Consider the following 57671-nt stretch of genomic DNA (forward strand, 5'->3'; position numbering starts at 1 on the left):
AGAAAAAGGCAATAGTAAACCCTTATCGATACAGCTATAACGGAAAAGAATTTCAGCATGAATTAAGATTAAACCTATACGACTACGGTGCCCGGAATTATGATCCTGCGATTGGTAGATGGATGAATATCGATCCGCTGGCAGAAAAATCCAGGCGTTTTTCGCCTTACGTTTATGCATTGGACAATCCGGTATATTTTATTGATCCGGATGGTATGCGGGCCATAAGTACTTCCAATATTTATGATGACCGTATACAAATGACTACGGCGGTGAGGAATGAAAAATATATGGAGAATGATGGAGATTATTTTAACAAAAATGGAACGTATTTAGGTTCTGACAACAAAAATGATAAGGCTATTTATATCACGAATACTACTACATTAGGTGGACAAATATCTCCTTTTAATGCCCCTAAAGGATTCTATAATAATGATGGTTCAGTGAATGAAGGAATTGCTCAAGGGGTTTCTAAATCTGTTCGGCAATTAGCAGCAGACGATAGAATTCAGGCAGCCGGAGGTATTTATAATCATTATTATCAAGAAGCAGGTTATAATCTTAAGGAATTAAAATCTGGAAAAATTGACGATACCAAAGGAGGTTGGGAGTCTGCATTATCCTATACAAAATTAGGAGGAGTAACGGGAAATTCGAATCATTTGGGAAAAGGTGAAAAGGCTATTGAGATTAATTATAGTAGACTAGGGAATGTTATAAACAATGGATATGATGTATTAAACTTAATTTCTCATGAGCGAGGTAAGCATATGCCAGATGCAATTTATTTTGGAGTTAAATTAATGAATAATTTTCCGGAGAGTAGAGCAACATTACATCAACTACAAGATTCCAGTTGGCCAAAAACTTCTCCTGAATTTAAAAATCATGTTAAGTATAATCAATTAAAATTCTTAAACTCAAATGATCAGAAAAAATATTTTTAGAAATTCTTCTTTTTCAATAGTATATATATTGATGTTCGTTTTTTTGGGAATAATTTCCTGTAAACAAAGAGATAAAGCAAAATCTGTATGTGTAAAGAAGATCTCCTATGATGCTAAAGAATTAACACTTAGTCCATCATTATTGAAAATAATCATTATTGACTCAAATAATGAAGTAATAAAAAAAATAGACTCTGGATTATTAAAAGATATTATCCTTTATTCAATAAAAAAAGAGGATTGGGTTTATTTTAGAAAAATTGATTACCATGAAATCAACGATAATGAAATTACAATAGGATTAGAAACCAATTACTATAATTTTGATGAAAATAATAGATGGTCTTCCGAAAAAGTTGAAAGATCATTGGAGAAAAATATTGGACTCGTAATAGGAAAAGACACACTAAAAATTACTCAATGTCAATAAACCTGTAATAGGGTTTTTAGGAGCCCCAAATAGGAGGGTAAATGAATTTTACCTAAATAATTGATATAATGATAAAGATAACAATAACAACATTCTGGATAATTATAATAGCTATATTCTGTAATGGATGTAGTTCATTAAAAGATAAACTATACAATCCCGTAACAGATCTTCCTAAAAAGATTACTGAGCGATATGCAATTGACATTGTTACAGATAAAGAAATGGCATTGAAATTAGCCGATATAATTTATAAGGAACAATACAGGAATATTGATTTTGAACAATTAAAACCTTTTACTGTAAACTTAATAGCAGATGGTAAAGTATGGGAAATTATCGCTTCTTCTAAGAAAGTAGGTGTACCAGGAGTGGACAGAACTTATTATTTAAGAATTAATAAAAATACTGCAGAAGTGATTAATTTGTGGGTAAAAAGATAATGTTTTATACTGAAAAACTACAATTTTCCAAAGGTTTACCGCCTAATCCAAAAAATAAGATTGAATATTATATCTCCTAATATTATTATGAAAAAAAGTATAATAAAAACATCATTTATTCTAAGCGTTTTAAATTTTATAGGATGTACAGGTACAGATTATAACAAAAAAACTGATTTTGATCAATATACAATGGATATTCCTCAAAGCTGGCGTAAAGTTGAACTCAAAGGGATAGATTCACATGTTTTTTTAATTATTACTAAAAATGGGGATTCTATATTTAGTGACTATGGAAAATATTCAGAAAAGTTTGATGAAACTAATAAGGTATTCTCTTATGAAGAAATAAAAGAATTTAAATCATCAGGAATGGATATTACAGGTTTATATTACTCAAAGAAGCCAGAAATAGATCAAGCACAGGGTACATTTTTAAAAGAGTATTACTATTATGATACAATCAATAAAATTACTGGAAAAATTAAAGTTCCTAAGATTGCTGGAAAAGGTGGAATTGGGATCCATTTCAGCAACCTTAAAGACAATAATAGTTTAACAATTTCAGGTAAAAACCTTAATGAAGCTGATCAGAACATCTTACTTGATTCATTTAAAAGTATTATGATTAAATAGCGTTTATATTATATTTTCATAATGGAAAGCAATAACAGAAGATGAAATTATGACCTACAGTTGGCAGAGAAATCAGATGTTTTTGTCTTATTGGTTATCCATTGAATAACCCTTAGATATTCTATTGATCCTTATACTATCTGGACAATATTTACGACAATCATATAGAAATGACTATGGGCAGTGGGAAATGAAATTTATGTTGCCCTATGGGAAGTCAAATGATGGAACCCCACATGTTTATTCGAAAGAAGGTATTCAATTTAAAGCCGGTGTGTATAAATTGGACGATGCCATGAAGATTCAAAAGGCTATTAATAATTCAGAAGTTAAATCAATTAAATATTATAACTATGTTGGGAAATAAAGTGAAATACATTATTGGGATAATTTGTATACTTATTTTAAATAGTTGCAATGATAAAAATGGTGGTAAATTCATCTTTTATAGTGATGGTAGTGCCATCACAATTGAACAGTTTGAAATTTATGAACGGAAATTAAATAATCTGTATTTGGTCATAAAGAATTATCAGCAAAGGAGTTTAGTTATAAATAGTAAGATAGATTCAATGTTTTATATAAATGAAAACGGGAAGTTTAAAGCTTGTAGAATTAAAACTACTAAGGATAAATATTGTGATTTTAATTTTGAGATAACAAATGATGGAAAAAAACTATTTACATCTGGGACGAATAGTTATAAGGAAGAATTATTATTCATTGGGTTTAAAGAAAATCTACAATTTATAACAGCTAATAACCCTATCATTTTAATTGAAACCAAATAGTTTTATTAAATGCATTACCGGTAGTTTATTTATATGATTTGATTTGCACTTGATAGTGCGGATTTATAACTGCCCTTCAACGGTATTTAAGATACAAAAAAGGATGGAATAATTTCCATCCTTTTGTATATACTGCTGTTACGCATCATTCTCTGATTTTTATTTGTTTACCTAACCATTATCAGACCTGATTTTACGGTCCGATAATCACTTCCCCTTTTACCATAACGGTAAGTATTATGACCAATTAGTGTACTGAATATTATTTTTTTCGGGCATGACTGGAATCATAATAAAGCGGTAAGCAAGAGCATAACTTTACCTGACAAATTAAGTTAAACGAAAATCATTAGACATGAAAATCAAATTAAAAATTGTGGTGAGTTTGTTGGTAATAACAACAATTACAATCGGTTTGTTATCATTTAGGGACAAATCACCAGGCGATCCGACAAAAATTAAAGTAGTAGGAGAACAGGTTGCAGAACTCACTTCACCGCCGTTTGTACCCAAGCCTATAGGCAACCGTGCAGCAACAAAACTGATTGTAAACATGGAAATCAAGGAACTGGAAGGCGAAATGACTGCCGGGGTGAAATATGTTTACTGGACCTTTGGCGGTTCTGTTCCGGGAAGTTTTATCAGAACCCGTATTGGAGACGAAGTGCAGTTTCATTTAAAAAACCATCCCGATAACAAGCTGCCGCACAATATCGACCTGCATGCAGTAACAGGACCGGGTGGAGGTGCAACCTCTTCTTTAGTCGCTCCGGGACATGAAAAAGTATTTAACTTCAAATGCCTGAATCCGGGGCTATATGTTTACCACTGCGCTACAGCTCCGGTGGGTATGCACATTGCCAACGGTATGTATGGGTTAATTCTGGTGGAGCCCGAAGGCGGATTACCTCCGGTAGACAAGGAATACTATGTAATGCAGGGTGATTTCTACACCAAAGGAAATTATGGCGATCAGGGAACCCAGCCTTTCGATATGGAAAAAGCAATCAAGGAACAACCGGACTATGTTGTTTTTAACGGTAAAGTAGGCGCTATAACCGGGGACAATGCTATTACGGCAAAAAAAGGAGAAACTGTCCGTATTTATATGGGTAACGGCGGACCGAACCTGGTATCGTCTTTCCATGTGATCGGGGAAATTTTCGATAAAGTACACCTCGAAGGCGGAAGTGTTATCAATAAAGATGTACAGACCACCTTAATACCGGCCGGAGGTGCTGCAATTGTTGAATTTAAGGTTGATGTTCCGGGTACCTTTATCCTGGTGGACCATTCCATTTTCAGGGCGTTTAACAAAGGAGCTTTAGGTATGCTGAAAGTAGAAGGCGAGCAGGATAAAAACGTCTATTCGGGAACGGTACAGGAAGGAATCTATTTACCGGAAGGTGGAACGATCCAGAATATGCCTAAAGAAAAAGACGCACCCAAAGCGGTTGCTCCCAAAACACTGGACGAAAAACTTAAAGCCGGTAAAGAAATCTATGGCAGAACCTGTTTTGCCTGCCATCAGTCTGAAGGACAGGGCATCCCAAGCGCCTTTCCGCCATTGGCCAAATCAGATTACCTGAATGCCGATACAAAAAGAGCAATTAATGCAGTACTGCACGGGTTGACAGGCGAAATAACGGTAAACGGTAAAAAATACAACAGCGTGATGACCAGCCAGAACCTGACAGACGATGAGATTGCCAATGTACTGACGTATGTGTACAACAATTGGGGCAATAATAAAACCAATGTAACCACAGCAATGGTAAAAGCCGAACGAAGCAAACCGGCACAAAAACTAAAAGATATCCACGAATAAAAGAATAAAATCATGAAAAAAGTAATAGCAGGAGTCGTGATCGCTTGTTTTACAATTGGTCTGACCGCTTTTACAGCTCCGGTAAAAGAAACTGCAGCAAAAAGCAATATGCAAAATGCCAATAAAGGAAAAAGTATCTATGCCAAGACCTGTATTGCCTGCCATCAGGCTAACGGTCAGGGCGTACCCGGTGCTTTTCCGCCACTGGCAAATTCGGATTATCTGAATAAAGACGCTAATCGTGCCATCCGGACAGTTCTTAACGGACTGAGCGGTGAGATAACGGTAAACGGTAAAAAGTACAATGCAATGATGACATCACAAGGCTTGACAGATGAGCAGGTTGCAGATGTTTTGACCTATGTGTACGGCAACTGGGGCAACAGCGGTAAAAAGGTCAGCCCGGAAATGGTCAAAGCACAGCGAGGTAAAAAATAAAGTAAAAAAACAGCCATGTATCAGCCCGATAGAATTGTTGTCAGTCTTATAATCGGTTTTATAACCGTATTCCTGAATGCACAGGAAACAAAAATGGTAACCATAAAAGGGGGGACTTTTGTTCCCCTTTATGGTGCTACCACCGAAAAACCGGTAGCTGTTTCCTCTTTTAAAATAGATGTTTATCCGGTAACCAATGCCGAATATCTGAATTTCGTAAACCGGAAACAGGAATATACCCGTTCCGGAATTAAAGCCATTTTTGCCGATAAAAGCTATTTATCCTACTGGAAAAATGATTTTGATTACGGTGCGAATAAAAGTGATGCTCCTGTGACCAATGTTTCCTGGTTTGCCGCAAAAAAATATTGTGAATGCCAGGGAAAACGCCTGCCCACAATGGACGAATGGGAATATGTAGCCATGGCAGATGAACAAAAAGCAGATGCCCGTACAAGAGAAGAATACAACAAATACATACTGAGCTGGTATGAAAAGTCAAAAACGTATAACAATGCCATAGGGCAGACCTTTAAGAACTATTGGGGCGTTTACGATATGCACGGTCTGATTTGGGAATGGACCTCCGATTTTAACAGCATACTGCTTTCCGGCGAGTCCAGAAAAGACAAGGACACCGATACCAGTTTGTTTTGCGGAAGCGGTGCTGTAAATGCAACCGACCTGATGAATTATGCTGCTTTTATGCGATATGCCTTCCGGGGCAGTTTAAAAGCGAATTATTCAACACGAAACCTGGGATTTCGATGTGCCCGGGATATAGCCCCTGAAAAAGATTTGATAAAAAGTACAACAACTTTTTTAACGGAACAATAAAGCAAACAAAATGAAAAAAATACTGTTAGGATTACTGATAATCCTTACCGGGATACAACATTGTAATTCCCAGGAACAAACCCCGGAAAGACTTTCGGAAGCCGGGGAATTTTCCGGACTTTCCATCTATAACCTGCCTTCCAGATGGACCACTCAGGACAATAAAGAGATCGAAATGAAAGACCTTAAAGGAAAAGTTCTGGTCATGGTCATGATCTATACTTCCTGTAAGGCCGCCTGTCCCAGATTAATAGCAGATATGCGGCATATCGAGCAGCGGCTGCCGGAAAACATCAAAAAGGATGTCACACTGATTATGGTGAGTATCGACCCCGAAACCGATACGCCCAAACGATTAAAAGCATTTGCAAAAGAAAACAAAATGGAAGGGGAGCAATGGCTGTTTCTTCGGTCAACGGAAGAAAATACCCGGGAATTTGCAGCGGTACTGGCGGTAAACTATAAAAAGATAACGCCTGTGGACTTTTCACATTCTAACATCATCAGTGTTTTTAACACCGGCGGAGAATTAACTTTTCAGCAGGAAGGACTTGGCGTCAGCTATGACGAAACGGTTCGTAACATTATTGCTGAGGCAGCAAAACACCATTAAACCATGATGAAATTAGTACAAAAAACAGGCTTGTTATTCAGTTTAATAATAGGCTCGGGCGCCTGTGCCCAGGAATTTGACGCGAATATACAGTTAAGACCGCGTTATGAGTACCGCAACGGCTTTAAAGAGCTGATGAAGGACGGGACACTGCCCACTTCGTTTGTGTCCCAGCGGTCCCGTTTGAATTTAAATTACCGGCACGAAAAATTAAAAGCGGTAGTAACCCTGCAGAATATCAGAGTCTGGGGAGATGTGCCCACAACGGCCGTGTCCGATAAAAACGGGATAGCCCTTTATGAAGCCTGGGCGCAATATACACTAAACCCCAAATGGTCGGTAAAATTGGGCAGGCAGGTACTGTCCTATGACAATCAGAGGATAATGGGTGAGATCGATTGGGCACAGCAGGGGCAAAGCCATGATGCCCTTTTGATCTCTTTTAAACCGGACCGGCACCAGCTGGATTTGGGTTTTGCCTTAAATTCGGATGCCGAAAAACTGTACCGCGACTTGTACACAACAAGTTACAAGCACATGCAGTATGCCTGGTACCACACCACATTTGACGCACTGGGAATGAGTTTGCTGTTTCTGAATACGGGCTTTCAGTATGAAGCAGCTCCAACCGAATTACGGGAAAACAACCTGCAGACCTTCGGAACGTATCTGTCCTATAAAAAGAGCGGTATCACGGCAGATTTAGGCTTGTACGGACAAACCGGAAAAACGAGAATGGCAACGGATAATGCGACGGTTCGTGCCTTTTATGCAGGGCTTACGCTTAATTATGCCTTGACCAGTAAAGTAAGCATTGGAGCCGGTTATGAATACCTTTCCGGTACCGGACAGGACAATACGGATGCAAAGAACAAATCGTTTAACCCGATATTCGGAACCAACCACGGTTTTAACGGTTTTATGGATTACTTCTATGTAGGGAACTATAAAAATACAGTGGGCTTGCAGGATGTATTTCTGAAACTGGGATATTCGCAGGATAAGTGGCAGTTCAACATGATGCCGCATCTTTTTATGACGGCGGCAACGGTACTTGATCCGCAGCAGACAACCGAAAAAATGGATTCCTATCTGGGTACCGAAATAGACATTACGGCAGCGTATGCCCTCCAGAAGGACATAACCATTACCGGTGGTTATTCCCAGATGTTCGGTTCCGGCACACTGGAAGTTTTAAAATCAGGAAATAAAGGACTGGATAACAACTGGGCCTGGCTTATGATAAAAATCAATCCCAGAATATTCACAACGGCAAAATAATGCTGTGCCGCAGAAATGCCCCGGTAGGATTATCGACTAATCCTACCGGGGCATTTCTATTTTAATGAATCCCGCCGTATCGCACTGTAGAGCCCAATATCAGCATTGCCATTCCGGTTAGTGTAACACAAATGATAAGCAGTCCCATCACGTTCAGGTTGTCTTTATTCAGCTTTGGGATAACAAAAAAACGGGCACATAAGGCAAACAGGAACGTAAGCAGCAGTAACAGCAATTTGGCAGAGATTACGCGTTCTATGGGACTGGAAAAAGTAAACCACTGCTTTACCGGAATTCCGAAATCAAAAGCCATCCAGAGTCCGCTGAGCAGCAGTAACAGCAAAGCCGGCATACCGATGGCTTCATATTTTTTTTCAAAAGTGGTAATGATCTCCGGTTTTTTCTCTTTTATGGCCTGTGGCAGGAACCGGAGGCACAACAGCAGGTGACCGCCTACCCAGATGCAGGCAGCAAGAAGATGAACGATCAATATAAGATGATGGTAATTCATGGTTTGTTTTTTTTGAGGGTTTTTAAAAGCAATACTATTAATCCTAAAGGCAGCAGCAGTGAAAAACTAAATAAGAGTACCGTATAATTGGGGATGGCTCCTTTGCCGAAAAAGAAATAGCTGCCCTGTAAAAAAAGAAGTATTTCTGTAGCCAGAAACCCGCTTAAGAATAGGAAAAGCCCAAGTTGGCTTTTTTTATTGTTTAAAAAATTTAAGGCAGGATTTGCTGCTGCAAACAGAAAAACGGCACTGTTGATGATCCCGAGCATAAGGAGGTGGATAAAACCAATGGTAAAATTCCGGATATAATGGGAAGCTTCGGCTATTTCATTCCATATCGTAAAGCACTGCAGGGCAATTTTCAGCAATAAAGAAATCAGGCCAACACCAGCCAGTAACCGGATAAGGAACGGTTTGTCCTGAAGATAGCGCAGCAAAGGAATGCGGCAAAGCTGATAAAAAAGCAATAAGGCAATAAACTGCAACAGTACTCCGGCGGCATTCGACCAGTACAATACAGCATTCGGAAAATACCAGTTTAGCGGTAATCCTAATGTTAGTATGGTTGCCAGGATGAGCAGGTTAAAGAAATAACGGAATTTTTTAATGTGGGCGGCATCGTTGCTGTCAGGCTGATTGAATAACAATGCCAGTACAGCAAAGAGAAACCAGCCGTTAAACTGAAAATGAAGAAAAAATTGTATTGCCGATTGGTATACGGCAGGATTTTTAACACCCGTAGCGCCGATGATTCCCAGTGACCACACACCCGCAGTGGATACAAGCATAAACACAAGAGCAGCTTTCAGCAGTTTCCGGCCGGAAGTGGATTGGCTTTTTTGCTCTTTCCAGATTTTATAACAAAAGCAGTAACTGCAAAAGATATGAGCTGTCGAGAAAAATATTGAAAACAGGGCATAACCCTGGATCGGGAAGCTGACCATCATTCCGAAAACGGAACCTTGTGTCAGCCAGAATAAGCGGTTATAATACGGTTTTTCCCGTTCTTCTTCCGGTACAAAATGATGTAGTAATAATCCGTACAGCACCAGATACAGCCATCCTAATATAGCGGTATGGGAATGCCCGTGCAGCAGGAAAGTATAATCAAAAGGCAGCGGGGTTAGCTGGGAAAGCCGGAGAAAAGCCCCCATGAGGGAAGCTATGAAAAAATTAATAAGGCAGACAATAAACCAGCTTTTTTTCATTTCAGATTATTTTTGATGGACAGCAGGGAGAACTATTCTCTAAAAATAAGGCAGATTTTCGAGCTGTAAAAGTTTTCTTTTTTTAATTTGATTTGTGAAACATCCAGTTTTGACAGCGTTGGGACATTATTCATATAATGCTGTATATAATAATTTCCGGTATATCCTTTTTCTTCCAGATAATGAACCATCCGGATAAAATCCGATTCCGGTATCAGATCCGAATGTACCGTCGTCCGGATCTCAAAAGGTATTCCGGCAGTGAGTAATAATGATAATGATTGTTCGAAATCTGAAAATAAATCCGATTGGGTAATATGCTGAAATTGGTTGGGTAATGCTTTAAAATCCAATGCGATATAATCAATTAAGTGATGTTGTAGTAATTGTTTTAATAACAACGGATTAGAGCCGTTTGTGTCAATCTTTACTGCAAATCCCATAGCTTTGATTGTAGTAATAAAAATATGGAGATGACGGTGCAGCGTACATTCACCGCCACTGAGTACAACGCCGTCCAGCAGTCCTTTCCGGGATTCGAGAAAGCGGTAAATATCCTCAAAATCCAGTGTGCCTTTTCCCAGTACAATTTCAGGATTATAACAATACAAACACCGCATATTACAGCCTGCAAACCAAACGATGCAGGCTGATTTATCCGGGTAATCCAGTAAGGTAAAAGGCGTGATATTATAGATCGGTCCTTTTGGTCTTACTTTCGCTGAAATGTGTGCGTTGCTGGTGTTCACCTTTTTTTCCTATATTAAAACTTTCTACCGGTCTGTGGTAGCCCATTACTCTTGTATAAACCAGACATTTACTTCTTTTGTCCGGTTCACTTTCCAGAAACTGTTGTTGTGTTTTCATATATTGTTGAATTAAGTTGATATGCTTCCCATAGTTGTGTGTCACATTTCGGACAGTATTCGTGCTCCCCGTTCAGGTAACCGTGTACCGGGCAGATACTGAAAACCGGTGTTACCGTGATATAAGGAAGTTTAAAATTGACAAGTACTTTTTTTATAAAGTTTTTACAGGCTTCCGGGGTACTGATTTTTTCCCGCATGTATAAATGCAGTACGGTACCGCCGGTATATTTGCATTGCAGGGAATCCTGTAAAAGCAGCGCCTCAAACGGATCTTCGGTATAGCTCACCGGAAGCTGTGAACTGTTGGTATAATAAATATTTTCTCCCTGTCCTGCCTGGATGATGTCCGGAAAACGCTTTTTATCCTCTTTGGCAAAACGATAGGTCGTTCCTTCTGCCGGTGTGGCTTCAAGATTATACAGATTGCCGGTTTCTTCCTGAAAGGCGGTCATCCGGCTCCGGATGTAATCCAGTATTTCCGAAGCAAACCGTATTCCGGAAGCACTGGTAATATCCTGTTGCTGCGCGGTAAAATTCAGGATCATTTCATTCATACCGTTCACACCGATAGTCGAAAAATGATTCCGGAAATGCGTCAGGTACCTTTTGGTATACGGATACAGACCGCGGTCAAACATTTGCTGGATAAAAGCCCGTTTCTTTTCCAACGTAGTCTTTGCTATTAACAGCAGTTCGTCCAGGCGTTCATACAATTTCTGCTGATCGCCCTGATAGAGGTAGCCCAGACGTGCCATATTGATCGTAACCACGCCAATACTGCCGGTCATTTCGGCACTGCCGAAAAGGCCGTTACCGCGTTTTAAAAGCTCTCTCAGGTCCAGTTGCAGGCGGCAGCACATACTGCGTACGGCATTGGGCTTGTAAGCATTTGGGTTTTCAATTTTGTTTCCGTCAGCATCGGTCATATACTGGCTGCCGATAAAGTTCTGAAAATAGGAAGAACCTATTTTGGCAGTGTTTTCAAACAGCAGTCCGGTATTTTCTCCTTCCCAGTCAAAATCTTCCGTAATGTTTACGGTCGGGATCGGGAAGGTAAACGGCTGACCGTTGGCATCGCCTTCGGTCATCACCGTATAATAAGCTTTATTAATAAGATTCATTTCCTGCTGAAAATGCCCGTAGGTCATGTCTGTAAGTTTTCCGGCTTTCCTTTCGCCGGCAAGACGGTTCAGCTTTTCGTTTTCTAATGCGGTAAACAGGTGCAGCCCGTTTTTGGTAGGGATCTGCTCTTTTAAATCGGCAGGAACAACCCAGTCCAACGTGATGTTTGTAAACGGCGATTGTCCCCAGCGTGCCGGAACATTCAGGTTGTAAACAAAGCTGCGGATCGCTTTCAGCACGTCGTCAAAAGAAAGCTGGTCTTTAAAAACATAGGGTGCCAGATAGGTGTCAAACGAGCTGAATGCCTGGGCACCGGCCCATTCGCTCTGTAGAATCCCTAAAAAGTTTGCCATTTGCCCCAACGCTTCCCGGAAATGGGAAGGTGCTTTGCTTTCAACCCTGCCGCGAACACCGTTAAAACCTTCATCAAGTAAAACCCTGAGGCTCCAGCCGGCACAATACCCGGTCAGGCAGTCCAGATCGTGTATGTGTAGGTCACCGTTGCGGTGGGCATATCCTTCTTCTTTGGAATAAACCTTGTCCAGCCAGTAATTGGCAATGATTTTCCCGGCGGTATTGTTAACCAGCCCGGCATTGGAATAGGATGTATTGGCATTCGCATTAATGCGCCAGTCGGTCTGCATGATGTATTCTTCTATCGTTTGGGTACTGTTTACATAAGTAGTATCGTCATTGAGTCCGTTAATGTGTTCGCGTTGTAATTTTCGCGTATGCCGATACACCATAAAGGATTTCATGACATCAAAGTAGCCCCGGTCAAATAGCGCTCTTTCAATGCTGTCCTGAATGTCTTCTACCGCCCATAAGTTTTTCTGTTGCAGCAGCAGCAATACCGAATCGTAAATATCCGGATCAAAAGTTTGGGAAACACTGTGAAAGGCCTTTTGGATGGCGTCCTTTATTTTAAAGCTTTCAAAGTGTTCGTAAATACCGTTTCGTTTGATGACATACTTTTTCATACTGGCGCTGTTTGGTGGTTAGGTATAGGATTCAAAATTTTTTTCCAGTGCAATCGCTCTCGGAAAAAGGATATTGTTTTCAAGATGGATGTGCTTGTGCAGGTCATTTTCGAAGGCTTCCAGCATGGCAAAGGTTACCCGGTATGTATTGCAGGCATCGGCAGGCGGGGTATAGTTATTGGTTATTGCTGCAATTTTGCGAAAGCGTTCCCCTTCGGTATCGTGTTCTTCTTTCATCATGGCTACCGGATTTTCGACATTGCCGAAATGCGGCTGCTCGATAGGATGGTGGTAGAGCTGTGCATTGACCATTTTCCGGATAAACGGGAAAAGGATCAGTTCTTCTTTTTTCAGATGTGCTGCCAGATCGCCTGCTGATTCGGAAAAGAGCGTATTTACTTCAAACAGTTCCGGATGTCTTTCGCCGTGTACTTTGCACAATTTAGACAGAAACTGCAGTAATACCGGCGTTTTTTCGGTGATATACCGGTGATGGGTTTTTTCAATATAATCGGTTAATAAATCCAGAGGCCAGGAACGGTAATCAATGGATTCCGATTCATTATTACTCAGGATCGTTTCGAGTTCGTCCTGAAGCATGTCCTGGTCGATTCTTTTTTTAGTACAGACTTCTTCCAAAGTGCGGTGCCCTTTGCAGCAGAAATCGATTCCGTATTTTGAGAATAAGGCTGCAGTTCTGAAATCCTGAGCAACAATTTCTCCGATAGTTATTTTAGTATTGGCTTCCATAGTTGAAAAAATATAATTATTAAGTCAGTTGGGTGACGTTTTTAGAATGTTTGGTTTGTTCGACAATTAAAGAGGCTACGGTAAGCATGTTGATCAGTTCGATAAAAGACGGTGTGATCTTCTGCTTACTGTTAATCTGGTCGGCTGTGGTTTTAAGCTGTTTGATGGTATTTAATGCTGTTTTGGCTTCTTTATCGGTATAAAAAGCAGTCATAGCCTGCTGCAATTCTTCTTTTAACACAGCAAATCCGGAATCAGGATTGTCCGGTAAAACGGACTGCTGCTTATTCATAAAGATCAGGGATGAAAAAGCAATGGTATCAATGGACTTGCAAATGTGTTCCGATCCCTGATGGGCAAATACAAGGGCTTCCAGCAGCGAATTGGACGCTAGGCGGTTTTTGCCGTGCAATCCGGTACAGGAACATTCCCCGATGGCATACAGGTTTTTAACCGTTGTCCGGGAATGCTGGTCGACGGTTATACCGCCACACTGATAATGTGCTGCCGGTACCACGGGAATCAGGTCTTCCTGAGGATTTAACCCGATAGTGCGGCAATAATCGGTGATGGTCGGGAAGTGCCGGTAGAATGCGTCATAATCAAGGTGTCTGCAATCGAGATAGACGTGTTTTTTGCCGGTTTTTTCCAGTTCGCTATTGATGGCCTGCGATACGATATCCCGCGTGGCGAGTTCGCCGCGGGTGTCGTATTTAAAAAGAAAACGCTTTTGGTTTTCATCCACAATATAGGCACCGAAACCTCGCAATGCTTCCGATAACAGGAAAAAAGGATGTTTGTTTGCTTCATAAAGCGCAGTAGGATGGAACTGTATGTAGTGCAGCTGTTCAATTGCCGCCCCGGCACGATAGGCCATGGCAACACCGTCGCCGGTGGCAACCTCCGGATTGGTGGTATTTTTAAAAAGCTGACCGCAGCCACCGGTACTCAGTACAATGGATTTTGCCCGGATATGTTTGATGCGGTGTCTGGTTTTATTAAAATAAAAAACACCGGAACAATATTCCTGATCCGTTTTGTCTTTTTCGGTACTCAGGTCAACACACAGCTGGTTTTCCAGTAACCGGATGTTGGGTAATTGAGGGATTACCGCCAGTAATTTCCGTTCTATTTCCAGTCCGGAAATGTCTTTATGATGCAGTATACGGTTGCGGGAATGCCCGCCTTCCAGTCCCAGATCCCAGATTCCGGACGGTTTTGTATCGAAAGCAATGCCCATAGTGAGTAGTTCTTCTATTCTGTCCGGAGCCTGCTGAACGACCATGCGGACAATTTTTTCATTGCAACAGCCGCCACCGGCACTCAGGGTGTCCTGTATGTGCTGTTCGTAGCTGTCGTTTACCAGATCGGTCACTGTGGCGATTCCGCCCTGAGCATAACGGGTATTTCCGGTATCGGCCAGGGATTTGGTCATGATAACAATGGAAAGATCCGGGCGTTTCTGAGCCGTTTTGATGGCCAGAAATAAACCTGCCAGCCCGGAGCCTATGATGAGTATGTCTGTTTTTTCCATTTTTAAAACATTTATGAAAGGGACAACATTTTGCGTATGGGCTGTAAAGCTTTGTTTCGTAACGGTTCGTCAATCGTTATTTCCGGGCTTTCATTTTTCAGGCACAGCCATAATTTTTCCAGTGTATTCATTTTCATAAAAGCACATTCACTGCAGGCACAGGTATTGTCTTCCTGTGATGGTGCGGGAATAAGTGTTTTTTCCGGAACTTCTTTTGAAAGCTGGTACAGGATACCGGCTTCCGTGGCGACGATAAAAATTAGTGATGGATCGTTTTTTATATAATGCAGTATCCCGGAGGTCGAACCGATATAGTGGGCTGTTTTCAGAATATGGCTTTCAGATTCCGGATGGGCTACTATTTTAGCGGTTGGATTTTTGGTATAGAGGGCGACAAGTTTATCAAAAGAGAAGGCTTCGTGAACAATGCAGGAACCGTCCCAGAGCAGTAAATCCCGGTTGGTTTCCTTGCGGAGATAGTTGCCCAGATTCCTGTCGGGCGCAAAGAGAATACTTTGTTCTTCGGGGATTGAGGCAATAATTTTTTTAGCATTGGATGACGTACACACAATGTCGCTCAGTGCCTTGATCTCGGCAGAGCAGTTAATATAGGTCACAACGGTGTGGTTGGGATATTGTTCTTTTAATTTTTTAAAATCTTCCGGTTTACAGCTGTCGGCGAGAGAACAACCGGCATCGGCATCCGGTAAGAGTACTTTTTTATCGGGGTTTAAAATTTTTGCTGTTTCGGCCATAAAATGCACTCCTGCAAATACAATGACTGCCGCATCGGTAGCGGAAGCTTTTTTGGATAGTTCAAGGCTGTCGCCCACAAAATCGGCAATTTCCTGAATATCGTTGTGCTGGTAATAATGTGCCAGAATTACCGCATTTTTTTCTTTGCGTAACCGGTTTATTTCAGCGATTAAAAATGATTTATTCATACTGTTGTTATTTTAATTGGGAAGATCCGGAAACAGTACTTTCATTTTGTATTACTGAAAGCGTTCCGGATATCCCCACTAAAAGACTTATACTGCTTTTTTCTTTTTAAAAGTAAGCGTAAAGACGAACCAGCACAGGGCCAGCACACCGAATCCGAAAATGGTGTCACCGATAGCCCGGAGCCATTTTAATGTTACCATTCCGGGTTGTTGCATCAATTCTGCCGAACGGGCATACCACATTCCTTTTTCAATGCTTTCTACAGCCTGCCAGATTCCGATAGGCAGTAAGCTTAGTAAAGCCATTAATAAAAGGCCGATATTGGTTGACCAGAAAATAAATTTCATCAGTTTTTCATCCCATTGTTCATGGCGGTACAGGCTTCTCAGTACAAACAGCATTAACCCGATGCCCAGCATACCGTATACTCCGAATAGCGCTGTATGTCCGTGTAAAGGAGTGGTATTTAAGCCCTGTACATAATACAGCGCAATAGGAGGGTTAATGATGAATCCGAATACCCCTGCGCCTAAGAAATTCCAGAAAGCTACAGCGATCATAAAATAGATCGGCCATTTATAATCGCGGATCCATTCGGTCGATTTGGAAAGTTTATAGTTGTGGAAGGCTTCATAACCGATTAAAACCAGCGGTACGATTTCCAGCGCACTAAAGGTGGCTCCAAACGCCATAACGGCTGTAGGAGTACCTGAAAAATATAAATGGTGACAGGTTCCTAAAATTCCGCCGGTCATAAAAATGATGGTTGAGAAAAGAACGTTTAAAGTCGCCGTTTTCGTTTTTAGCAAGCCCAGTCTTACGAATAAGAAAGCGATTACGACGGTTGCGAAAACTTCAAAAAATCCTTCTACCCATAAGTGTACAACCCACCAACGCCAGTATTCGGCAATAGCCAGATTGGTCTGTCTTCCCCACATTAAGCCGGCTGCATAAAATGAAGCAATGGCCGTACAGGAAATAAGGAACATGATAATCAGATTCTTTTCTTCGGTTTTTTTCTTTAAAACCGGTAATAACGGCCGGATCATCAATGCCAGCCATAAAAACAGTCCGACCAGTAAGAATACCTGCCAGAATCGTCCCAGGTCGACATATTCGTATCCCTGGTGTCCGAACCAGAAGTTATCGATCAGGTTTAATTTCTGCATGACCCCCATCCATTGCCCGGCCATCGAACCCAGTACAATCAGTAACAGGGCATAAAACAGGAAGTTGACTCCGAATACCTGAAATTTTGGGTCTTTACCGGAAACGGCAGGAGCAATATAAAGTCCTGTTGCCAGCCAGGCCGTTGCAATCCAGAAAATTGCCAGCTGTGTATGCCAGGTACGGGTAACGGCATAAGGCAGTATTTTATCGATCGGGATACCAAAGAATCCGTTGCCTTCAACACCATAATGTGCGGTAATAACACCCATTACAACCTGCAGGACAATTAACAGGCTGACGATCCAGAAGTACTTTTTAATCCGGTACATAGACGGTGTCATTCCCTGTTTTAGTAAAGGATCCTGCGCCGGGGTTTCCAGTTCTTCGGTTTCTCCGGATTTAACATGATAAAAAATCAGGATTCCGATACAGAAAAGGAGCAGGATGATACTCACACCGGACCAGACCAACAGGTCTTTGGTGGCGACATTGCCTACTAATTCTTCCGAAGGCCAGTTGTGGGTATAGGACACTTTGGCATTGGGTCTTTCGGTTACGGTAGCCCAGGTAGCCCAAAAGAAAAATGCTGTCATTTTATGCATTCTTTCCGGATCCCTGATTGCCATTTTTGGAATGGCATAATCTGCTCTGAGCTTATCAAATTCGGGATCATCCATAAACAATCCCTTATAGTATTCACTCAGATGGGCAATGGCAGCGACCCTGTTTGCTGAAATGGTAATTGTACCGGTATTTTTGTCAAAAGTGTTTTTACGAACATCGGCCTGTAACCGGATTTTTAAAGCGGCTTTCTGTTCATCGTTTAAGGTATTAAATGTTTTATGGTAATCTGCCTGAGCATATTTATTTAAAATAAATTCCGCTTCTTTGTGGAGCCAGTCGGCGGTCCAGTCGGGAGCTACGTATGCACCGTGCCCCCAGACCGTACCAACCTCCTGACCACCCATACTTTGCCATATATTCTGGCCGTCTTTGATTTGCTGACCTGTAAATATGACGGTAGTATCGTCAGCAATTATCTTGTCCGGTATGGGAGGTGACTCTTGGTATATTTCATAACCATAATATCCTAAAATGGCAAAGGAGATACTCATGACAAGTGCAAATCCGATCCATAGTTTTTTTTCTTTATTCACAATATTCTTTTTAGATATATAATAACTTGGATTAATCCGGGATGACTATCACGGAGCCTTATTCGACAATTAGTTTCCCTTTCATCACGGCATAATGCCCCGGGAACGAACAGATAAAGTCATAGGTTCCTTTTTCGGCTATTGTAAATTCTATGGTATCGCTTTCACCGCCGCCAATAACTTTGGTATGGGCAATGATGCTGCCTTTTTCCGATTCAGGAATGTAATCGGTAGCTTTGGCTTCGGCAGCCTTTTGTGCAAAAGCAGCAATATCGGTACCCGGTTTTAAGATCACCAGATTGTGACCCATTACCGATTTTTCCATTTTTCCGTTATGTTTTAAAGTAAGGGTGATGGTACCGGCAGTGGCCTTTAATTCATTGGTGGTATACTGCATCTGATCGGTACTTTCTATATTCAGTGTATTTCCTGCTGCCGGAGCAGCTGTTTCCGGTTCGGTAACGGTTTCTTCTGTAACGGTTTCTTCTTCAGTATTTGCCTCTTTGGTTTCTTTTCCGCCACAGGCGATAAGTGAAAAAAGTACAGCTGTTACAACAACGGATAGACTAAATGTTCTTTTCATTATAAATTGTTTTGATTGTTATTGATTAAAGTTTTGATTTTCAGTTTGATGATGTGCTATTTTGGCATTGAATACCGCCGCCATTCTTTCTCCCCGCCATTTTGCTTCCATGGCTTTTTCACCTTTAAAAAGACTGTCTACGGTTGCCGTAAAAACAGCGACCCATTGTTCGAAATGTTCTTTGTTTAGTGCTAGTTTGAGGTGTACCGGAAAGGGGCTGCCGGAATAGGTGTGTTCGTCCAGTAAGATGGTCTGCCAGAAACGGTACATTTTTTTCAGATGCTGGTCCCAGTTGTTCCCGATAACGGTATTGAATATGCTGCCCAGCATTGCATCGCTGCGGATTCTGTCGTAAAAAGTATCTACTAATAACCGGATGTCTTCAAGCGTCAAAATTTCCCGTATCATATAATAAGATTCTTAAGGTTTTAACTTTAGTGTATGGTAAAGGTATTATGATTGTATACCTTCATTTTATGATTATAATCATATAACCGGAAATTATCGGGGGGAAGTAAAGGGCAAAGGGCAATGAGCAAAAGGGGGAAGTAAAAGGCAATGGGCAAAAAGGCAAAGGGCAATAGAAAAAAATCTGAAATCAAAAAGGCTGTCACGTATTACGGACAGCCTTTTTATAAAGAGCAATTAATGGCTATATGTTGTTATTTCGGCTTCAATGGCGGCTAATTCATGTAATATATTGTTTTTGTCAGCCATAAAGTAATGTTCCTGGTTTGTAAACAGATCCTGATAATAGCGTATGCCTTCCATCAGGTTCTGGTGGAATTTATCCAGTTTGTTATTTTTAGTGTTCAGCGTGTTGCGGAGCAGGGTACTGGTTTCTTTTTTAAAATAGTCAATATACATTCGCAGTTCTTTAATAAAGAAATGCGGTCTTTCCTGATTTGGCGGGAGTATGTTGTCCTTTCCGTAAATGTGCTGTACCATTCTGAAAAGTGATACATCACCGGAAAAATAGGCCATATTCGGTCCCGGACAGATGATAACGCCCTGTGGTTCGCCTTTTACATCCATTTTATTGTCAAGCAAAGCGGCATTTGATAATCCCACGCAAAGGCATGATTTTTCCGTTATTTCGGTAAAACGGGTATGGTAAGCTTCCCGGGAAAGTTCTTCTTTTTGCCGTTCCAGTTCGTTTAATTTGAATTCCTGGTATTTTTTGGATGCCGTGCACAATCCCTGTTCGGAATATTCTTTGTTTAAAACCAGGTATTTTTTAGGACAGGCACTTCCGGCTTTTCCTTTCAGAATACGGCTTTCGCGAAAGGCGTCATTGGTAGTTCCTTTTATGCTGTTGAAAGGAACGCCCAAAGGCGATATGTTACTGAGGAACAAATCGGCTTCTGTAGCCTTGCTGAGCAGTTCGCGGGTTGCAGCATCAACAGTAGTTGCTTCGGGAACCAATAAAAACGGAGAACCCCAGCCCACAGAATCTACATTATAATGATCCAGTAAAAACTGATGTTCTTCACCTGTTCCAACGCCGCCCTGAACCGTGATGCGTAGTTCCAGCGGTTGTTCCGGTACGTTCTTCCCTTTTTGCAATAAAGCCTTGCTTAACAATTCGTGGGTGGCCTGTATGAGTTCTGCTTTCTTGGTTTTAAACTCTTCGAGGATGGCACCCAGAAGATAACCGTCGGTCGCAAAGGCATGTCCGCCGCAGTTTAAACCGGATTCGATGCGGTATTCCGAAACCCATAAGCCTTTTTTAGCCAGGAAACTGCCTTGTATCATTGCCGAACGGAAATCGCTTACTTTAAGGATGATTTTCTTTTTGATAACCTGATGCTTGTTGGGATAAAAGTCTGCAAACTGTTCAAAATAGCTATACAGCCTCGGGTTCATTCCTGCAGAAAGCACAACAGACGATTCGAGTTCACTGTTGGCAAATCCGCGTAAGGCCGCATGGGCATCGTTAAACTCTATTGGCAGCTGTTTGTTTCGGACAAAGTTATCCTTATCCACTTTGGTCATGATGTTGACATCAATAGCGCCGGCTTTCAGTTTTTTATCAATAAAACTTTTCAGCTGTTCTTTAAGGACACTGCCGTTTTTAAGCAGTTCCTGTAGTTCCTTTTTTATTTTGGAACTGTCCGGAAGCATCGCGATATATTCGTCCATTACGACTTTACTTTCGAGAAGTTCCGATTTGAGTTGTTCCAGTTTTTGTTTAACAATTTTATCAACCAGGTTTAAGTAGGAAGTAATGCGGTGGGCACGAAAATCGAACATTTTTTGGGTGATTTCCTGGTACGGAAAGTTGAATTTCGCACTGTAAAAGGCATTCATCCTTTCAATCAGGTCATCATCCATCACGGATATAACCGATGCGATTCCATATTTTGCTACTTTTATCGGGCTGTCAATAGTATAGGCGAGCCCCATAACCGGAATATGAAAAGTGTGGAGTTGGTTTGAAGTCATATAAATATATTGGTTTTAAAAAGGAGCAAAGATTTTAAATGTATTTGTTTTAAAACCTGATAAAAGTCATTAAGCGCATTTTATTTTTTAAAAAAGCTGATTTTTAGCGTTATTTCCGGTATTCCGGATTAAATGATACAGTATCAGGAAGAATCCTGCTGCCAGCGTAATTCCGGAAACGCAAAAAAGGATATAAAACGGACTGAGCTGTTGCATCATAGTACTAAAAGCAGGCTGATCGGGATTCATCTGCCATTTGGAGCGAAGTATGCCCGCTATGATTAAGGACAGACAGAAAATAAAAAGCGAAATGTTGGCCATCATATAACCGTAATCGAACAGTTTTTTGGAATGGATAGTTCCTTTTTTTGTCCCGAAAATATCATATACAAAGGAGAATAACAGCATGGTATTGATACCGATTGTCGCTCCCATAGTATGGGCAACCGTGATGTGGGTACCGTGTGTGTACAGGTTTATAGCTGGAACGGATATGAGTATCGCCTGTGCCAGCATCAGGAAGACCCAGACGTCAGCAGCTAACAGAAAGCGGTAGGATAAATAATGGATGTGTTTTTTGGCAGTGCTCAAAGTGGCTTTCCAGTTATAGATGATACGGCCTAAAATCAGCAATTCGGTCATGCTCACGGCATAACTGATGTATTTGATATAGGAATGGGTAGGCAGCGAATAGATATGGTGCCCCCAGTTGAACATTAAATTGAATAGTCCTAAAAAGTACAGCAGGAATGCCGTTTTGGAAAAGCTGTACTGCTGATGTCCGCTGATTTTATCCATCAGGTAAATGCTGCAGCCGTAAATGAGCATGTTCCAGGAGCCTACCATCGATCCGTAGGATTTCCATTGCAGGGTCATATCCGTTATGATGTTATTCCGGAAATACGGAATAAGCCACAAATAGGATTCCAGGAAGGTAAACAGGAAGAATACAATTCCGGTGCACCACATCCAGACATATACCGGTTGTTGTTTCAGTGATTTCAGCGTACTGAAAAAGTGAATCAGGAAGAGCAGCCATCCTGTTACTATCGGTATTGCCAGCACCGGGTGGAATTCCCAATATTCCCTGCCGCCAAAATAGCCGAACAGGTAGGAGCACAGTATGACCGGTATGGTTAGCACAAAAATCCAGAATTGAATTTTTACCAGTACCGGAAAGCGTATTTCCCGTCCGGAATGTTCCTGGAGATAATTGATAACACTGCCCACAGCGCTTAAAATAATCCAGAACAGCACGGAAGAAACATGCAAAGGCCGTATTTTTTCGAAGGAAAGACCGGCTTTTAAAAAACCGGGTATACAATATTGCAGGGTTCCGGTAATACCAAACAACAGTCCTGCCACTAAAAGGAATAATCCCGCAATTAGAAATTTTTTACTACTATTCATCTTGTTCAATCATTCCGTTATTTTTAATCGTAAAGGTTCTTGGGTCGGAGGAACCGCTGGCATCAATTTGCTTTAAATAGGCAATTAATGCTGTTATTTCTGTCCGGTTCAATTTAAAATCGGGCATGACCACAGTACCGCTTCTCAAGAAGGCTTCGATATATTCCGGACCTTTTACAGAATAGGTATTGGTCAAATCCGGCCCCAGGTAGCCGCCCAGCTGGTAAATCTGGTGGCAGGCAATGCAGTTTTTCTGCTGCCATATTTTTTTGCCGTTATCTGCCAGTACATTGTTGCTGCCGGATTGCGTATGCCGGTTGTCATACAGCCGGAAGGAGTAAAATATAAAAGAGAAAAACAGTAAGCCAAACAGTATTGTTTTTTGAGAATCACTTAACATAGGTTCGTCATTTTAAGGCATAGAATAATCCGTTTGCCGGATCGCATCGGGACGCAAGCTAACAGCATTATTTTTTTAAAAACATGATTTTAGTCATAATCGGCATTAATAATAAAAAGAAACTATTGGCGTGTACTAAAATGAATAAGAAGCATTTATAAAAAAGTTCCTTCCCAAACGCGGAATCCCGTTCCAGTCGGAATAAGTTGTGTAATATTTGTCCAGGATGTTTTCAACTCCAGCCTGCAGGTTGATTTTAGTACTGCCCAAACGGAATGACTGCCCGGAATTAACGGTAAAAATGCAATAGTCCGGTGTGGTTGCTTCACCATAGAATGCCGCAAAATTTGTATGGGCAACATTACCGGAAGCAATAAGGTTTAGATTGAAATCACCCCGGGTAAAAAGAAAGCTGCTTTTATAACGCAAAGGACTGATAAACGGAAGATTCCGGTTTGAAGCATCCTGTCCATAGCTGTATGCCAGCTGATTTTTCCATTTTAGAGATGTGGTGAAGGTATATTCCAGTTCCAAATCGGTATTAAAGATCAGGGCATGTTCCAGCGCATTATAGATCTTGATGCCTTTTGCCCCGATGGTCATGGGGAGTATGGCCGGATTGATTTCCCCGATATAATAATCTTTAATATAGAAAAACGTACTGCTCAGTTTTCCGCTCAGGTTTTTATTCTGATAACGGATATGACCATTGGCTTCAAATGATCTTTCATTCTTTAAACCGGGATTCCCGATATAATCATAAAAATCATTACTGTTGTATAAATAAAACCCGTAAGCTTCCGAAACAGACGGCGCTCTTTCGCCATAGCCTAATCCTAAACCATATTCTATTTTAGTCATACGGTGCTGGTAGTTTACAGCAAAACTTTTTAAAATCCGGCTTTTGGTTTCGTTCATTTCCGGATAAAAAATCTGAAGACTCTGCAACCCGGATTTATCGGCAACTTTATTGGTATGTATGCCAATACCGGTTGTTATTGTAATATCGGAATGACTGTTTACCGCAATTTTATCTTCTAAATATAGTCCGGTGTACTGCGTACGGATATCGGGCCAGGTGTACATAAACATGATATTCTCTGACGGATTGGCCGGATACATCGTCATTTCTGCCAGCGAACGGTTATAATAGGCATTGAGGTTAACGGCAAACTGCTGTCGGTTGAATTTCCCTTTTAACTTAGAGTACAAACCATAGGTGTCCGACCAGCCCGGCATGTCCATGTGTATCGGCACTACCGGTCGTTTGGTATCGTCCATTTTATGGACAATCGAATTAAAATAGGCTTTGGTTTCCCATTCGGAGAAATAATCCGAAACGGGAGTATACCGGTAACGTAAAGAAGTGATGATTGCCTGTGCCAGCGATACATCCATCGGCAAAGCCGGATAGCCCACATTGACAGCCTTATCATAAATTACCGAACCTTCCACCAGCTGTCTTTTGGCAAACTGATAGCCGGCAGTACCGGAGAGATTGTATTTGGTAAACTGTGAAAAAGGAACTTCCACATTATTACCGGCTTTATAATTACCGGCATCACGCAGCATAAAATCGGCATTTACATACCAGAGGCTGTCTTTATAGCCGGTGTTCATTCCGGCAATTTTATGCTTATTGTTGGTTTCATAGCCGGTATGCAGCATCGTATTCCAGCCCTGGTAACCTTTATAGCGGTCGGCTCTTTTTAAATCGATTGCTCCGCCTATGGTTGGTCCGTGGCAGCTTCCAAGCTGTCCAGAAGTTATACTGGCTTCCGAAAGATTGGAAACCTCAACATAGGAGGTAACCGGGTCCATTTTATCGGTACAGGCACCAAAGATGCGCATACCGTCTATTGTAATAACGGTTCTTTCCGTAGCCATATTATTCAGAAATGGTTCCCAGGCATAGGCACCTCTTTTTACCATGTTTACTTTTGAGGACTGTAACAGGTAATCTTCGGTACTGGTTAATGATTTGGGCTGTTTCTGATATAAAGGTGTTTTTTTACCGATAATAATAACCTCGTTAATATATACCGGTGTTATGCTGTCTGTCTGACTGTGCTGCGCAAAACAGCCCGCTGAAAAGACAACAGCAAATAGCGTGAGGATAATTTTCATAAGGAATGAATTTTAAGCAGCAGGCCATACCCAAGAGGAAGCCTGCTGCAATGAAAAACTAAAATTCAATTTCAAAAAAGAGACTGCTCTGGGGATTGTCTGTTGTAACCGGTTCCCCTTTTAAAACCTGACCGGAAGCATTGAGCAGCTGTAAGTTGATTTTCCAGTAGCCGGTCATGGTTAGTGAAAGCTTACCGTGATACAGTTTTCCGGGTGTGGTTTGCGTTAGATCGGTATTGTAGGGCGATCCGTGATTGCCCATACCCGGCATTCGGGGATCGATCTTTATTTTGTAGTTATCAACAATAGGGAAGCTCATCATGTTTTCCATTCGGAAAACGCCTACCGTCATATCATTCAGTGCCACTGCCGGATTTTTGGGTGCTATATAGGCAACAATATAGCGTGTCCCGTCTGTCCCGGTAAAAGAGCTTACCGTTCGTTTTTCGGAAGGGAATACCGCAATAGTATCTGTAGCAGAGTAGCTGGTACCGTTAAGGGTATAATCAATGGTGAGTGTCCAGGATTCCGTGTCGTTCTGCGCCATCTGGAAGACGATTTCCCCGGTATATAAGGATTGGGTACCGGCAGCTTTTGTTACCGGCGATTTCGGACAGGAATGTTCCATTGTGGTCATGTGCATTACCGGTGTCCAGCTAACAGCTGCTTCGGTTTGGTACTGGCCGGTTGTTTTGTCTTTTATTCTCAGGGAAATGGCATTGTAGCCCTGTTTCAGGATGCCGGTATCGGAGTACAGTTCTATGGTATGGTTTTCATTCGACAGTTCTTTAATGCGGATCAGTCCGGCCGTTTCGTTTACCGGGGTTACTGTGGTATCGGTATTGTCTGTAGAACAGGAAGCCAGAAGAATAAGGCTGAAAAACAGGTATATATATTGAAAAGTTTTCATAAAAGTATTTTTAAAAATTAGGTATAAGTATCTTCTTCGGTTGTATAACCAAAAAAAATAACAACAATTCGAAAAAAAGTATTTAGAAAACAGGAGGGTGGAATACTGCGGTAGTATTTAGCAGCGCATATAAATTGGAATAATACACCGCCTTATTCCTAAGGACATACCAGAATTGTTTTGCCGGAGTAAACAGTGGAATATCGGTGAAAAACAAGACCGTTTCTTCGGTATGGATTTTTTTCTCTGCCGAATAGGGAGTATTGTCTGCCGAAGCTTTGGCCAGTTCGGCTTTTAGATGACATTTTCCATTACAGTTAAGTTCCGGTTTTTGGATATTCTGGCAATATTCTTTTACAATAGCCTCCCGATTGAGCATATAATTCAGAACCGGCAAGGCAGGTTTGAATATAAGGAGAAAGATGATGATGTAAATAGAAAATTTCATTACCAGAGGATTGAAAAGCAAGGCTAATGTGTTGTAAATAAGTACAAAATTAGTATGTGTTTTTCTGGTAAAGTATGACTGTAATCATACAATAAAGAGTATAAGTTGAGGAATTTTGTATCATAAAATGAACAAAATATACTACTTATGAACAGATTTTTTTTATTGCTATCCGGATGTTTCCTATTACTCTCCTGTGGAAAAGAGAAAGGTAAAACAACAGACGATTTCTCTAAACAAACGGTAACGGAGCAAGCATCCGATCCTTCCGCCTATGATGCCAAAAGGGGAGAAGGAAAATTCAAAAATGTAGAAATAGGAGCAGGTATCGACGCTTCCCTGGCAGACCAGGGAGATAAAGTGGTCGGTGTAAAATGTTTGTCCTGTCATAAAACTTCCGATGAAAAATTAGTTGGTCCCGGATGGAAAGGCGTTACAGAGCGAAGAGCTCCGGAATGGATCATGAATTTTATTACCAACCCGGACCCGATGATCGATAAAGATCCGGAACTACAGGCACAATTGGAAATTTGTCTGGTACGCATGCCCAACCAGGCAGTTACAGACGATGAAGCACGGCAGATCCTGGAATTTATGCGCAGGAATGATGCCGCTAAATAAAAATATTAAATTAAATTTTTTACTATCATGAAAAACAGATTAATACAAACGACACTAGTTGTCATTATGTTGTCGCTTTTGGGCTCCTGTAAGCCCAAAAACTCAACGGATGCACTAACCGGGGATATTGCTCAGAAAGCGTATGTTCCGCCAGGAAAGTATGATGAGTTTTACAATTTTGTTTCCGGAGGATTTAGCGGACAGCTAAGTGTTTACGGATTACCGTCCGGAAGACTTTTTAAAGTGATTCCGGTATTTTCGGTGGACCCTGAAAAAGGATGGGGGTACAGTGAAGAAACAAAACCGATGCTGAATACTTCACACGGATTTGTTCCCTGGGATGATTTGCACCACGTGGAAATGTCGCAGACCAATGGGGAAATTGACGGACGCTGGGTATTTGGAAATGCCAATAACACTCCGAGAATTGCCCGTGTGGACCTTAAAACGTTTAAAACGGCTGAGATTATTGAATTGCCAAACAGTGCCGGAAATCACTCTTCGCCGTTTATTACCGAGAATACCGAATATGTAGTGGCCGGAACCCGTTTTAGTGTGCCGCCGGATTATACAGACGGTGACGTGTCTATTGATACCTATAAACAGAATTTTAAAGGACACATCAGCTTTGTTAGTGTCGATAAAAACAACGGAGAAATGAATCTGGCATTCCAGATCGCCACACCCGGAGTAAATTTCGATTTGAGCCATGCCGGTAAAGGCAAATCCCATGGATGGTTTTTCTTCTCCTGCTATAATACCGAGCAGGCCAATACGCTGCTGGAAGTTAACGCCTCAAAAAATGATAAGGATTTTATTATGGCGGTGAACTGGAAAAAAGCGGAAGAGTATATTAAAGCCGGAAAAGGTAAAAAACAAAAGGTGAAATATGCTCACAATACCTGGGATGAAAAAACACATTCCTCCAAATCTGTTATGAAAGATGAGGTTCTGGTTTTAGATGCGGCAGAATTTAAAGATATCTGTTATATGATCCCTTGTCCTAAATCGCCTCACGGTTGTGATGTTGATCCCACCGGAGAATACATCATTGGTAGTGGAAAGCTGGCCGCATTGATTCCGGTGTTTAGTTTTGATAAATTACAGAATGCCATTGCTAAAAAAGATTATGAAGGAGAATATGGCGGCATTCCGGTAGTGAAATACGAATCGGCATTGCATGGTGAAGTTCAAAAACCGGGGTTAGGCCCGTTACATACCGAATTTGACGGTAAAGGAAATGCTTATACCACGATGTTTGTTTCTTCAGAAGTGGTAAAATGGGACATCAAAACACTTAAAGTTCTGGACAGGGTTCCAACCTATTATTCTGTAGGACACCTTATGATTCCGGGTGGTGACAGTAAAAAACCTTTTGGAAAATACCTGGTTGCCTATAACAAAATCACAAAAGACAGGTATTTGCCAACAGGACCTGAGCTTGCCCAAAGTGCGCAGCTATATGACATCAGCGGCGATAAAATGCAGTTAATACTGGATTACCCGACCATTGGGGAACCACACTATGCACAGGCAGCTCCGGCCGATCTGATTCGTAATAACGGACAATTGAAATTCTACAAAATTGAAGAAAACAACCACCCGTATGCGGTGAAAAATGAAAAAGATACAAGAGTTGTCCGCGAAGGAAATAAAGTCCATGTGTATATGACCGCCATTCGTTCCCACCTTGCACCGGATAACATTGAAGGCGTTAAAGTTGGCGATGAGGTTTACTTCCACGTGACGAACCTGGAACAGGATTGGGACGTACCGCACGGATTTGCCATTAAAGGAGCCGATAATGCGGAAACGCTGATCATGCCGGGTGAAACGATCACGTTGAAATGGCTGCCGAAAAGAGTGGGAATATTCCCGTTCTATTGTACCGATTTTTGTAGTGCGCTGCACCAGGAAATGTCAGGTTACCTGAGAGTGTCACCGGCAAACAGCAAGGTGCCTATTTCATACAAGCTGGATAAAAAAACATCCGCTCCCGTACAGTAAAAAATAACCGGAAAGGGAGTATCATTTTACTCCCTTTTCTTTAAAATATTAAGATGAAAAAAGACTCGATTTCAGTGTTTTCCAAAGGGATACTGGTACTGGTAAGTTTACTTTTACTACTTACGATTTTCTTTCCGATATGGCGGATAGAACTGAGTGCACCACAATATCCGGAGGGATTGGTATTACAACTCTATGCCCATAAAATTGCAGGGGACGTAGATATTATCAATGGATTAAACCACTATATTGGAATGAAAACCCTGCATACCGATAATTTTATAGAATTTACCGTATTGCCTTATATTATTGCCTCTCTGGCAATCTGTTCGCTGCTGGTCTGTTTTATAAAAAGAAAAAAAGGTGTTATTATCCTGTTTGGAGCCTTTCTATTATTCGGAACCCTTTCGGCGATTGATTTTTACAAATGGAATTATGATTACGGACACAATTTAGACCCTAATGCGGCGATAAAAGTACCCGGAATGGCCTATCAGCCGCCTTTACTGGGCTATAAACAATTACTCAATTTCGGGGCTTATTCCATACCGGACACAGGAGGATGGCTGCTGATTGTATCAGGAATACTGCTGTTTGCATTATTTCTGATAGAAACAGGCGCTGTAAACAAACTAAAAAGAACCAAAACCATCAACGGTATTTTGCCGCTGTTGCTGCTGTTCTTGGCTTCCTGTTCTAACGGTAAAGAAGTTCCGATAGCCTTAAATGCTGACCAGTGCGATTTCTGCAGGATGACCATTTCCGATGGAAAATTCGGAGCGGAGCTCATCACTCAAAAGGGGAGAGCCTATAAGTTTGACGATATCGCCTGTATGCGGAACTATTGTAAAGAAAACCATACCACCGCTGTGAAAGCCTATTATGTACACGATTATAACAAAGAGAATGTGCTCATTCCGGCAGAAACAGCAGTGTATTTAAAAGGCGGCGCCATTACAAGCCCGATGCATGGCAACACAGCAGCATTTACAACTGCTGAACAGACGGAAAAAGCAAATGACGGCTTAGCGGCCGAAACGATTAACTGGGACTCAATTTTAAAAGAATGAAAAAAATAATAGTATATGGCCTGATGTTTTTTGCTACCATGTCTTTGTCGGCACAGAAAAAGATAGAAGTAGGAAAGGATAAACCGGTGAAGTCCATCAAAGAAGCGATACAGTTAGCCCGCTCCGGCGATACAATTCTGGTTCATAAGGGAATATACAGGGAAGGTACTATCGTGATTGCTAAAAAACTGGTCTTTTTAGGTAAAGAATATCCGGTTTTAGACGGTCAGCGAAAGTATGAAGTTGTTTCCGTTAAATCCGATAGTGTTGTTGTTGACGGTTTCCGGGTAATCAATTCCGGGCATGCAGCCTTACAGGATCCCTGCGGAATCAAGGTATATAATAAAGATCACGTACGCATTCAGCATAATATCCTCGAAAATAATTTTTTCGGGATTTATATTCAAAATGGAAAAAACTGCATAATCACCCATAATAAAATAAAAGCTTCGGCTACCGAAGAACAGCAAATCGGTAACGGCATACACTGCTGGAAAAGCGAGGATTTACAAATCATTGCCAATGAAGTAACCGGACACCGGGACGGTATTTATTTTGAATTTGTTTATAATTCAATTATCTGGCGGAATATCGCTGCCAGAAATATCCGTTACGGACTGCATTTTATGTTCTCGGATAATGATTCCTATATTACCAATGTTTTCCGGGATAACGGCGCCGGTGTTGCGGTCATGTTTACCCGAAATGTCCGGATGATTAATAATGTATTTGATGAAAACTGGGGTGAAGCCGCCTACGGACTACTGCTGAAAGAGATATCCGATAGTTATATTTACGGGAACCACTTTGTTAAAAATACTTCCGGAATTTATATGGAAGGAACAACCCGGATAAAGGTGGAAAAAAATGTGTTTAAAGCTAACGGCTGGGGCATGAAAATCCAGGCCAGCTGTATGGACAACGAAATCCTGCACAATAATTTTTTAGGCAATACCTTCGATATAGGGACAAACGGAAGTTTGGTACTCAACAAGTTCAATGGAAATTATTGGGATAAATACCAGGGATATGATCTGGATAAAGACAGTTTCGGCGATGTGCCGTATCATCCGTTAAGCCTGTTTGCCGTGCTTACGGAAAGCAATCCGGCCACGATGTTGCTCTTTAGAAGCTTCATCATCACTTTACTGGACAAATCGGAAAAGGTCCTGCCCAGTATTACCCCCGATAATTTTGTAGATAATAAGCCCCTGATGCGGGCGCTACCGATATGATAACAATTAAAAACATAAACAAATCGTTTGGAAAGCTGCAGGTACTCCGGGACGTTTCCCTGTCCTGCAACAGCGGTGAGTGCATTGCCCTTATCGGACCAAACGGCTGTGGGAAAACAACACTGATTAAAAGCATTCTGGGTATGGTGATTCCCGACACGGGCACCATAACATTTGAAGGCGAAAACATTATTAAAGAATTCCGTTACAGGGAAAATATCGGCTATATGCCGCAAATCGGGCGCTATCCGGATAACATGACAATCGGACAGATAATAGACATGATAAAAAAGATCCGCAATAGTACACAGCCGCTGGATCTGGATTTGTTTTATGCCTTTCAGATCGATAAGCTCTCGGAGAAAAAAATGGGAACCCTGTCCGGAGGAACCATTCAGAAAGTAAGTGCAACACTGGCTTTTCTGTTTAACTCCAAAGTGCTGATACTGGACGAGCCTACAGCCGGACTGGATCCGTTGGCTTCCGAAATTCTGAGGGATAAGATCATCAAGGAAAAAGAAAACGGGAAGCTGGTGTTAATTACCTCACATTTACTGAGTGAGCTGGACGATCTTATAACCGAGATTGTCTTTATGCAGGAAGGAAAAGTCCATTTTCATAAATCGGTGGAAACGCTGCGGGAGGAAACACAACAGCAGAAAATATCTAAAGGAATTGCATACATTTTAAAAAATAACCGGCAATGAACAGCATAGTAAGAATAATTCTTTCGGACATCTTAAAAAATAAGATTGTTATTGTCTACACCCTGATACTGTCCGTACTGTCATGGGGTGCCTTTACGATGGAAGACAATACGGCAAAAGGACTGCTCACGATACTGAATATCATTTTGTTGACCGTACCGCTGGTGTCGATACTTTTTACGACAATTTATATTTACAACAGCTCCGAATTTATTGAACTGTTGTTAAGTCAGCCGGTCAAAAGAAAAAAGATATGGATCAGCCTTTTTAAAGGACTTTCATTAAGTTTGGTCATTGCATTTTTGATAGGGTCGGGTATACCGCTTTTGTGTTACTCGGCAAACCGGGTCGGGATGATGATGATCGTAGTGGGCTGCCTGATTACATTAGTCTTTGTGTCGCTGGCTTTTTTATGCTCGATTGCTACCCGTGATAAAGCCAAAGGAATTGGAATATCCATTATGACCTGGCTGTTTTTTGCTCTGTTATTCGATGGGATAATATTGTTTTTGCTCTTTCAGCTATCCGAATATCCTATCGAAAAAATGATGGTAGGGCTTACGGCCTTAAGCCCGATTGATCTTGCGAGAATACAGCTTTTATTGCAATTGGACGTGTCGGCCATGATGGGCTATACCGGAGCTGTTTTTAAAGACTCATTCGGAACGTTCTGGGGATTGCTGATTGCCCTGCTGTTATTGTGTTTGTGGGCGATACTGCCGTTTTATTTCTCTTTAAGAAAGTTTAAGAATAAAGATTTGTGATTACTGTTTTGTTTCCGGAATCACCCAAAAAAATTGTCAGCATATTAATTTAAAGGTATGATTTATGAAAAAAGATATTCAGAACCGGGAAGATATTATTCTTTTGGTAAACGTTTTTTATGAAAAGGTGAAAACGGATTCCGAAATAGGCTATCTGTTCACGGAAGTCGCCCGGGTAAACTGGAAAAAACACCTTCCTAAAATGTATGACTTCTGGGAAAACATCTTGTTTTATACCGGAAATTTTGAAGGAAACCCGATGGTAAAGCACCGCGAATTACACCATAAAAGTCCGCTGACAGTGAAGCATTTTAAGCATTGGAATAAACTGTTTACCGCAACTGTAGATGAACTTTTCAGCGGTAAGAAAGCCAATGAAATAAAAGAAAGGGCGGTTAATATTTCCCTGATGATGCAGCAGAAAACCTTATTGTAACCATATAACCTTTTAACATTAAAAAGCGGAAACAAAATACTTTGTTTCCGCTTTTGAGTTTGGCATAAAAATTACACGAATTAATAATTATTTTTATGGTATAAAGGAAGAAAATTTTTAGCGTATACGGTATGACTGTAATCATAGTGCAGGCATTACTACTGCCTGCCGCATCAATAGTATAACTTATGATTTTTGATTTCAATTTTCTTTCTTTTACTCATCTGAGATACGGTACGGATCACGGTTTCAACCCTTAATCCTGTAAAATCGGCAATTTCCTTACGGGTATAAGGAATCAGGATCTTTTCGGTCGGATGGCTGCATTGCTTCTTAAAATTGTCCAGAAAGGTACGGATCCTGTGTTCCGGCTTCTGATTAATGATGTTTTTAGAAAAAACCACCTTGTTGTAAATACGGGTCGCAAACAGCTGCAGCACTTTGGATAAAATTTCATTGTGCTCTTTCAGCATCTCAAAAAATTTCTCTTTTGAAAGTTTCAGTATGATAGTATCGGTATGGGCAATTGCCGCTGCCGGATAAGGCTGGTCAATAAACAAAGGCGGTTCTCCGAAACTCCGGCCTTTTTCGAACATTCCGACCGTAAGTTCTTTTCCGTCTTCGTTAATATATACCATTTTAACAGTACCTTCCAGGATCTGGTAAAAGTACAGTGCGGGATCATTTTCATAAAAAATAACGGTATTTTTCGGGAACTCCTTAGCGATAGCTCCCCAGGTAAATAAGAGATCGGGTTCGATTTGCATCTTTAGTGTTTTTAGGGGAATGTATAATGTGCCTGCTTTTTTAGAATTAGACAAAATAATGCTAAATAGCTAAAATAAAACATGATAAATGTTAGCTTTTACTACTAAAATAGGCTTCTCAGCCATTTATTTCGAAATCTTAAGGAGGGCGGTGGGATTTTTGATGATGATCTTTTTTCCGTACAGCTGGATTATATTCTCTTTTGTGAATTCGGAAAGAAGACGGATGCAGTTTTCCGGAGCTGTACCAATAATAGATGCCAGTTCTTCGCGGGATAAATTAATATTGATAGCGGCATCTTCATCAGTCCCGAAAGTATCTTTAAAGTTGAGTAATGTACAGGCAAGCCGCTGCCTGACATTTTTCTGAGCCATATTGACCAGCAGGTTGCTGGCATCCTGAAACTCTTTACAGATTATATTTAAAGCATTTAAAGAGAACAATTTGTTTTGTTCCAATAACTCGATAATGAGCGGGGAAGGTATAAAATTGACCTGCATGGTTTCCAATGCATAGGTACTGGTATTGACCGGGACTTTGGCGATAATGGATTGTAAACCCAAAATATCGCCACTGCCTGCCAGTCGTATGATCTGTTCTTTTTTGGTCAGTTTGCAAACACCTTTGTCAATACAATACACGCCGTTTATTAGCGCGCCTTCTTCATAAATCCGGTCACCCTTTTTAAAGGACAGTGTGGTTTTGCAACCATCCAGTTTTATTTGTTCATCGGTATTCAGTACTTTTAGTGGGGCTTTTAGTTCGGTAATGTGCTGGTACGTATTCATAAGCCTAATTAATTTTTGTTTGGAGCAAAGAAATTCTCAGGAATATGAAGTTAAATTTAAAGTGTTTTGGTTAATTATGCAAACGAATCAGGTTATTTTTGTGTTTATTTATTTCTTTTTTTGTTAAAAAAATGATTATAGTTTATTTAAAGGGCGTTTTTATTGCATCCTGCTATGATTCACAGCTGCTGCAGCTTACCAGATTGGTGATAAACTCTTTGGAAACACTTTGACTGCGTTGGTAATACAGGGTTTTAATTCCCAGCTTCCAGGCTTCAATTAAAAGACTGTTTACATCTTTAATCGGTAAGTCGGAAGGGATATTCAGGTTTAAACTCTGTGCCTGATCTACAAATTTCTGACGGATGGCCGCCTGTTGTATGATTTCCAGCTGACTGATCTCTTTAAACGTTTTAAAGACTGCTTTTTCGTTTGCTGTGAGCTGTTCGATATGTTGCACACTGCCGCCGTTTAGCATGATCTCTCTCCAGATCTCTTCGTTGTCCAGCCCTTTTTCTTCCAGTAACTTTCTCAGGTATTTGTTTTTACGCATAAAATTCCCTTTGGAAAGTCCGGCTTTATAATAATTACTGCTGAACGGTTCAATTCCGGGTGACGTTTGTCCTAAAATTGCCGATGAAGAGGTGGTAGGTGCAATTGCCAGCGTTGTGGTGTTCCGTCTGCCGTAGCCTTTCAGCAATTCCGGCTCACCGTAAATGCGTGCCAGTTCCTGTGTGGCTTTGTCGGCTTTTTCACTGATATGTTTAAAGATCTCCGTAGTTTTCATTTTAGCTTCCATACCTTCAAACGGAATCATGTTTTTCTGCAGGTAAGAATGCCAGCCCAAAACGCCCAGTCCTAAAGCACGGTGTCTTTTTGCAAAGCGGTTGGCTGCTGTTAAATAATAATTGTCTTCTGTTTTTTCGATGAACTCCTGCAATACGGCATCCAGGAAAAAGATAGCCAGTTTAACGGCTTCGGTGTCTTTCCATTCTTCATAAAGCTCAAGATTCATAGAAGACAGGCAGCAGATAAACGATTCGTCTTTTGAAGACGGCAGCATGATCTCACTGCATAAATTACTCGAATTAATGCGCAGGTTATTGTCTTTATAAACCTGTGGTTTATTTTTATTGACATTATCCGAAAAGAAAATATAAGGCAATCCTTTCTGTTGGCGGCTTTCCAGTACTTTTGCCCAGATATGGCGTTTTTCGGTATCGCCGTCAATCATTTCCTGCATCCAGTAATCCGGAACGCACACACCGGTAAACAGGTTTTGAATAGGGTTTCCGATGCTTTTAATCTTAAGGAACTCTTCGATATCCGGATGGTCAATGTCAAGGTAAGCGGCAAATGCACCACGGCGCACGCCACCCTGTGAAATCGTATCCATAGCCGTATCGAATAACTTCATAAAGCTAACCGAACCGCTGCTTTTCCCGTTATCGGTTACGGCGCTGCCTCTTTCTCTCAGCTCTCCGAAATAACCGGAAGTACCGCCTCCGATTTTTGTTTGCATGATCACTTCACCCAGTTTGTGGGTAATCCCTTCAATATGGTCCGGAATATGAACGTTAAAACAGGAAATAGGCAACCCTCTTTCGGTACCCATATTGGCCCAGACCGGAGAACTGATACTCATCCAGCCGCGCTCAATCATTTCCTGGAAAGATTCTTTTAGTTCCGGGCGGTACAATCTGCGGGCAGCAGCACTGCAAATCCGGTCGATAGCACCTTCAACCGTTTCGCCCTTTAGCAGGTAACCTCTGTTTAATATTTGTTCACTTTCGGAATTTTTCCACCATAGTTTTGGAAAGGGATTGTTGTCAGAAAAAGGTTCCGTATTCTTATTTGAAATATCTTGCATTATGATAGGATTATGGGTAAAAAAAATTAAAACAGGTCGTTTGCCGTAATACTTTTATCGTGTTTTGTGTACTCTACCGGACGTTTTGCAAAGAAATCATCAAGACTGTTGGCAAACACTTCTTCTTCAAACCAGGCCATTACCTGATATTCTTCCTGGCTGACATGAAACACTTTTTCAATGCCAATCTGGGAAAGACTTTCGTCGATACGGAATTTCATAAAATTAACCAGGTCATTCTTTTTGATGATTTCAAGCTCACCGCTTTCAAAGATCCAGTCCAGGATATCCGATTCCACTCCAATAGAATCTTTAACACTTTCACGGATCAGCGCAATGGTTTCGGCATCAAAATATTCCGGATGCTCTTCGCGGATCTTATTAACAATATAGATTCCGGCATTGGCATGTACCTGCTCGTCCACAGAAGTCCAGGCAATAATGTTGCTCACATTTTTCATATAGCCTTTAAAACGGGTAAAAGACAGTATAATGGCAAACTGGCTGAAAAGCGATACGTTTTCAATTAGTATACTGAACAGGATCAGCGAAACCACATATTTCTGATTGTCCTGCGAACGGGTATCTTTCAGCACTTTTGAAAGATAGTTGACACGCTGCATGATTACCGGAATGGTCAACAGTTTTTCAAATTCGTCGTTGTAACCCAATACTTCCAACAGTCGGGAATAGGCTTCGGAATGCCTGAATTCACATTCGGCAAAAGTACTGCCCAGTCCGTTGAATTCCGGTTTTGGAAAATGCTCATAGATATTACCCCAGAAGCTTTTTACGGCTACTTCAATCTGTGCAATTGCCAGCAAACTATGCTTGATGGCGGTTTTTTCTGCATGGCTCAAATGCGAGTGAAAGTCCTGTGTATCAGCGGTGAAATCGACTTCACTGTGCACCCAGTACGATTTGTTTATGGCTTCTGTGAATTTAAGTACTTCGGGGTACTCAAATGGTTTATAGTTAATTCTGCTATCGAATATTGACATAATATATTGAATTTAAAATTTAACCTATAGAAAGGGAAAAACACTATTTTGTCTGGGATAAACAAAAGGATGTGTTTTTAGGGGTTATCAAAATTACAACATCAATATATTTAGTTCAACATAGATTCCTGAAAAAGTAACCGTTTTATCAACAGCAGAAAATGGCAGCCGGATAAGAAATTATCAACAGCAATTTTAACGGATAAACCGAACAGGTTAGGGGGAAACCGAAAACCAAAACGGAGGTTATAAACAATGCCGGGGAAGTTTATTTTTGGTATTATGGCGGACTTATCAACAGCTAAAAAAATTACCCCGGGAATATTTTTGGAAAACGGGGTAATCAGATTGCAAAATTCCGGTTCGGGAGGAAACGGATGTTTAAATTGCGATATCTTTTTTCAGGGTATTGAATGGTGTCAGGTTGGTTGTATGATTACTCAATAAAACTATTTTGACGGGCTTCCAGTTTATCCCAGATACGGTAAAACATATCGCTTCCGGGTTTGTCGGTTATGCTGGTATTGGTGATGATGATCCGGCCGATTTTGGTTTTGGGATTAAAAAACAACATGGAAGCAACCCCTGGATCACCACCGGTATGTCCGATGTTTCCGGTATGGCTGATTCCCATTAATATGCCCACATTATAGGATTCGCTATAAGGATTCTGTGTATTCCGTTCGGTAAAGTTCCGGGCACTTAATTGGCCTCTGAATAATTCGGAATAACTGTTTTTGTTTAATATAGTTCCTTTATTATCAAAGCCTTTTATTAATTCAGTTAAATATTTACTCAAATCATTTATAGAAGTAATAAAATTACCGTCCGGATACGAAATCATTGCATAATAGGGAAGCAGTGTTTTGGGATTTTCGTAAAGCCGGGAGTATTTTGAAAAATCCACAGCGTCAAATTTCCATCCCGATTCATTCATTTGTAAGGGCTTTAGAATATGTCGGGTCGTAAACGAATCGAAACCTTCACCGGTTGCCAGTTCGACGATATAAGCGGCAAGTGTGGTTGCTATATTGGAATATTCATAAATGGCTCCGGGTTTGTTTTTGGAAAAACTGTTGTTCCATTTTCCGTCCTTTGCCAGAAAGTTGCTCAGAAATATATTTAACGGCAACACGGAATCCGGGGCATTAAATACCTGCGTATCATCAAATGTTTGTTTTACATTTTTTAAATCCTGACCGGGTTTCAGATAATAATTCTGTGTCAGGTAATAATCGTTGTCCATAATCCCGGAAGTATGGGTTGCCAAATGCCTGATGGTGATTTCCTGATCCGGGAAATGCGGATTGTAAACCTTAAAAGGCAGGTATTTATTAATCGGGTCATCTAGTTTTAAGGCATGCAGTTCCTGCGCTTTTAACAAAGCTATGCCAACAAAGGTTTTCGAAATGGAAGCAATATTCTGAATCGTATGTACGGTATATTTCCGTTTGTTTTCAACAGCGGCATATCCAAACCCGTTTTGATACAACGTTCCGTTTTCATTTACCAGGGCAACCGAAAAACCGTTAAAATACCCTTGCCGGTAAAGGCTGTCAAGAGCAGCTGTTAGCGAATCTTTTGCCTGTTGCTGTTTATCGGCATTTTTAGTAGCGGTCTGCCGGCAGGATACAAACAGCGTGAATAACAGTAGTACGGAAACGGTTCTGATCATAACATTTGGTTTTAGGTTTTGACAGGTATTCAACGCCTTAAAAATAACACTTTTAGATCATAGTTTTTGTTTGGCTCTTTATAAGGAGTAGCGTATTTTTGCGGGAAGGCTCCATTGTGCTTAAAAAACGCTCATAAAAAAGGGGCAATTACACTTTTGATGTGTTAAGCACAACGCCCGGCCAACCTAATAATAGCACCTTGAAAACGGTGATCTGTAATTATTTTTAAATGAGAATCTTTTTATACTTTTTTACGGTACTTATCTTTATTTCCTGTTCAAAAAACATAGTCTCCGAAAGGGACAGCAAAAATCGCAAGCTGGTTGGAAAAATGGTCAACAACCAAAAACAGGGTGTTTGGAGGTATTATGATGAAAAGGATCGGCTTTATATGAAAAGCAGCTTTAAAAACAATGTTGAAACCGGTACCAGTAAAGTGTACCACGAAAACGGGAAATTAAGACAGATCGGGAAAATTGACAACGGAAAACAGGTTGGCAGCTGGAAATTTTACCATCAAAACGGGAAATTCTACGGTAAAGGAAATTTGGTTAACGGGAAAATGGACGGCAAATGGATCTGGTATTTTAATAACGGGCAGCTCCACACCATAAGGCATTATGCCGATGGAAGACTACTGAATGTGGACTTTTCAAAAAACAGAAAAGGCGAAACGATCGAAAGCGGTTCGTTTAAAAATGAAAACGGGCAGTTAATTATCTATGAAACGCAATCTGAAAAAGATAGCGTGGAATATATTCTGAACTATAAAAACGGATTAATTGTACCGTAGCGGATCATTTCCGGCAAAAGCAAACAATTTTAAACAAAAAAAGACCTCATCCGGAGAAGAGGCCCTTTTCAATAAACAAAGCAACAATCTAAACGGTACAGTACCATTATTCTTCGGTACTGTTCATTAATTTTGTCAATAAGGTATAGGCATTTTTAACGACTATTTTTGAGTTTGTTTGTATTGAGGAAGCTATAATCTGCTGGATTCCGTTATGGGCATTTCCCAAATCGACCGGTATCATTGTATAAGTACCTTCTTTTTGCTCGGTAAAGACATAGTAACGGTTCTGCCAGCGGACAACGGCATCTTCCGGAACGGAAAGACCTTTGTTGTTCCGGACGGCAACTTCGCCCTGCATAAACAATCCCGGTAATAAAGCCGCATCGATCTTCTCGAACTTACAAATCAGTTCCATCGCGCCATCGGAGTTGAGTGTCGTATTGATATACTGTATGCTGGCTTTGTATTTTTTATTGCGGTCATTGTTCGAATACGCCATAACGGTCTGACCAATGCTGACCTGATCCACATTTTTTTCAAAAACATTCAGCGTCAGAAGCAGGTCCTTTGTATCCACCAGTTCAAACAGCACATCGGTGGGAGCAGTATATTTGCCCACATTGACATTTACTTTTGCCACTAAACCGGTAATCGGGGAAACAATAGCCACCGTTTTGGAAATAGAGGCAGCATTCAGCTTTTCCGGATTGATACCAATCAGGCGTAATTTCTGCGCAAGCGAAGCCATATCGATCTGCTGGGTTTGTCTTTCGGTATGTGCCTGTTCGGCAACTTTATCACTGCTGGCTTTACTTTCATTCAGTCCTTTCTGACGTTTGTATTCCTTATCGGCTAAAAGAAAACGCTCTTTTGCCGTTAAAAAATCCTGTTGCAGCTGTATGAACTGTATGTCTTCCATAGTAGCCAGAACCTGGCCTTTTCGAACGTACATACCGGGTAACATCGCAGTGTGTTTCAGATAGCCGCCCAACGGGAAGCTAAGGCTTACGGTACTTTGCGGCGGAACGCTCACCGAACCCTGGAGCAATAAAGATCCCTGAACATCCTGTACGACCGGTAAAGCGGATGCGATTCCGGCATTTTTTATTTGTGTGGCAGTCAGGGAAACCACAGTAGGAACTGTTTTTCCGGCAGCGGTTTCCGGAGTCTCTTTTTTGTTACTGCAACCGGTGAGTAAAAAGAGGTAGGTGAAAATCAGGATATAGTGTTTCATGTTGAATATTATAAATTGTGAAGTTGCTGTACTTGTATAACGGCCTGGTTATATGCGTTAACGGCATCCAGGTAGTCATTTTTAATAGCGATAGCCTGATTGATAACCAGTACCCATTGCAGGTAATCTATTGCACCGCTTTCAAACTGCCGGTTTGCAGCCTTAATGATGGTATCGGCATTTTTTAAACCTTCCGTTTCATAATAATGCAGGGCTTCGGTATATTTTTCAACCTCCTGCAGCGCAGTACCGGAATTGGTTTTTAGCTGTAGCAGCAGTAATTCCTGCTGTTTTTGTGCAGACTGCCATTCCACTTTGGATGCCGCTATCCGGGCTGACTGTGCCGAAAAAAACACCGGAATGGTCAATCCTACGGTTACATAATGAAAACGGTCGTTGCGGTCGTAATAAACGTCCGTGCCGTTTGCGGATGTTTGCATGCCTGTAATGCTCAGGTTATTGTAGCCCAGTACAAAGTCGGGTAACATTCTGGAACGTTCCGTTTTCCATTGCCATTTGGCGGCTTCAGTCTGGTGACGGCTCCATTGCATGGCAGGCAGCTGTGCGACATCGGCGGTTTTGAATAGCGAAGCCGGTACTTCTATTTTTAAACTGTCGTGCTTCGGAACATACGGTATGCTGTCCTGTAACAGCAGGTTAAACTGCTGCTGGCGTATGCTGATGTCTTTGGCAAGCAGCTGCAGCTGATTGGTATATTTCTGCCGGTTGGATTGTGCGGTTGCTTTTTCCAGTACGTCTGTAGCGCCTTTGGTAAACCGCAGGTTGGCTTTGTTTTCCAGCAAACGATAAATACTGTCGGCATATACCAGTAAGGTTTTCTTCTGTTGCAGCCATAACAGCTCATAAAAAAGACTGCTGACATGGCTTTTTAACTGTTGCTGGGTCAGTTGGGTCTTAGCCTGTGCGGCAGCATAGTTTTCTTGCAGCAGCTTTTTCTGGTTGGTGTAAACCGTTGGAAAACTAAAGGACTGGCTGGCACCGAAACGGGTATCGTTCAGCCGGCTGTTAAACTGTCCGTAGTCCATATCCAATTGGGTTTTGGGAAGCTCAAAAGCCGTTTTTTGAAGCAGTTTAGCAGATTGCTCGCTTAACCGGGCTCCCTGTACCTGGTAATTGTTTTGCAGGGCCAGGGCAACCGATTGTTTCAGTGTGATTTCTTTTGGCTGCTGTGCCTGTACGATATAGGAGGAAAGCAGCCCCAAAAATAATAAAGGCAGCTTATTTTTAAATTTCAATTTTGTTTTCATTTTTGAAAAATCAATTGTGTTATAAAACATAAGATATAAGGCAGGTAGTACAAACAAGGTGAGCAGGGTAGCGGTAATCAGACCGCCAATCACTACAGTAGCCAACGGGCGCTGTACTTCTGCACCGGCACCGTTGCTGAGCGCCATCGGTAAGAATCCCAGTGAGGCTACGGCAGCCGTCATGAGTACCGGACGCAGCCGGTTTTTGGTACCGGTCATGACCTGCTGCAGCGGATCGGTTATTGTACCGGCTTTTTTGATACGGTTAAACTCCGAGATCAATACGATACCGTTTAACACGGCAACACCAAACAGCGCAATAAAACCAACGCCGGCAGAGATACTAAAAGGCATGCCCCGCAAGGCTAAAGCAAAGACACCGCCAATAGCCGATAAAGGAATTGCCGTGTAGATGATAGCGCCTTCTTTTAGCGATGAAAACGCAAAATAGAGCATTACAAAAATCAGGAACAAAGCTACCGGAACCGCTATTCCCAGGCGTTGTTTTGCCTGTTGCAGGTTTTCAAAAGCACCGCCGTAAGTAATGTAATAACCGGAATCAAATTTAATCTCGGCATTTACTTTTTGCTGTAATTCCTGAACGATCGACTGTACGTCACGGCCACGGACATTAAAGCCTACGATAATCCTTCTTTTGGCATTTTCGCGCTGAATCTGGTTGGGACCTTCGATTTCTTCCACCGCTGCTACCTGCGACAGCGGAATCTGAACACCGGACGGAGTAGCGATTAATAAATTGCGGACATCGTTTATATCCTTTCTTCCGGCATCTTCCACACGAACAACCATGTCAAATTTTTTCTCACCTTCATAGAGCTGTCCGGCAACCGCGCCGGCAAAAGCCGCATTTACAGTACGGTTAATATCGTCGATATACAACCCGTATCGGGCTATTTCTGCCCAATTGTAATGGATGACAATCTGCGGCATTCCGGTTACTTTCTCAATATACCAGTCGGCAGTTCCGGAAACCGTTTTACTGATACTGCCCAATTTTTCGGCATATACCGCCAGTTTGTCCAGATCTTCCCCATAAATCTTACAGACAATATCCTGTTTGGCTCCGGTCATCAGCTCGTTAAACCGCATCTGAACGGGAAACTGGAATCCGGTCGATACGCCGGGTGCGACCTGTTGCACTGTTGCGGCCATTTTATCGGCCATTTCCGGAAAGGTTTTGGCACTGATCCATTCTGATTTGTCTTTCAGCACGATAATCATATCACCGCCTTCAATAGGCATCGGGTCGGTAGGGATTTCGGCGCTGCCAATGCGGGAAACGACTTTTTGGACTTCGGGATATTTTGCTTTCAGCTCTTTGGATATCTTTTCGATAGTTGCGGTAGTGGTCGAGAGGTTAGTCCCTAATAACAAACGGGTTTCTACGGCAAAGTCGCCTTCTTCCAGCTGCGGAATAAATTCACCGCCCATCTGTGTAAATACCAATACAGCCAGCGCAAAAAGGGCAAAAGAAGCCCCGACCAGTCCTTTTTTAAAACGGAGTGCTTTTGCCAGTGCCTTTTCATAAACACGTTCCAGTTTTTGCATGACCCTGTCGGAAAGGTTTGCCTTGTGGCTTATTTTTTTACTGATAAACAGGGAACTGACCATTGGCACATACGTGAGCGATAAAATAAAAGCACCCAATATTGCAAAGGCAACGGTTTGTGCCATGGGTTTAAACATTTTCCCTTCAATACCCTGCAGGGAAAGTATCGGCAGGTACACGATCAGAATGATGATCTGTCCGAATACGGCGGCATTCATCATGCGGGAAGCCGAACCCGAAACTTCTTCGTTCATTTCTGCCTGCGAGATAGTATTGACCGTTTTGTATTTTTTGGCACTGTGAAGATGGTGTAAAATAGCTTCGACTATAATGACGGCACCGTCAACGATGAGCCCGAAATCCAGTGCGCCAAGACTCATCAGGTTACCGCTTACGCCAAAGGTGTTCATCATGATAATGGCAAACAGCATCGAAAGCGGAATTACGGAAGCCACGATCAGTCCGGCTCTCAGATTACCCAGGAAAAGCACCAGTATCAGCACTACAATTAAAGCGCCTTCAATCAGGTTTTTTTCAACGGTTCCAATGGCATTGTCCACCATTTTGGTTCTGTCCAGGAAAGGCTCAATAACCAGACCATTCGGTAAGCGTCCCTGTATTTCGGCTATCCGCGCTTTGACATTTTTAATTACTTCCGAAGAGTTTTGTCCTTTCAGCATCATGACGATACCGCCCACGACTTCGCCGTTATCATCAGTGGTCAGTGCACCATAGCGCACCGCGGAACCTATTTTAACGTTGGCTACATTTTTAATCAGTACCGGCGCACCGTTGTGCAGGTTTTTGACAACAATATTTTCGATGTCGCCAATGCTTCTGGCCAGACCAACGCTGCGGATATACAATACCGTAGGACCTTTTTCGATATAAGAACCTCCGGTATTCTGGTTGTTCCGGCTTAAGGCCGTAAACACATCGGTTATGGTAAGGTTTAACGATTTTAAACGCGACGGGCTTACTGCCACTTCATATTGTTTGAGGTTACCGCCAAAAGTGGCAACATCGGCTACACCTTTGGTTCCCAGTAACTGCCGGCGTACATCCCAATCCTGGGTTGTCCGCAAGTCGGCCAGGGAATATTTAGCCTCATAACCCGGTTTGGGCTTTAAAACATATTGATAGATTTCTCCCAAACCGGTAGTCACGGGTGCCAGTTCGGGCGCATTGGCCTTTTCGTCTATTTTAACCTGCTGCAACCGTTCCGTTACCTGCTGGCGTGCCCAGTATATGTCGGCATCATCTTCCAGTACGATCGTTACCAGAGAGAGTCCGAACCGCGAAATACTGCGGCTTTCCTTTAATCCGGGAATATTACTGACGGCCTGTTCGACAGGGAAGGTGATGAGCCGTTCCACATCTTCGGCACCAAGTGACGGTGCGGTCGTTATGATTTGTACCTGATTGTTTGTAATGTCCGGTACGGCATCTATTGGCAAACGGCTCACTTCATAGCATCCGTAGAGAATCCACAGTATAGTGAAGATGCCAATTGCCAGTTTATTTTTAACTGAGAATTGAATGATCTTATTAAGCATAATTGGATGTATTTGAATAAATAGCAGGGAGGCTAAAACAAGGCTGTTTTAACTTCCGAAAGTATTTTCTAACAAGGCAATTATGCTGAAGGTGGCCGGAACAGGCAGGCTAATGCCGGATTGGTATGAAAAGTGGGTTTGTATATTATTGGTCGCTGATCCTTTAAGATAACAGGGCAGGACGGGAACTCAACAGGTCGGTCGAGTGGAACAAATACAAGCTGGGCGGTGTGCAGGTCGATTTTTTTGAACGGAAGCTGCATGTCGCGTTCCTGATCATTATCGTTATCATCCTGACCCCAATAGTGCATGGAAAGGTATTTTACAAAATCGATATCATCGTGCTGCTGATGTTCCATATAGTGCTGAAACAGCACCGGCAGTTTGTAGAACTGCTGAAAAAAGCTGTTACTGGAGCCGATCAGGAAAACTAATATGTAGATATAGATTTTTTGCACAAGGTAAAATTACCCTTTCAGTAGTTTATAAGCAACAAAAACGATGATTATGTCTGATTATTATCGTTAATATAAAATGAGACCAAATAATGTTATGAAATCATTAAAAAAGGAACCCTGTTTTACCGTTGTAATAAAAGCGGCATAAAAAAAGCCTCATCCGGAGATGAGGCCTTTCCAAATAACCAAAATAACAAATAAAAAATTGTTTACAATCAATCAATTGGCTGATGCTTTTTCTTGTTGAATATCCAGAAGATAATCGGGAATACCAACAGTGTCAATATGGTTGCGGTTATCAGTCCGCCAATAATTACGATAGCAAGCGGTTTTTGTGACTCGGAACCGATTCCGGTTGAAATCGCTGCCGGTAACAATCCGATGGAAGCCATTAAAGCAGTCATTACTACCGGACGGGTTCTGATTTTTACAGCTTCAATAATGGCCTCATTGAGCGTGAGCTTTTCCTTGAGGTTCTTATGGAACTCGGATATCAGGATCACACCGTTCTGGATACAGATACCAAACAGGGCAATGAATCCGACACCTGCCGAAATCCCGAAGTTCATACCGGTTACGTGCAGTGCAATAATACCACCGATTACGGCAAACGGTACATTAGCCAGTACTAACAGGGAATCTTTGATGTTACCAAACATGATAAAGAGCAAGACGAATATCCCAACCAGACTGATCGGTACGACCTGGCTTAAACGTTGTGTCGCTCTTACCTGATTTTCAAATTCACCGGTCCATCCGAAGCTGTATCCGGAAGGAAGCTCTACTTTTTTATTGATAACCGATTGTGCTTCGGCAATAGTACTTCCTAAATCACGGTCACGTACAGAGAATTTAACGGCAATAAAACGTTTGGTGTTGTCGCGGTAAATAAAAGCCGGTCCGGTGATCTTTTTAATAGTGGCAATCTCTTTTAACGGGATTTTTACGCCGTCAATGGTCGGAACCTTTAATTGTGCCAGATCTTTTTCATCTTTTCGGTATTCTTTTGTATAACGGACACGAACATCAAATTTTTTCTCTCCTTCATATTTCTGGGTGGCTGTTTTTCCTCCAAAAGCCATTTCCAGTACTGCCTGTGCATCGGCAAGGGTAACACCATAAGCGGCCATTTTTTCCCTGTCCAGGATAACGCTTACTTCCGGTTGTCCGACGTTTCTTAATATACCCACGTCTTTAATACCGTCAATATTTCTGATCTGTGCCAATACTTTGGTGGCCAGTTCATCCAGTTTGTTCAGGTCGTCCCCGTAAATTTTTACGGCATTGGACGCTTTAAATCCGGCTACCGCTTCTGCCACGTTGTCAATTACAGGCTGCGAATAGTTATAGGTGATTCCCTGAATCTGTTTCAGTTTGGCATCCATCTGGTCTATGAGCTGTTCCTGCGATATGTGTCTTTTCCATTCTTTTTTCGGATAAAGGTCAACCTGGAACTGGGCGAATCCAAATCCGTTCGGGTCGGTTCCGTCGTTACTTCTTCCGGTTTGCGATAATACCTGTTCCACTTCCGGGAAGCTTCCCAGAATGGTCCGTATTTCGGCCGATATTTTATTACTTTCCGGAAGCGACGTACTGATAGGCATTTCGGCCGTTACCCATAAAGCTCCTTCATTAAGTTGCGGTAAAAATTCCGTTCCTAAAAACTTGGCCGATATAAAGGTTAAAATCATAAAGGCTATCGAAACGAACAGTGTTTTTTGTTTGTGCTTAAAGGTGAAGCGGAATCCTTTTTCTACGATTCTGTTCCAGAAGTTCACAAATGGGTTGTTCTTTTCTTTAACGTTCTTATTCAGTAATATATGGGACAATACCGGCACCAGCGTAAGCGTGAACAGCAAGGCTCCCAGTAAGGCAAAACCAAGGGTATAGGCTAACGGTGCAAACATTTTTCCTTCTACTTTCTGGAAAGAGAAAATAGGGATCAGGGCGGTAATGATGATCAGTTTGGAGAAGAAAATAGCTTTCCCCATTTCTGTACCGGTTTTTTTGATCACGCTACCAATAGCCAGCTTGTTGTAGGCTTTCATACCCTTTTTATGGGCGAGATGATCCAGCGTTACAAATATCCCTTCGACCATGACGACGGCTCCGTCAATAATGATACCGAAATCGACGGCTCCTAAGGACAGCAGGTTGGCACTCATGCCCTTTATTTTCAAGCACAGGAAGGCAAAAAGCAGCGACAGCGGTATGATGATGGCAACGGTTAAAGTCGTTCGCCAGTCGGCCATAAAAAGGAATACAATTACGGTTACGAAAATGATTCCTTCAAAAAGATTGTGCATCACGGTTGCTGTTGTGAAATTCATCAGGTCATCACGGTCGTAAAAAGTAACCATTTTGATGTCTTTCGGCAATACGTTATCGTTGATTTCGTTTACTTTTTCCTTGATTTTCGTCAGTACTTCTTTCGGATTTTCGCCTTTTCGCATCACGATAATTCCTTCCACAACATCGTTGTTTTTGTCAAGACCAACCTGTCCGACACGCGGATAGGAGCTTTCGGCCACATCGGCAAGGTTTTTTACCAATACGGGATTACCGCCGGCATCGGCCACAATAATGTTCTGGATGTCTTCAATGGAGCTTAACAACCCGACACCACGAACCACATAGGCCTGGCCGTTCTTCTCGATAACGTCACCACCTACGTTCAGGTTACTTTTGTTTACCGCATCAAATACTTCCAGCGGTGTAATGTTGTATTTAGACAAACGTCCCGGATCTACACTGATCTCATAGGTTTTTTCCTGTCCGCCAAAAGCAACCACATCGGCTACACCGGGAACGGCTCTTAACTGACGGTCTATTACCCAGTTCTGGTAGGTTAGCAGGTCGCGGGTGTCCCGGTCTTTACTTTTCAGCACATAGCGGAATACTTCCCCGGTTGGCCCGTAAGGCGGCTGTACGTCCGGATCCACACCATCGGGCAGGGAAACGGTACGCAGCTGGTTGTTTACCTGCTGGCGGGCAAAAAAGTCGTCGACATCATCTTCAAAGATAATTTTGATAACCGACAGACCAAACATTGTAATACTTCGCACACTCGTTTTTTTCTGAACAGAGTTCATCGAAATCTCGATAGGAGTCGTTACAAAACGTTCAATTTCTTCGGCGCTTCGGCCATTCCATTCGGTAACGATAATAATCTGGGTATTGGTTACGTCCGGGAAGGCTTCGATGGGCATGTTTTTAAAGGCTACAAATCCTGATATGACAAGAATTCCAACCCAAAAAAAGGTGAATGCTTTGTTCTTTAGGGAAAAAGCAATTATGTTTCTGATAAATTTATTCATGATTAATCATTTAAGGCGCCATAAACTAGCAATTGATTGTGTGTCATTACTTTTTCTCCTGCACTGATTCCGGAAGAAATATAGGCGGTATCTCCAACCTGGCGGAATACTTCAACCTGTCGGGTTTCGATATTGTTCCGGTCTTTATAAATGATTACAAAATTCTTACTCTTGTCAAATATCACAGCGGAAGCGGGAACAGAAAGCATTTCTTTGTCTTTTTCCACATAAGAGATCTTGATCGATGCTCTCATTTCCGGTTTCAGGACATAATCGGGATTGTTCAGTTTGATCAGCACTTTCATGGCTTTCGTATCCGGATCGATGATGTTGAAAATCTTGTCGACTTTTCCGCTGAATATTTTATCAGGGTAACTCAACGTGGATACGGCCGCATTTTCGCCCAGTTTGATCTCGTTGATCTCACTTTCGGTTACATTGGCGATAGCCCATACATCGTTGATTTCGGCGATGTCAAAAATATTATCGCTGCGGTCGTCGCGAAGCAGCATGTTTTCGTTGATGTTTTTCTGGATGATAAAACCACTCAACGGGGAACGCACTTCATAGATAGCACCCGATTTGATATTGTATATCTTATACGTTTCCTGGATGCGCTGCAACTGGGACTTGGCTTTGTCGTAATTGCTTTTGGCTTCAATAACATCTCTGTCGGAATTTAATTTTCCTTCAAATAGTTCCTGGGCTACTTTCAGGTTATTTTTGGACACAATCACATCGTTTTTAGCATCGTCCAGTTGTTTTTCAAAATCGGCTACTTCGGTACTTCTGATGGTTGCCAGCAGCTGGCCTTTGTTTACATAATCACCCAATTGTACATATACTTTTGCAACACTACCGCCCACAACCGGGAATACTTCAATGGTTTTGTTGTTATCGGTCGTGATTTTACCGTAATAATTCAACTCGTTTCGCAGCGGCTGTAAGGTTACCGGTGCCGTTTTGGTTGTTTGCAGCATTTTATTGCTTAGCACGAAGGTTTCTTTTATTTCTGCTTTTTTTTCTTTGTCCTGACAAGAAAGTAAAGCAAGCAGGGACAGGCAAGTTATAAATGTATATTTCATCTTAGAAAATAGTTGTATTGGTAATATGATTGATTTGTTCTCCGGATAGTATCAGTTGTTTTCTCATTTCGTTCAGCTGTAATGTGCTTTGGTTATAGCTTTCCATAAAATCGGTGAACTCTAATAATGAGATATTGCGTCGCTGAAAGTTTTTCAGAATGCCCTGGTAAACCAGATCAAGGTTCTGGTTGATGGTTTTGGACAGGGACGTATATTGTGTTTTTTGTTCTTTCCAGATAGAAAGCGCTCCGTTGACTTCATTTTTTAATTCTAAGGTTTTAAAGTCTTTGTTTGCTTTTACCTGGCCCAGTTGTGCTTCGGCTACTTTAATGTTTCCCTTGTTTCTGTTCCAAAGCGGAAGCGGGATGCCCAATGTAAAGTTCACCTCGTTTTTAAACGCACCACCCACCTGATCGTAGGCAAGTCCGGCAGTGATATCCGGTACGGAAAGGGATTTTTGCAGTTTTACGGCCAGTTCCTGACTTTCCACCTGTTTTAGGGAGCTCAGGTATTCCGGGTTTTTTTCTTTGGCGATATTGAATAATTCGCTTTCGTTATATTTTGGAGCGTTAAAGGTCAGGATCAGTTCATTTTCGTCGGCCGATGGTACAATTTCTTCATCTATTCCGGTCAGGATAACCAGGCTCTTTTTTTGCTCGGTTATTTCTTTCTGGATAGCGATACGGTCATTTTTAAGGTTTAACAGTAAGGACTGTAGTCTTACCACATCTTTTAACGGAATGTTTCCTTTGTCTGCCTGTACTTCATACGATTGCAGCAGGTCTTCGATTTGTTTGGTCTGCGATTCGATGCTGGCAATTTTTTTCAGGTCGAAGAAAACTGCATAGAAGCTTTGTCTTAATTCGTGCTTTAAATCCTGCATTAATTCTTCAAATTGCAGTTCGGCAAGGGCCACATTGGATTTGGCCAGTTTGATTTCATTTCTCTTTTTACCGCCAATGTGGATTAGCTGGTCTACAGCAATCGCTTTCTGCCCGTTTTTACCGGCATCAAAATATCTCTTTTCATCGGGGTTAATAGCATTAACGGCAAGGGAAAGATTGGGATGATCCCAGATTTTAGCCTGAATAACGGCAGCTCTGGAAGCGGTGATATTGTATTGTTCGGCCAGTAGCTGGTAGTTATTTTGCTGCATGGCATCTTCGCAGTCTTTTAGCGTAAGCGCTTTCTGCGAAAAAGTCAGCTGAAAAAATAGCAGTGTGCATATAAAAGGTAGTACTCTCATCTGTAAAAGAATTAAATTCTTTACAAAGATGCTATCACGTACCTTAAAACAGCCTTAAAGCCGACCTTAAAAAAAGCTTAAAAATGCATTTAAGGTGGTTTTTATGAAAGAATTAAGTAGGAAAAATAATTGTAAACTGATGAAATCCGGTTTGATCAATGTACGTATACGCCAGTTTTGCTTCGTGGAGATCCAGGATTCGCTTGGCAATGCGCAATCCCAGACCGGAACCCTGAATGGTCTGGTTTTTGGTTCCTCTTACGAATGAGTTGAAGATCTTTTTCTCTTCTTCCGGCGGCAGTTTTTCGCCTTTATTGCTGAGTTGTATCACCACAGTTCCGTCGTTGCTGTCTTCGATGGCAACGTTGATCTTTTTGTCGGAAGAGTAGAGGTAGGCATTTTTAAAAAGGTTGCCAAACACGATTTCCAGTAACGATTTGATGCCTCTGATTTCGAGGTCAGATTCGCTATTGCCGATTTCGAAATTCATCTGGAAATCGGTAAAGTTTTTTACCGTTTTTTCATATTCCTGGAAGATGATTTCATCAATACGTTCCTTCTGGAAACCGCTGCTAAAGCTGGAAGCGTTAATCTGAGCCAACAATAGCAAGGAGTTGATCAGGTCGGAAATCTGGCTGACGTCTTTGCTCATGCTATTGAGGTAATTGAGCGTGTTTTCGGAATGGCCGCCCTGCTGAATCAGGTTATCCAGTTGCAGCGTCAGCCGGCTTATGGGCGTTCGCAGCTCGTGTGAGGCATTGGAGGTAAACTCTTTTTGCGCCAGATAGGATTTTTCAATACGCAGCAGCATCTGGTTGAAGGCTTTGGACAGTACGTTAATTTCGTCTGCTTTTGAGGATTCAATGAGCTGGGTATTCAGTTTGTTAATGGAGATACTGGTAATGATCTTCTGGAAATTGTCCAGCGGTTCCAGTAGTTTCCGGATAAAGAAATAGGTTGTCAGCCAAACCAGAGTGGTTCCGATAAAGAAGGAAATGATCAGGATCTGGTATAAATATTCGAGCTTGCTGATTCCCGATTTGTCTTCGGCGGCAATGATGATGTAATAGTCGGTATTGTTGTAAATGTGGAAAACCCCGAGGACATCTTTTTCTTTTTCGAAAGAATATATTTTTTTGTGTTTCTTGATATTCTGTAAAAAATTGACGTCCCATTTCACGGAAGCATCGTCAATACTGCTGTAGATTAGTTTGTATCGGCTGTCGAAAATAAGCGTCTTTTCGTTATACAATTTATTGATTGTATTTTGATCTATCAGCTTCAAAATCTGATTGTCAATGTCTTTTACTTCAAGTAACAGTTTGGTTGTGGTAAGCGCCTTTTCTTCTAGGCGTTCCATGAATTCTTCTTTTCTGAAAGAAGAAAAAGAGATATAAATGAAAATAGCGGATATGCCGTAAATTACGGAGAAAGCAATACTTACGTTTACGGCTATTCGTCTTTTTAAAGTCATTATTCGTCTTTTAGGTAATATCCGAATCCGGGGCGGGTGTGAATCAGTTTGGTTTCATAATTCCGGTCAATTTTCTTTCTCAGGAAATTGATATACACTTCAATGGTATTCAGGTTGGTGTCAAAATGTGCATCCCAGATTTGCTCGGAAATACTTTGTTTGGAAAGTGTTCTGCCTTTTGCCCGTGCCAGTAATAATAATAGCTGGTATTCTTTCTGGGTGAGTTCGATAACGGTATTGGCGCGTTTTACGGTCATGGTAGACGGTGAGATTTCCAGGTCGTCTATAACGATCAGTTCTTCTTCATTTTGCGGGGTGCTGCTTCTGCGCAGTAACGCCAGTACCCGTATCAGCAGTTCTTCCAGGTGAAACGGTTTTACCAGATAATCGTCGGCTCCCAGCTGGAAGGCATCCACTTTATCGGTCAGATCACCATAGGCACTAATCATCAGAATAGGGGTGGTTTTGTCTGTTTCCCTGATTTTGGTACAAACATCCAATCCGTTCAGCTTTGGTACATTGATATCGAGTAAATAGATATTGTATTTATCGGTTTTTAGTTGTCTGAAAAAAACTTCTCCGTCAAAAACGCAGTCGCATTCGATGTCTTTTGATTTTAAAAAGTCATGAATTTCTTTAGAGAGTACTAAATCGTCTTCCAGCAGCAGGATTTTAATCATTCGATTGGTGGTTAAGGAATGGTAAAAGTAGGAAAGTTAAACGATTATCGGAAATATGTACTGCGGATTACTGCCGTATTTTTTTAAAAGATAACCGGATTATCGGTTAGGCTACCGGCTGACACAGGTTTACAATCATCTGATACAGCTGTTTGGGTTCGAAAGGTTTTATGATAATGCCGTTCATATCGGAAGCATATACCTGTTCGGATATTTCCTGTTTGTCGAAAGCTGTAAGCGCAATAACAGGAATCGTGATACCTTTTTCCCGGATGAGCCTGGTGGTTTCAAAACCGTTGATCATAGGCATGTTAATGTCCATTAATACGATATCGAAGGATTCTTTTTCGAGCAGTTCAATGGCATGGTAGCCGTTGTCGACAATAATACTTTCAAAATTGCTGTCGTCCAGTATTTTCTTGGTAACCAGCTGGTTGATTTTGTTGTCTTCCACCACCAGTATTTTATAGCTTTTCTGGTGTACAAAATCCACTTCCAGATCATTGGTATATTCTTTTATTTTGTCCTTATCGGATTCAAAACCAATGATAAAGGTCATTTTGGTTCCTACATTTTCTTCACTTTCAATGTGTATTTCACCATTAAAAAGCCCGATCAGCTGTTTAACGATAGGCAGTCCCAGACCGGTTCCCTGATAGTCGTCTTCTTTGCGTTCGATCTGTACGAATTTTTCAAAAACCTTTTCCTGGTCGGCTTCGGCAATTCCGATACCGTTGTCGATTACCTCAAATTGCAGGTAAACGAATGTACCTTCGGTCCGGAGCAGCTGTACGTTGATCTTTACCTGTCCGTTATGGGTGAATTTAAGCGCATTCCCAATCAGGTTCATAAAGATCTGCGACAAACGCACCCGGTCGCCGATTAACAGCTGCGGGATATCTTCGTCCACTTCAAGCGTCAGTTTGTTTTGATTTTTTTCGGCCAGGAACATCAGACTGTCCGTTACCTGGTGCAGGTCTTCAATAACATTAAAAGCCGTGTTGTCGAGGGTTATTTTCTTTTCATCAATTTTATAAACCTGTAAAATATCGTTCACTAAAGACAACAGGTATCTTGCCGAAAACTTCAACGATTTCAGATAGGAACTGTTGGACAATTCTTTGTGCTCGTCGGCAATGATATCGGTAATACCCACCACGCCGTAAAGCGGTGTTCGCAATTCGTGACTAATTGTCGAAATGAACTGGGATTTTAGCTGGGATACTTCTTCGGCCTGTTCTTTTGCTTTTTGAAGCTGTTTATTGGCCGTTTTCAGGTCGCGGTTGATCTTTTTACGGATCTCATTGTTCTTATATAAAGAGAACAGGAAGAGCAGTAAAAACAGTAATGTGATGATAAACAATACAACGATAATTCGCGATTGATGCAAGCTTCTTGCCTGTAATTGCTTTTCACTTTCAATCTGGCTGATCTGTCTTTTGTATTCATCCAGTTCAATCTGATTTCCGGCTTTTTCAACCTCACTGATCCGCTGATCGTTATAGATCTTGTTTTTGGTAGTGGTGTATTTGTCAAGATACAGGTAGGCATTTTTATAGTCCTTAATTTTAAAGTAGTATTGCGCAAAATCTTTGTAGAGCTCACAGGCATTGGTTTGCAGGAATTCGATCTTGTTTTTTTCGCAAAGCTCCAGGGCTTTCTGATAGAAAGCTTCTGCAGTTTTAAAATTGTTGGTATGCGTATAATAAGAACCTAAAAGAGAATTAAGGGAAATTTTAGCTTCCAGTTCATCACTTTCCATGACAATATTTTCAATGTCTTTCAGGTAGTAAATTCCTTTTTGAAAGTCTTTAATCTCAAAATAGGCACTGGCAATATTCAGCCGGGTATAAATAATTTCGTTGGTATCCTTTAATTTCTTAGAATAGAACAGTCCTTTTTTATAATGGTCAATCCCTTTTTCAAAATCAAGTTTATGGAAACAATAGGCGCTGCCCAGGTTGTTGTGCAGCCAGTCTTTAATGGTATCGTTTGTTGTCTGATTAGCATAGTGAAGCCCTTTTTCATAGTAGGTAATCGCCTTTTTAAAATCGGAAAACTCTTCATAGTTCAGTCCGATAATGTTATACGCTTTGGCAATAAGAGCTTTGTCGTTGATCTGGTAGGCCTGATTCAGTGCTTTTTTGGCGAGATTCAGCGATTCTTCACACTTCAGGTTGAGCATGTAATCACTGGAAGCAGTAATCATTTTAGAAATCTCTTTTTGGGTTATTTTTCCAGTCTGGCTGTATCCAAGCTGGGAAAATAACAAAACTAATAAAAGGGAAGTACTTAATGGCTTATTAGTCATTGATCAGTTAATAATACTATAATATAAATCTAACGAATTAGTATTATGTTAAAATTGTAATGGTTCACTATAACAATATTAGTACAAAAATACTATAAACAGCTTGTTTTAGGAATTAAATTGTTCTCATAATGTGAGAATTAGTGTTTTCTTATTTTTTTAAAGACTAAACTTGTTTTTTGTTAAAAAGTTCTTAAAAGCTACAGATTAAGTGTTATTATTTAAAAAAAATTAACAGTTTTATTTTGGCTAAAATAGTAAAATAAAGCGGAATAACATTAATTCATAAAGTCATCAAGCCAATAAAACAGCACTTTATAGACATTCTCCCTTACCGGTTTTGGAGAAAGAATCAAATCGTGCAGCCCGCCATCAATGGGCTTAAGGGTTACTAATCCTTTTATTTTTCGGGCACCCGATTCGATATCCTTAACGTTTAGAATTGCATCGCCGGTAAAAAGGACATCACTCCACTTTTTTTCGGTTATGGATTTTTTAGAAAACAGCACTAAAACAGGTTTGTCAATGGTCAGGCTGTCTTTTACTTTTTGATGACCGTAATGAATCGCCCTGATAAAACCATAATTGACTTCGGGAGCGATATGCGGTTTCCAGTTCAGGTTATAATCCCATTCGCCGTAGTCGTTTTTATGCAGACTTTTGCCATAGAGTTCTGTAAAACCGCCTTTGATGGTTTTATCCGGTTTTTTCAGCCCTTTTTTAGCAATATAGGGAATCCCTATTTTTTTAACAATGGCATTCATGTTGAAATCAAAAAACGGGCTGTTTAGGAACACAGCACTAAAAAGCGGACTGCCGTTATGTGAATCGGCATAAAGTGCGGCTACTAAGCCTCCGGTTGAATGACCGCTCAACAGTACTTTTTGATTCCCTTCTTTTTGAATGATCTGTAAAGC

General features: G+C 41.3%; 49 protein-coding genes and 1 pseudogene (1 of these 50 running past the window's edge). 18 read left to right on the forward strand and 32 right to left on the reverse strand.

The genetic code is table 11. The features are described from left to right. From BGO42_RS02125 to BGO42_RS02170, 10 genes and pseudogenes are all read left to right on the forward strand, one after another. Positions 1–950, forward strand: a 950-nt coding sequence (locus BGO42_RS02125) for an RHS repeat-associated core domain-containing protein (protein WP_286748604.1), incomplete at its 5' end; no start/stop codon positions are given. Beyond that, positions 928–1380: a hypothetical protein gene (locus BGO42_RS02130; protein ID WP_273245661.1), complete on the forward strand. Its 453-nt coding sequence runs from the start codon at positions 928–930 to the stop codon at positions 1378–1380. The genes BGO42_RS02125 and BGO42_RS02130, both read left to right, overlap by 23 nt. Positions 1381–1448: 68 nt before the next feature. Beyond that, positions 1449–1823, forward strand: coding sequence for a hypothetical protein (locus BGO42_RS02135; RefSeq protein ID WP_273245664.1), 375 nt, complete (start codon positions 1449–1451; stop codon positions 1821–1823). An 87-nt stretch (positions 1824–1910) separates the two neighbouring features. Continuing rightward, positions 1911–2459 (forward strand): hypothetical protein, encoded by a 549-nt coding sequence (locus BGO42_RS02140; RefSeq protein WP_273245666.1) that lies wholly within the window; start codon positions 1911–1913, stop codon positions 2457–2459. A 353-nt stretch (positions 2460–2812) separates the two neighbouring features. After that, entirely contained in the window at positions 2813–3250 is a 438-nt protein-coding gene (locus tag BGO42_RS02145; RefSeq protein ID WP_273245667.1) for a hypothetical protein, read from the forward strand. A gap of 355 nt (positions 3251–3605) precedes the next feature. Next, positions 3606–5078 (forward strand): copper-containing nitrite reductase, encoded by a 1473-nt coding sequence (nirK, locus tag BGO42_RS02150; protein WP_273245669.1) that lies wholly within the window; start codon positions 3606–3608, stop codon positions 5076–5078. A gap of 120 nt (positions 5079–5198) precedes the next feature. Continuing rightward, positions 5199–5516, forward strand: a pseudogene (locus BGO42_RS02155) (c-type cytochrome); the annotation flags it as partial. Positions 5517–5531: 15 nt separating this feature from the next. Then, positions 5532–6353 carry a formylglycine-generating enzyme family protein gene (locus tag BGO42_RS02160; RefSeq protein ID WP_502686354.1) on the forward strand — a complete coding sequence of 274 codons (822 nt, stop codon included), beginning with the start codon at positions 5532–5534 and terminating at the stop codon, positions 6351–6353. A 10-nt stretch (positions 6354–6363) separates the two neighbouring features. Then, positions 6364–6966 carry an SCO family protein gene (locus BGO42_RS02165; RefSeq protein ID WP_273245671.1) on the forward strand — a complete coding sequence of 201 codons (603 nt, stop codon included), beginning with the start codon at positions 6364–6366 and terminating at the stop codon, positions 6964–6966. Between the two features lie 3 nt (positions 6967–6969). After that, complete coding sequence (locus BGO42_RS02170) at positions 6970–8247, forward strand: alginate export family protein (RefSeq protein WP_273245672.1); 1278 nt, start codon at positions 6970–6972, stop codon at positions 8245–8247. A gap of 61 nt (positions 8248–8308) precedes the next feature. Here the strand turns inward: BGO42_RS02170 and BGO42_RS02175 are convergent, their stop codons facing one another. From BGO42_RS02175 to BGO42_RS02255, 17 genes are all read right to left on the reverse strand, one after another. Continuing rightward, complete coding sequence (locus BGO42_RS02175; protein ID WP_273245674.1) at positions 8309–8758, reverse strand: CopD family protein; 450 nt, start codon at positions 8756–8758, stop codon at positions 8309–8311. After that, on the reverse strand, positions 8755–9966 hold the full coding sequence (locus tag BGO42_RS02180) for a hypothetical protein (protein ID WP_273245675.1): 1212 nt from the start codon (positions 9964–9966) through the stop codon (positions 8755–8757). The genes BGO42_RS02175 and BGO42_RS02180 overlap by 4 nt, the downstream gene beginning before the upstream one ends. Positions 9967–9998: 32 nt before the next feature. Then, positions 9999–10715: an anaerobic ribonucleoside-triphosphate reductase activating protein gene (locus BGO42_RS02185; protein ID WP_273245677.1), complete on the reverse strand. Its 717-nt coding sequence runs from the start codon at positions 10713–10715 to the stop codon at positions 9999–10001. Then, the gene (nrdD, locus tag BGO42_RS02190; protein ID WP_177734522.1) at positions 10657–10833 is read right to left on the reverse strand and encodes an anaerobic ribonucleoside-triphosphate reductase; all 177 of its coding nucleotides are present in this window, start codon (positions 10831–10833) and stop codon (positions 10657–10659) included. The genes BGO42_RS02185 and nrdD overlap by 59 nt, the downstream gene beginning before the upstream one ends. Continuing rightward, positions 10802–12937, reverse strand: coding sequence for a ribonucleoside triphosphate reductase (locus BGO42_RS02195; RefSeq protein ID WP_273245679.1), 2136 nt, complete (start codon positions 12935–12937; stop codon positions 10802–10804). The genes nrdD and BGO42_RS02195 overlap by 32 nt, the downstream gene beginning before the upstream one ends. An 18-nt stretch (positions 12938–12955) precedes the next feature. Further along, entirely contained in the window at positions 12956–13687 is a 732-nt protein-coding gene (ric, locus tag BGO42_RS02200) for an iron-sulfur cluster repair di-iron protein (RefSeq protein WP_273245681.1), read from the reverse strand. 19 nt (positions 13688–13706) lie between these two features. Further along, a complete protein-coding gene (gene nadB / locus BGO42_RS02205; protein WP_273245682.1) occupies positions 13707–15221 on the reverse strand; it encodes an L-aspartate oxidase in 1515 nt (504 codons plus the stop codon). Positions 15222–15232: 11 nt separating this feature from the next. Further along, complete coding sequence (gene nadA, locus BGO42_RS02210) at positions 15233–16165, reverse strand: quinolinate synthase NadA (RefSeq protein WP_177734518.1); 933 nt, start codon at positions 16163–16165, stop codon at positions 15233–15235. An 87-nt stretch (positions 16166–16252) separates the two neighbouring features. Then, complete coding sequence (locus BGO42_RS02215; protein ID WP_337955187.1) at positions 16253–18451, reverse strand: nitric-oxide reductase large subunit; 2199 nt, start codon at positions 18449–18451, stop codon at positions 16253–16255. A gap of 100 nt (positions 18452–18551) precedes the next feature. Next, positions 18552–19076, reverse strand: coding sequence for an azurin (azu, locus tag BGO42_RS02220; protein WP_273245685.1), 525 nt, complete (start codon positions 19074–19076; stop codon positions 18552–18554). 18 nt (positions 19077–19094) lie between these two features. After that, positions 19095–19484 carry a group III truncated hemoglobin gene (locus BGO42_RS02225; protein WP_273245687.1) on the reverse strand — a complete coding sequence of 130 codons (390 nt, stop codon included), beginning with the start codon at positions 19482–19484 and terminating at the stop codon, positions 19095–19097. Between the two features lie 237 nt (positions 19485–19721). After that, entirely contained in the window at positions 19722–21521 is a 1800-nt protein-coding gene (locus tag BGO42_RS02230; protein ID WP_273245688.1) for a hypothetical protein, read from the reverse strand. A gap of 87 nt (positions 21522–21608) precedes the next feature. Next, on the reverse strand, positions 21609–22931 hold the full coding sequence (locus tag BGO42_RS02235; protein ID WP_273245690.1) for a cbb3-type cytochrome c oxidase subunit I: 1323 nt from the start codon (positions 22929–22931) through the stop codon (positions 21609–21611). Next, a complete protein-coding gene (locus BGO42_RS02240) occupies positions 22924–23331 on the reverse strand; it encodes a c-type cytochrome (protein ID WP_273245692.1) in 408 nt (135 codons plus the stop codon). The genes BGO42_RS02235 and BGO42_RS02240 overlap by 8 nt, the downstream gene beginning before the upstream one ends. Positions 23332–23466: 135 nt before the next feature. After that, positions 23467–25458: a TonB-copper family protein gene (locus BGO42_RS02245; RefSeq protein ID WP_273245693.1), complete on the reverse strand. Its 1992-nt coding sequence runs from the start codon at positions 25456–25458 to the stop codon at positions 23467–23469. Positions 25459–25516: 58 nt separating this feature from the next. Further along, positions 25517–26368: a hypothetical protein gene (locus tag BGO42_RS02250; protein WP_273245694.1), complete on the reverse strand. Its 852-nt coding sequence runs from the start codon at positions 26366–26368 to the stop codon at positions 25517–25519. 82 nt (positions 26369–26450) lie between these two features. Then, positions 26451–26816, reverse strand: a complete 366-nt coding sequence (locus tag BGO42_RS02255; protein WP_273245696.1) for a hypothetical protein — start codon at positions 26814–26816, stop codon at positions 26451–26453. A gap of 147 nt (positions 26817–26963) precedes the next feature. Here BGO42_RS02255 and BGO42_RS02260 point away from each other — a divergent pair, with 147 nt between their 5' ends. The 7 genes from BGO42_RS02260 (at position 26964) to BGO42_RS02290 (ending at position 33656) form a co-directional block, all read left to right on the forward strand. Continuing rightward, positions 26964–27437, forward strand: coding sequence for a c-type cytochrome (locus BGO42_RS02260; RefSeq protein WP_177734509.1), 474 nt, complete (start codon positions 26964–26966; stop codon positions 27435–27437). A 27-nt stretch (positions 27438–27464) separates the two neighbouring features. Continuing rightward, entirely contained in the window at positions 27465–29444 is a 1980-nt protein-coding gene (nosZ, locus tag BGO42_RS02265; protein WP_177734508.1) for a Sec-dependent nitrous-oxide reductase, read from the forward strand. 53 nt (positions 29445–29497) lie between these two features. Continuing rightward, positions 29498–30514 carry a nitrous oxide reductase accessory protein NosL gene (locus tag BGO42_RS02270; protein ID WP_273245699.1) on the forward strand — a complete coding sequence of 339 codons (1017 nt, stop codon included), beginning with the start codon at positions 29498–29500 and terminating at the stop codon, positions 30512–30514. Beyond that, positions 30511–31749: a nitrous oxide reductase family maturation protein NosD gene (gene nosD / locus BGO42_RS02275; protein ID WP_273245701.1), complete on the forward strand. Its 1239-nt coding sequence runs from the start codon at positions 30511–30513 to the stop codon at positions 31747–31749. The genes BGO42_RS02270 and nosD overlap by 4 nt, the downstream gene beginning before the upstream one ends. Further along, complete coding sequence (locus BGO42_RS02280; protein ID WP_273245702.1) at positions 31746–32456, forward strand: ABC transporter ATP-binding protein; 711 nt, start codon at positions 31746–31748, stop codon at positions 32454–32456. The genes nosD and BGO42_RS02280 overlap by 4 nt, the downstream gene beginning before the upstream one ends. Continuing rightward, positions 32453–33220, forward strand: a complete 768-nt coding sequence (locus BGO42_RS02285) for an ABC transporter permease (RefSeq protein ID WP_177734505.1) — start codon at positions 32453–32455, stop codon at positions 33218–33220. Before BGO42_RS02280 ends, BGO42_RS02285 begins: the two co-directional genes overlap by 4 nt. A gap of 64 nt (positions 33221–33284) precedes the next feature. Beyond that, positions 33285–33656, forward strand: coding sequence for a group III truncated hemoglobin (locus BGO42_RS02290; protein WP_177734504.1), 372 nt, complete (start codon positions 33285–33287; stop codon positions 33654–33656). 173 nt (positions 33657–33829) lie between these two features. Here BGO42_RS02290 and BGO42_RS02295 read toward each other — a convergent pair whose 3' ends face one another. The 5 genes from BGO42_RS02295 to BGO42_RS02315 form a co-directional block, all read right to left on the reverse strand. Further along, the gene (locus tag BGO42_RS02295; protein ID WP_177734503.1) at positions 33830–34423 is read right to left on the reverse strand and encodes a Crp/Fnr family transcriptional regulator; all 594 of its coding nucleotides are present in this window, start codon (positions 34421–34423) and stop codon (positions 33830–33832) included. Between the two features lie 126 nt (positions 34424–34549). After that, a complete protein-coding gene (locus BGO42_RS02300; protein ID WP_273245705.1) occupies positions 34550–35212 on the reverse strand; it encodes a Crp/Fnr family transcriptional regulator in 663 nt (220 codons plus the stop codon). Positions 35213–35384: 172 nt separating this feature from the next. Next, positions 35385–37082, reverse strand: coding sequence for a ribonucleoside-diphosphate reductase subunit alpha (locus BGO42_RS02305; protein ID WP_177734501.1), 1698 nt, complete (start codon positions 37080–37082; stop codon positions 35385–35387). 26 nt (positions 37083–37108) lie between these two features. Further along, positions 37109–38083 (reverse strand): ribonucleotide-diphosphate reductase subunit beta, encoded by a 975-nt coding sequence (locus BGO42_RS02310; protein ID WP_177734500.1) that lies wholly within the window; start codon positions 38081–38083, stop codon positions 37109–37111. 436 nt (positions 38084–38519) lie between these two features. Then, complete coding sequence (locus BGO42_RS02315) at positions 38520–39758, reverse strand: serine hydrolase domain-containing protein (RefSeq protein WP_273245708.1); 1239 nt, start codon at positions 39756–39758, stop codon at positions 38520–38522. 230 nt (positions 39759–39988) lie between these two features. Here BGO42_RS02315 and BGO42_RS02320 point away from each other — a divergent pair, with 230 nt between their 5' ends. Further along, positions 39989–40552: a toxin-antitoxin system YwqK family antitoxin gene (locus tag BGO42_RS02320; protein ID WP_273245709.1), complete on the forward strand. Its 564-nt coding sequence runs from the start codon at positions 39989–39991 to the stop codon at positions 40550–40552. 106 nt (positions 40553–40658) lie between these two features. On the opposite strand, the gene BGO42_RS02325 is transcribed toward BGO42_RS02320, so the two are convergent. From BGO42_RS02325 to BGO42_RS02370, 10 genes are all read right to left on the reverse strand, one after another. Beyond that, positions 40659–41789, reverse strand: a complete 1131-nt coding sequence (locus BGO42_RS02325) for an efflux RND transporter periplasmic adaptor subunit (protein ID WP_273245712.1) — start codon at positions 41787–41789, stop codon at positions 40659–40661. A gap of 8 nt (positions 41790–41797) precedes the next feature. After that, on the reverse strand, positions 41798–46183 hold the full coding sequence (locus tag BGO42_RS02330; RefSeq protein ID WP_273245714.1) for a CusA/CzcA family heavy metal efflux RND transporter: 4386 nt from the start codon (positions 46181–46183) through the stop codon (positions 41798–41800). Between the two features lie 80 nt (positions 46184–46263). After that, positions 46264–46641 (reverse strand): hypothetical protein, encoded by a 378-nt coding sequence (locus tag BGO42_RS02335; protein ID WP_177734496.1) that lies wholly within the window; start codon positions 46639–46641, stop codon positions 46264–46266. 215 nt (positions 46642–46856) lie between these two features. Next, positions 46857–49958, reverse strand: coding sequence for an efflux RND transporter permease subunit (locus BGO42_RS02340; protein WP_177734495.1), 3102 nt, complete (start codon positions 49956–49958; stop codon positions 46857–46859). Positions 49959–49960: 2 nt separating this feature from the next. Next, a complete protein-coding gene (locus BGO42_RS02345) occupies positions 49961–51043 on the reverse strand; it encodes an efflux RND transporter periplasmic adaptor subunit (protein ID WP_177734494.1) in 1083 nt (360 codons plus the stop codon). A gap of 1 nt (position 51044) precedes the next feature. Next, positions 51045–52289 carry a TolC family protein gene (locus BGO42_RS02350; protein ID WP_177734493.1) on the reverse strand — a complete coding sequence of 415 codons (1245 nt, stop codon included), beginning with the start codon at positions 52287–52289 and terminating at the stop codon, positions 51045–51047. A 112-nt stretch (positions 52290–52401) separates the two neighbouring features. Then, positions 52402–53763, reverse strand: coding sequence for a sensor histidine kinase (locus BGO42_RS02355; RefSeq protein ID WP_273245718.1), 1362 nt, complete (start codon positions 53761–53763; stop codon positions 52402–52404). Continuing rightward, positions 53763–54443, reverse strand: a complete 681-nt coding sequence (locus tag BGO42_RS02360; protein WP_246296986.1) for a response regulator transcription factor — start codon at positions 54441–54443, stop codon at positions 53763–53765. Before BGO42_RS02360 ends, BGO42_RS02355 begins: the two co-directional genes overlap by 1 nt. A gap of 106 nt (positions 54444–54549) precedes the next feature. Beyond that, positions 54550–56754, reverse strand: a complete 2205-nt coding sequence (locus BGO42_RS02365) for a tetratricopeptide repeat-containing hybrid sensor histidine kinase/response regulator (RefSeq protein WP_177734491.1) — start codon at positions 56752–56754, stop codon at positions 54550–54552. Positions 56755–57032: 278 nt separating this feature from the next. Then, positions 57033–57671, reverse strand: the 3' portion of a protein-coding gene (locus BGO42_RS02370; protein ID WP_273245721.1) for an alpha/beta hydrolase. Its footprint extends 324 nt past the window's final position; the window shows 639 of its 963 coding nt (coding positions 325–963); the start codon falls outside the window, past its right edge; it ends in the stop codon at positions 57033–57035.

Source organism: Flavobacterium sp. 40-81, assembly GCF_001898245.1.
GTDB lineage: Bacteria > Bacteroidota > Bacteroidia > Flavobacteriales > Flavobacteriaceae > Flavobacterium > Flavobacterium inviolabile.

Excerpts from the sequence above, each read along its gene's own strand:
- BGO42_RS02320 (WP_273245709.1), top strand. The coding sequence starts at position 39,989 with ATGAGAATCTTTTTATACTTTTTTACGGTACTTATCTTTATTTCCTGT.
- nrdD (WP_177734522.1), bottom strand. The coding sequence starts at position 10,833 with ATGAAAACACAACAACAGTTTCTGGAAAGTGAACCGGACAAAAGAAGT.
- BGO42_RS02180 (WP_273245675.1), bottom strand. The coding sequence starts at position 9,966 with ATGAAAAAAAGCTGGTTTATTGTCTGCCTTATTAATTTTTTCATAGCT.
- BGO42_RS02340 (WP_177734495.1), bottom strand. The coding sequence starts at position 49,958 with ATGAATAAATTTATCAGAAACATAATTGCTTTTTCCCTAAAGAACAAA.
- BGO42_RS02365 (WP_177734491.1), bottom strand. The coding sequence starts at position 56,754 with ATGACTAATAAGCCATTAAGTACTTCCCTTTTATTAGTTTTGTTATTT.
- BGO42_RS02350 (WP_177734493.1), bottom strand. The coding sequence starts at position 52,289 with ATGAGAGTACTACCTTTTATATGCACACTGCTATTTTTTCAGCTGACT.
- BGO42_RS02290 (WP_177734504.1), top strand. The coding sequence starts at position 33,285 with ATGAAAAAAGATATTCAGAACCGGGAAGATATTATTCTTTTGGTAAAC.
- BGO42_RS02175 (WP_273245674.1), bottom strand. The coding sequence starts at position 8,758 with ATGAATTACCATCATCTTATATTGATCGTTCATCTTCTTGCTGCCTGC.
- BGO42_RS02255 (WP_273245696.1), bottom strand. The coding sequence starts at position 26,816 with ATGAAATTTTCTATTTACATCATCATCTTTCTCCTTATATTCAAACCT.
- BGO42_RS02145 (WP_273245667.1), top strand. The coding sequence starts at position 2,813 with ATGTTGGGAAATAAAGTGAAATACATTATTGGGATAATTTGTATACTT.
- BGO42_RS02315 (WP_273245708.1), bottom strand. The coding sequence starts at position 39,758 with ATGATCAGAACCGTTTCCGTACTACTGTTATTCACGCTGTTTGTATCC.
- BGO42_RS02165 (WP_273245671.1), top strand. The coding sequence starts at position 6,364 with ATGAAAAAAATACTGTTAGGATTACTGATAATCCTTACCGGGATACAA.
- BGO42_RS02270 (WP_273245699.1), top strand. The coding sequence starts at position 29,498 with ATGAAAAAAGACTCGATTTCAGTGTTTTCCAAAGGGATACTGGTACTG.
- azu (WP_273245685.1), bottom strand. The coding sequence starts at position 19,076 with ATGAAAAGAACATTTAGTCTATCCGTTGTTGTAACAGCTGTACTTTTT.
- BGO42_RS02135 (WP_273245664.1), top strand. The coding sequence starts at position 1,449 with ATGATAAAGATAACAATAACAACATTCTGGATAATTATAATAGCTATA.
- BGO42_RS02170 (WP_273245672.1), top strand. The coding sequence starts at position 6,970 with ATGATGAAATTAGTACAAAAAACAGGCTTGTTATTCAGTTTAATAATA.
- BGO42_RS02225 (WP_273245687.1), bottom strand. The coding sequence starts at position 19,484 with ATGATACGGGAAATTTTGACGCTTGAAGACATCCGGTTATTAGTAGAT.
- BGO42_RS02260 (WP_177734509.1), top strand. The coding sequence starts at position 26,964 with ATGAACAGATTTTTTTTATTGCTATCCGGATGTTTCCTATTACTCTCC.
- BGO42_RS02305 (WP_177734501.1), bottom strand. The coding sequence starts at position 37,082 with ATGCAAGATATTTCAAATAAGAATACGGAACCTTTTTCTGACAACAAT.
- BGO42_RS02215 (WP_337955187.1), bottom strand. The coding sequence starts at position 18,451 with ATGAGTATCTCCTTTGCCATTTTAGGATATTATGGTTATGAAATATAC.
- nadB (WP_273245682.1), bottom strand. The coding sequence starts at position 15,221 with ATGGAAAAAACAGACATACTCATCATAGGCTCCGGGCTGGCAGGTTTA.
- BGO42_RS02295 (WP_177734503.1), bottom strand. The coding sequence starts at position 34,423 with ATGCAAATCGAACCCGATCTCTTATTTACCTGGGGAGCTATCGCTAAG.
- BGO42_RS02325 (WP_273245712.1), bottom strand. The coding sequence starts at position 41,789 with ATGAAACACTATATCCTGATTTTCACCTACCTCTTTTTACTCACCGGT.
- BGO42_RS02330 (WP_273245714.1), bottom strand. The coding sequence starts at position 46,183 with ATGCTTAATAAGATCATTCAATTCTCAGTTAAAAATAAACTGGCAATT.
- BGO42_RS02240 (WP_273245692.1), bottom strand. The coding sequence starts at position 23,331 with ATGTTAAGTGATTCTCAAAAAACAATACTGTTTGGCTTACTGTTTTTC.
- BGO42_RS02285 (WP_177734505.1), top strand. The coding sequence starts at position 32,453 with ATGAACAGCATAGTAAGAATAATTCTTTCGGACATCTTAAAAAATAAG.
- BGO42_RS02130 (WP_273245661.1), top strand. The coding sequence starts at position 928 with ATGATCAGAAAAAATATTTTTAGAAATTCTTCTTTTTCAATAGTATAT.
- BGO42_RS02345 (WP_177734494.1), bottom strand. The coding sequence starts at position 51,043 with ATGAAATATACATTTATAACTTGCCTGTCCCTGCTTGCTTTACTTTCT.
- nadA (WP_177734518.1), bottom strand. The coding sequence starts at position 16,165 with ATGAATAAATCATTTTTAATCGCTGAAATAAACCGGTTACGCAAAGAA.
- nosD (WP_273245701.1), top strand. The coding sequence starts at position 30,511 with ATGAAAAAAATAATAGTATATGGCCTGATGTTTTTTGCTACCATGTCT.
- BGO42_RS02245 (WP_273245693.1), bottom strand. The coding sequence starts at position 25,458 with ATGAAAATTATCCTCACGCTATTTGCTGTTGTCTTTTCAGCGGGCTGT.
- BGO42_RS02140 (WP_273245666.1), top strand. The coding sequence starts at position 1,911 with ATGAAAAAAAGTATAATAAAAACATCATTTATTCTAAGCGTTTTAAAT.
- BGO42_RS02310 (WP_177734500.1), bottom strand. The coding sequence starts at position 38,083 with ATGTCAATATTCGATAGCAGAATTAACTATAAACCATTTGAGTACCCC.
- BGO42_RS02230 (WP_273245688.1), bottom strand. The coding sequence starts at position 21,521 with ATGACTTCAAACCAACTCCACACTTTTCATATTCCGGTTATGGGGCTC.
- BGO42_RS02250 (WP_273245694.1), bottom strand. The coding sequence starts at position 26,368 with ATGAAAACTTTTCAATATATATACCTGTTTTTCAGCCTTATTCTTCTG.
- BGO42_RS02360 (WP_246296986.1), bottom strand. The coding sequence starts at position 54,443 with ATGATTAAAATCCTGCTGCTGGAAGACGATTTAGTACTCTCTAAAGAA.
- BGO42_RS02280 (WP_273245702.1), top strand. The coding sequence starts at position 31,746 with ATGATAACAATTAAAAACATAAACAAATCGTTTGGAAAGCTGCAGGTA.
- BGO42_RS02355 (WP_273245718.1), bottom strand. The coding sequence starts at position 53,763 with ATGACTTTAAAAAGACGAATAGCCGTAAACGTAAGTATTGCTTTCTCC.
- BGO42_RS02300 (WP_273245705.1), bottom strand. The coding sequence starts at position 35,212 with ATGAATACGTACCAGCACATTACCGAACTAAAAGCCCCACTAAAAGTA.
- BGO42_RS02235 (WP_273245690.1), bottom strand. The coding sequence starts at position 22,931 with ATGAATAGTAGTAAAAAATTTCTAATTGCGGGATTATTCCTTTTAGTG.
- BGO42_RS02160 (WP_502686354.1), top strand. The coding sequence starts at position 5,532 with ATGTATCAGCCCGATAGAATTGTTGTCAGTCTTATAATCGGTTTTATA.
- BGO42_RS02195 (WP_273245679.1), bottom strand. The coding sequence starts at position 12,937 with ATGAAAAAGTATGTCATCAAACGAAACGGTATTTACGAACACTTTGAA.
- ric (WP_273245681.1), bottom strand. The coding sequence starts at position 13,687 with ATGGAAGCCAATACTAAAATAACTATCGGAGAAATTGTTGCTCAGGAT.
- nirK (WP_273245669.1), top strand. The coding sequence starts at position 3,606 with ATGAAAATCAAATTAAAAATTGTGGTGAGTTTGTTGGTAATAACAACA.
- nosZ (WP_177734508.1), top strand. The coding sequence starts at position 27,465 with ATGAAAAACAGATTAATACAAACGACACTAGTTGTCATTATGTTGTCG.